This is a genomic window from Saccharopolyspora oryzae, from assembly GCF_027853915.1.
Taxonomy (GTDB): domain Bacteria; phylum Actinomycetota; class Actinomycetes; order Mycobacteriales; family Pseudonocardiaceae; genus Saccharopolyspora; species Saccharopolyspora oryzae.
On the sequence record NZ_JAQGLA010000033.1, the window covers coordinates 1 to 57,671 of the forward strand.

45 protein-coding genes and 1 pseudogene (1 of these 46 running past the window's edge) are annotated in these 57,671 nt (G+C 69.6%); 15 read left to right on the plus strand and 31 right to left on the minus strand.

From position 1 onward, the window contains the following. Window positions 1–121 precede the first annotated feature (121 nt). Window positions 122–1,312: a sensor histidine kinase gene (locus OU415_RS20105; protein WP_270950445.1), complete on the minus strand. Its 1,191-nt coding sequence runs from the start codon at window positions 1,310–1,312 to the stop codon at window positions 122–124. A gap of 145 nt (window positions 1,313–1,457) precedes the next feature. Here OU415_RS20105 and OU415_RS20110 point away from each other — a divergent pair, with 145 nt between their 5' ends. The 3 genes from OU415_RS20110 (at window position 1,458) to OU415_RS20120 (ending at window position 5,469) form a co-directional block, all read left to right on the plus strand. Continuing rightward, window positions 1,458–2,993 carry a dynamin family protein gene (locus OU415_RS20110; protein ID WP_270950446.1) on the plus strand — a complete coding sequence of 512 codons (1,536 nt, stop codon included), beginning with the start codon at window positions 1,458–1,460 and terminating at the stop codon, window positions 2,991–2,993. 113 nt (window positions 2,994–3,106) lie between these two features. After that, window positions 3,107–3,436: a nucleotide exchange factor GrpE gene (grpE, locus tag OU415_RS20115; protein ID WP_270950447.1), complete on the plus strand. Its 330-nt coding sequence runs from the start codon at window positions 3,107–3,109 to the stop codon at window positions 3,434–3,436. Between the two features lie 179 nt (window positions 3,437–3,615). Next, window positions 3,616–5,469 (plus strand): dynamin family protein, encoded by a 1,854-nt coding sequence (locus tag OU415_RS20120; RefSeq protein WP_270950448.1) that lies wholly within the window; start codon window positions 3,616–3,618, stop codon window positions 5,467–5,469. 5 nt (window positions 5,470–5,474) lie between these two features. Here the strand turns inward: OU415_RS20120 and OU415_RS20125 are convergent, their stop codons facing one another. The 3 genes from OU415_RS20125 to OU415_RS20135 form a co-directional block, all read right to left on the minus strand. Then, window positions 5,475–6,104 (minus strand): hypothetical protein, encoded by a 630-nt coding sequence (locus OU415_RS20125; RefSeq protein ID WP_270950449.1) that lies wholly within the window; start codon window positions 6,102–6,104, stop codon window positions 5,475–5,477. Window positions 6,105–6,268: 164 nt separating this feature from the next. Then, window positions 6,269–6,466, minus strand: a complete 198-nt coding sequence (locus OU415_RS20130) for a DUF397 domain-containing protein (protein WP_270950450.1) — start codon at window positions 6,464–6,466, stop codon at window positions 6,269–6,271. Next, on the minus strand, window positions 6,463–7,302 hold the full coding sequence (locus tag OU415_RS20135; RefSeq protein ID WP_270950451.1) for a helix-turn-helix domain-containing protein: 840 nt from the start codon (window positions 7,300–7,302) through the stop codon (window positions 6,463–6,465). Before OU415_RS20135 ends, OU415_RS20130 begins: the two co-directional genes overlap by 4 nt. Before the next feature lie 101 nt (window positions 7,303–7,403). Between OU415_RS20135 and OU415_RS20140 the strand changes: the two genes are divergently transcribed. The 5 genes from OU415_RS20140 (at window position 7,404) to OU415_RS20160 (ending at window position 11,600) form a co-directional block, all read left to right on the plus strand. After that, complete coding sequence (locus OU415_RS20140) at window positions 7,404–7,628, plus strand: hypothetical protein (RefSeq protein ID WP_270950452.1); 225 nt, start codon at window positions 7,404–7,406, stop codon at window positions 7,626–7,628. 90 nt (window positions 7,629–7,718) lie between these two features. Beyond that, window positions 7,719–7,937 (plus strand): hypothetical protein, encoded by a 219-nt coding sequence (locus tag OU415_RS20145; RefSeq protein WP_270950453.1) that lies wholly within the window; start codon window positions 7,719–7,721, stop codon window positions 7,935–7,937. 263 nt (window positions 7,938–8,200) lie between these two features. After that, window positions 8,201–8,929: a DUF6802 family protein gene (locus tag OU415_RS20150; protein ID WP_270950454.1), complete on the plus strand. Its 729-nt coding sequence runs from the start codon at window positions 8,201–8,203 to the stop codon at window positions 8,927–8,929. A 407-nt stretch (window positions 8,930–9,336) separates the two neighbouring features. After that, on the plus strand, window positions 9,337–11,154 hold the full coding sequence (locus OU415_RS20155) for a phosphoenolpyruvate carboxykinase (GTP) (protein WP_270950455.1): 1,818 nt from the start codon (window positions 9,337–9,339) through the stop codon (window positions 11,152–11,154). Between the two features lie 284 nt (window positions 11,155–11,438). After that, window positions 11,439–11,600, plus strand: a complete 162-nt coding sequence (locus tag OU415_RS20160) for a hypothetical protein (RefSeq protein WP_270950456.1) — start codon at window positions 11,439–11,441, stop codon at window positions 11,598–11,600. A 58-nt stretch (window positions 11,601–11,658) separates the two neighbouring features. Here OU415_RS20160 and OU415_RS20165 read toward each other — a convergent pair whose 3' ends face one another. Further along, entirely contained in the window at window positions 11,659–12,852 is a 1,194-nt protein-coding gene (locus OU415_RS20165) for an FAD-dependent monooxygenase (protein WP_270950457.1), read from the minus strand. Window positions 12,853–12,942: 90 nt separating this feature from the next. Between OU415_RS20165 and OU415_RS20170 the strand changes: the two genes are divergently transcribed. Beyond that, window positions 12,943–13,638 carry a TetR/AcrR family transcriptional regulator gene (locus OU415_RS20170; protein WP_270950458.1) on the plus strand — a complete coding sequence of 232 codons (696 nt, stop codon included), beginning with the start codon at window positions 12,943–12,945 and terminating at the stop codon, window positions 13,636–13,638. 11 nt (window positions 13,639–13,649) lie between these two features. Here OU415_RS20170 and OU415_RS20175 read toward each other — a convergent pair whose 3' ends face one another. The 3 genes from OU415_RS20175 to OU415_RS20185 are packed head-to-tail and all read right to left on the minus strand — an operon-like array spanning window position 13,650 to window position 16,707. Beyond that, window positions 13,650–14,489 (minus strand): carbohydrate ABC transporter permease, encoded by an 840-nt coding sequence (locus tag OU415_RS20175; protein ID WP_270950459.1) that lies wholly within the window; start codon window positions 14,487–14,489, stop codon window positions 13,650–13,652. Beyond that, window positions 14,489–15,427 carry a carbohydrate ABC transporter permease gene (locus tag OU415_RS20180; RefSeq protein WP_270950460.1) on the minus strand — a complete coding sequence of 313 codons (939 nt, stop codon included), beginning with the start codon at window positions 15,425–15,427 and terminating at the stop codon, window positions 14,489–14,491. Before OU415_RS20180 ends, OU415_RS20175 begins: the two co-directional genes overlap by 1 nt. Next, on the minus strand, window positions 15,373–16,707 hold the full coding sequence (locus OU415_RS20185; protein WP_270950461.1) for an extracellular solute-binding protein: 1,335 nt from the start codon (window positions 16,705–16,707) through the stop codon (window positions 15,373–15,375). Before OU415_RS20185 ends, OU415_RS20180 begins: the two co-directional genes overlap by 55 nt. 111 nt (window positions 16,708–16,818) lie before the next feature. Between OU415_RS20185 and OU415_RS20190 the strand changes: the two genes are divergently transcribed. Then, window positions 16,819–18,033, plus strand: coding sequence for an ROK family transcriptional regulator (locus OU415_RS20190; protein ID WP_270950462.1), 1,215 nt, complete (start codon window positions 16,819–16,821; stop codon window positions 18,031–18,033). A 218-nt stretch (window positions 18,034–18,251) separates the two neighbouring features. Here OU415_RS20190 and OU415_RS20195 read toward each other — a convergent pair whose 3' ends face one another. The 10 genes and pseudogenes from OU415_RS20195 to OU415_RS20245 all read right to left on the minus strand — a co-directional run bounded on the left by OU415_RS20195 (window position 18,252) and on the right by OU415_RS20245 (window position 36,648). Next, a complete protein-coding gene (locus OU415_RS20195) occupies window positions 18,252–23,009 on the minus strand; it encodes an RHS repeat-associated core domain-containing protein (protein ID WP_270950463.1) in 4,758 nt (1,585 codons plus the stop codon). 202 nt (window positions 23,010–23,211) lie between these two features. Next, on the minus strand, window positions 23,212–28,029 hold the full coding sequence (locus OU415_RS20200; protein ID WP_270950464.1) for an RHS repeat-associated core domain-containing protein: 4,818 nt from the start codon (window positions 28,027–28,029) through the stop codon (window positions 23,212–23,214). Window positions 28,030–28,197: 168 nt separating this feature from the next. Further along, window positions 28,198–28,731, minus strand: a complete 534-nt coding sequence (locus OU415_RS20205) for a type VII secretion system-associated protein (protein WP_270950465.1) — start codon at window positions 28,729–28,731, stop codon at window positions 28,198–28,200. 932 nt (window positions 28,732–29,663) lie between these two features. Continuing rightward, window positions 29,664–30,434: pseudogene (locus tag OU415_RS38450) on the minus strand (WXG100 family type VII secretion target); the annotation flags it as partial. A gap of 97 nt (window positions 30,435–30,531) precedes the next feature. After that, window positions 30,532–32,265: a WXG100-like domain-containing protein gene (locus tag OU415_RS38250; protein ID WP_333778281.1), complete on the minus strand. Its 1,734-nt coding sequence runs from the start codon at window positions 32,263–32,265 to the stop codon at window positions 30,532–30,534. Between the two features lie 45 nt (window positions 32,266–32,310). Further along, window positions 32,311–32,907, minus strand: coding sequence for a YbaB/EbfC family nucleoid-associated protein (locus OU415_RS20225; protein ID WP_270950466.1), 597 nt, complete (start codon window positions 32,905–32,907; stop codon window positions 32,311–32,313). Window positions 32,908–32,986: 79 nt separating this feature from the next. Beyond that, window positions 32,987–33,733 carry a type VII secretion target gene (locus OU415_RS20230; protein ID WP_270950467.1) on the minus strand — a complete coding sequence of 249 codons (747 nt, stop codon included), beginning with the start codon at window positions 33,731–33,733 and terminating at the stop codon, window positions 32,987–32,989. Window positions 33,734–33,753: 20 nt separating this feature from the next. After that, window positions 33,754–34,515, minus strand: coding sequence for an ESX secretion-associated protein EspG (locus OU415_RS20235; protein ID WP_270950468.1), 762 nt, complete (start codon window positions 34,513–34,515; stop codon window positions 33,754–33,756). Then, complete coding sequence (locus tag OU415_RS20240) at window positions 34,512–36,167, minus strand: PPE domain-containing protein (protein WP_270950469.1); 1,656 nt, start codon at window positions 36,165–36,167, stop codon at window positions 34,512–34,514. The genes OU415_RS20235 and OU415_RS20240 overlap by 4 nt, the downstream gene beginning before the upstream one ends. A gap of 55 nt (window positions 36,168–36,222) precedes the next feature. After that, window positions 36,223–36,648 (minus strand): hypothetical protein, encoded by a 426-nt coding sequence (locus OU415_RS20245; RefSeq protein ID WP_270950470.1) that lies wholly within the window; start codon window positions 36,646–36,648, stop codon window positions 36,223–36,225. 173 nt (window positions 36,649–36,821) lie between these two features. Here OU415_RS20245 and OU415_RS20250 point away from each other — a divergent pair, with 173 nt between their 5' ends. Continuing rightward, window positions 36,822–38,918: an AfsR/SARP family transcriptional regulator gene (locus tag OU415_RS20250; RefSeq protein WP_270950471.1), complete on the plus strand. Its 2,097-nt coding sequence runs from the start codon at window positions 36,822–36,824 to the stop codon at window positions 38,916–38,918. 45 nt (window positions 38,919–38,963) lie between these two features. Here OU415_RS20250 and OU415_RS20255 read toward each other — a convergent pair whose 3' ends face one another. From OU415_RS20255 to OU415_RS20275, 5 genes are all read right to left on the minus strand, one after another. Next, window positions 38,964–39,821 (minus strand): SGNH/GDSL hydrolase family protein, encoded by an 858-nt coding sequence (locus tag OU415_RS20255; RefSeq protein WP_270950472.1) that lies wholly within the window; start codon window positions 39,819–39,821, stop codon window positions 38,964–38,966. A gap of 162 nt (window positions 39,822–39,983) precedes the next feature. Further along, window positions 39,984–42,257, minus strand: coding sequence for an oxidoreductase (locus OU415_RS20260; protein ID WP_270950474.1), 2,274 nt, complete (start codon window positions 42,255–42,257; stop codon window positions 39,984–39,986). 302 nt (window positions 42,258–42,559) lie between these two features. Next, a complete protein-coding gene (locus OU415_RS20265; RefSeq protein WP_270950475.1) occupies window positions 42,560–43,321 on the minus strand; it encodes an amino acid ABC transporter ATP-binding protein in 762 nt (253 codons plus the stop codon). A gap of 133 nt (window positions 43,322–43,454) precedes the next feature. Further along, window positions 43,455–44,261: an amino acid ABC transporter permease gene (locus tag OU415_RS20270; protein WP_270950505.1), complete on the minus strand. Its 807-nt coding sequence runs from the start codon at window positions 44,259–44,261 to the stop codon at window positions 43,455–43,457. Window positions 44,262–44,433: 172 nt separating this feature from the next. Next, window positions 44,434–45,261: a basic amino acid ABC transporter substrate-binding protein gene (locus OU415_RS20275; RefSeq protein WP_408641876.1), complete on the minus strand. Its 828-nt coding sequence runs from the start codon at window positions 45,259–45,261 to the stop codon at window positions 44,434–44,436. Between the two features lie 457 nt (window positions 45,262–45,718). Here OU415_RS20275 and OU415_RS20280 point away from each other — a divergent pair, with 457 nt between their 5' ends. Further along, window positions 45,719–46,486 carry an endonuclease/exonuclease/phosphatase family protein gene (locus tag OU415_RS20280; protein ID WP_270950479.1) on the plus strand — a complete coding sequence of 256 codons (768 nt, stop codon included), beginning with the start codon at window positions 45,719–45,721 and terminating at the stop codon, window positions 46,484–46,486. 61 nt (window positions 46,487–46,547) lie between these two features. On the opposite strand, the gene OU415_RS20285 is transcribed toward OU415_RS20280, so the two are convergent. The 4 genes from OU415_RS20285 to OU415_RS20300 form a co-directional block, all read right to left on the minus strand. Next, window positions 46,548–48,548 (minus strand): VanW family protein, encoded by a 2,001-nt coding sequence (locus OU415_RS20285; protein WP_270950481.1) that lies wholly within the window; start codon window positions 48,546–48,548, stop codon window positions 46,548–46,550. 99 nt (window positions 48,549–48,647) lie between these two features. Then, the gene (locus OU415_RS20290) at window positions 48,648–48,968 is read right to left on the minus strand and encodes a GroES family chaperonin (protein WP_270950482.1); all 321 of its coding nucleotides are present in this window, start codon (window positions 48,966–48,968) and stop codon (window positions 48,648–48,650) included. Between the two features lie 467 nt (window positions 48,969–49,435). Further along, window positions 49,436–51,307: an NHL domain-containing thioredoxin family protein gene (locus OU415_RS20295; protein ID WP_270950507.1), complete on the minus strand. Its 1,872-nt coding sequence runs from the start codon at window positions 51,305–51,307 to the stop codon at window positions 49,436–49,438. A 39-nt stretch (window positions 51,308–51,346) separates the two neighbouring features. Then, complete coding sequence (locus tag OU415_RS20300) at window positions 51,347–51,847, minus strand: MarR family winged helix-turn-helix transcriptional regulator (protein ID WP_408641875.1); 501 nt, start codon at window positions 51,845–51,847, stop codon at window positions 51,347–51,349. Between the two features lie 56 nt (window positions 51,848–51,903). Between OU415_RS20300 and OU415_RS20305 the strand changes: the two genes are divergently transcribed. Next, window positions 51,904–52,260, plus strand: coding sequence for a DoxX family protein (locus OU415_RS20305; protein ID WP_270950483.1), 357 nt, complete (start codon window positions 51,904–51,906; stop codon window positions 52,258–52,260). 22 nt (window positions 52,261–52,282) lie between these two features. Here the strand turns inward: OU415_RS20305 and OU415_RS20310 are convergent, their stop codons facing one another. From OU415_RS20310 to OU415_RS20325, 4 genes are all read right to left on the minus strand, one after another. Next, on the minus strand, window positions 52,283–52,663 hold the full coding sequence (locus OU415_RS20310; RefSeq protein ID WP_270950484.1) for a GntR family transcriptional regulator: 381 nt from the start codon (window positions 52,661–52,663) through the stop codon (window positions 52,283–52,285). Beyond that, a complete protein-coding gene (locus OU415_RS20315; protein WP_270950485.1) occupies window positions 52,660–53,496 on the minus strand; it encodes a hypothetical protein in 837 nt (278 codons plus the stop codon). The genes OU415_RS20310 and OU415_RS20315 overlap by 4 nt, the downstream gene beginning before the upstream one ends. A 68-nt stretch (window positions 53,497–53,564) precedes the next feature. Beyond that, a complete protein-coding gene (locus OU415_RS20320) occupies window positions 53,565–53,999 on the minus strand; it encodes a YunG family protein (RefSeq protein WP_270950486.1) in 435 nt (144 codons plus the stop codon). 400 nt (window positions 54,000–54,399) lie between these two features. After that, window positions 54,400–55,590, minus strand: a complete 1,191-nt coding sequence (locus OU415_RS20325) for an ATP-binding protein (RefSeq protein ID WP_270950487.1) — start codon at window positions 55,588–55,590, stop codon at window positions 54,400–54,402. Window positions 55,591–56,016: 426 nt separating this feature from the next. On the opposite strand from OU415_RS20325, the gene OU415_RS20330 reads away from it, so the two are divergent. Next, on the plus strand, window positions 56,017–57,333 hold the full coding sequence (locus OU415_RS20330) for a CoA transferase (RefSeq protein ID WP_270950488.1): 1,317 nt from the start codon (window positions 56,017–56,019) through the stop codon (window positions 57,331–57,333). A gap of 77 nt (window positions 57,334–57,410) precedes the next feature. After that, window positions 57,411–57,671, plus strand: the beginning of a protein-coding gene (locus OU415_RS20335) for a class I SAM-dependent methyltransferase (protein ID WP_270950489.1). It continues 504 nt past the right edge of the window; the window shows 261 of its 765 coding nt (coding positions 1–261); it begins with the start codon at window positions 57,411–57,413; its stop codon lies beyond the right edge, outside the window.

The following is a 57,671-nucleotide window of genomic DNA, read 5'->3' on the forward strand; positions in this document are numbered from 1 at the left end:
TCCCGACACGCCGACACCTGTGGACAAGTCGTCCTACCTGTGGAGAACTTCCGCAAATTCAATGGAAATCGGAGGTCCGATTTCCATTGAATTTGCGGGACTCCGGAGGTGACCTGGGGGTTCAGTCGCGGTTGGGCAGTGGGAGGGGGATGGTGGCGTGGACTCGCCAGCCGCCTTCGGGGCGGGGGCCGGCTTCTAGGGTTCCGCCGTAGACGACTGCTCGTTCGCGCATGCCGATCAGGCCGTTGCCGCCCGAGGCGAGGTCGCTGGGGAGGGGCTTGCCGACGTTGATGATCTCGATGTCGACGTGCTGGCCGTCGTTGGTGGCCCGGACTTCGGCCTTCGCCCCGGTTCCGGCGTGCTTGACCACGTTGGTCAAGGATTCCTGCACGATGCGGTAGACGCTGAGGCCGATTCCCGCCGGCAACGTGGTGAAGTCGCCGGTCAGCTCCAGCGAGGTGGTGACGCCTAGACCGCGCACCCGGTCGACCAGGTCGTGCAGGTTCGCTGCGGTGGGCTGCGGGATGCGGCCCGGGTCGTGCTCGTCCGGGTTGCGCAGCACGCCGAGCAGTCCGCGCAGCTCGTTGAGCGCGTCCCGACCGGTGCTGCTGATCGTCTGCATCGCCTTCTCGGCGAGTTCCGGCTTCTTGCTCAGGGCGTAGCTGGCGCCGTCGGCTTGCGTGACCATCACGCTGACCGAGTGCGCCAGGACGTCGTGGATCTCCCGCGCGATGCGGTTGCGCTCCTCGGCGACGGCGATGCGGGACTGCTGGTCGCGCTCGAACTCCAGGTTCCGCAGCCGCCGCTCCACCTCGGCGAGGTACGCGCGGCGGGCCCCGATGAACTCGCCCAGCACCCAGCAGAAACCGCCCAGCATCACGAAGAACACGAGCTGCACGATGAGCAGCTGCACCAAGTTGTCGGTCGTCTCCAGGCCGCTGAACAGCTGGATCAGGAACAACGCGCCGACCAGCGCCGTGTACAGCGACGCGATGCGCCGGCTCGTGTAGGCGACCAGCGTGTAGATCATCATGCACGGGATCAGGGTCGCTATGAACGCGTCCTCACGCGCCAGCGCTAGGAGCGCTACCCCGAGCAGCACCGCGTAGGCCGACTGGACCGGCCAGATTCGCCGGACGGCGACCGGTGCGGTCAGCACGAGACCGATCGGGATGGCCAGCCAGAGCGCCAGGTGGTTGGTGTTCTCCACCTCGTTGCCCGACTCCCCGATGTAGAGGAGCAGCAAGAAGGCGGCGACCGCCCCGTCGCCCACCACTGGATGCGCCTGCAGCCACAGGCTCAGTTTCCGCACGCGCCCGAGCCTAGAGCGGCCCGACCTGCGGTGACGTCATGCCAGCGGCTCGAATCGCATCCACCTGTGGTCGTACGTGTGCCCCCGTCGGGCGGGGGCTGCGTGGCAGGATGTAGCAGTTGACATCCGCGTCGAAAGGTCCGCGTTGAGCACCGCACCCGAGCAGCACTGGCCAGGCCCGCTGTCCGCTGCGGTCGCCCGGTTGTGCACCGGTCTGCAGCCGCAGGTGTCCGAGCAGACCGCGGCCGGTTTCGCGGAGGTGCTGCGCCGGCTGTCCGCGCCGCTGCAGGTGGCCGTCGCCGGGCGGATCAAGTCCGGCAAGTCGACGCTGGTCAACGCGCTGATCGGACGTCGGGTGGCACCGACCGACGTGGGCGAGTGCACCCGGCTGGTGACCCGCTTCCAGTACGGCACGGTGGACCGCGTCGAAGTGATCTTCCGGGATGGCAGCAAGCAGGCGGTGCCCTTCGACGCCGACGGCGGCATCCCCGCCGACCTGGGCGTGGACATCGACGAGGTCTCGCACCTGGAGGCCTACCTGACCAACGCGGTCCTGCGCGACCTGACGGTCATCGACACCCCGGGCCTCGGTTCGCTGGACGCCGCTTCGGTGGCGCGCACCGAGGAGCTGCTGGGCGCGGGCAAGGACGGGGGCGACGACCTGGATCCGGTGTCGCGCAACGCCGTCGCCGGGGCCGAAGCCGTGCTGTACGTGGTCACGCAGGGCGTTCGCGCTGATGACGAGCACGCGCTGGCGTCGTTCACCGCTGCCACCGCCAGCCGCGAGGCCGGGCCGGTCAACGCGATCGCGGTGCTGAACAAGGCCGACACCATCGAGGCGAGCACGGTCGACGGCGCCGACGACGACGTGTGGAAGGCCGCCACGCTGCTCGCCGGCAAGCAGGCCGACCTGCTCAAACCGAAGGTCGCCGACGTGCTGCCGGTGATCGGGCTGCTCGCCGAGACCGCGGAGTCGGGCGGGTTCACCGCCAACGACGCCGAGGCGTTGCGCGAGCTGGCGAAGCTCGACGAGGCGACCCGCGAGACGCTGCTGATGTCGGCGGACCTGTTCACCAGCTGGGAGTGCGACGTCCCGGCCGGCACCCGCAGCCGACTGCTGGAGCGGATGGACCTCTACGGGATCCGCTGCGCGCTTGAGGCCATCGACGCCGAACCGGAGATCACCGCGGGCTCGTTGCGGCGGCGGCTGCTGGACTCCTCCGGGCTGGCGTCGGTGCTGAACCGGCTGGACGTGGTGTTCCGCGCGCGGGCCGACGGGATCAAGGCCGCGGCCGGGCTGGCGTCGGTGACCGCGCTGTCGCACACCTCCGGTGATCCGGGGGAGCGGCAGCGGGTGCACGACGCGATCGAGGTGCTGCTGGCCAAGCCGGAAGCCCACCAGCTGCGCGTGCTGGAGGCGTTGACGCTGGTCGCGGCGGGTGCGGTGGCGATGCCCGCGGACCTGGCCGAGGAGGTCATGCGGGTCGGCAGCAGCAACGACCCGGGTGAGCAGCTGGGGCTGGCCGGTCGTCCGCGCAACGAGCTGACCGACTACGCGCTGGAGCGGGCGAACTGGTGGCGCTCGTTCTCCTCGTTCGGCGCGACTCCGGCGCAGAGCCGCATCGCGCACGTGGTGCACCGGGCGTACTTCCTGCTGTGGCAGCAACTGCGGTCCGGGTGATCACGGTGTGGGGTCGACAGCGGCGGAAGAATTCACCGGAAAGTGGAACCGAGCAGGTGTCCGCTCCGTCCGATACCGAAGAGGGCAGTTCGGACGTGGAGTTGGGGACAGACATGATCGCTGCCGTGACCGCGGATCCGCTCGACCAGGCGATGGCCGAGCGCGCGACCCTGATCCAGCTTTGCATGTACGCCCTGGACAGAGCCCGGAGCACGGGTGTGGTGGAGCGCCTGACCGAGGGCATGAGCGCGATCGGCGTGTCCTCGCTGCGCCCCGACGGTTCCCGCTTCGACCCGGCGCTGCACGAGGCTGGCGGCACGCTGCCCACCGACGACCCGGCGCTGGACGGCGTGATCGCGGAGACCGAGGTGCTCGGCTTCGCCGACCGCGACCGCATCCTCCGCGCCCCGGTCGTCACCGTCTACCAGCTCCGCAAACCCTGACGTTTTGCCTGCTCAGGACTCGTGAGCACTTTGGGGTGCTATAACGCCCCAAAGTACTCACGATTCCTGACCAGCGGCGATGGCCGTTCAGCTGAAATGCGGAAGTGGTTTCCCGGGTCGGGTGGGTTCGGGGAGAATTCGCTGGTTCGACCGGATCGCGGGAAAGGAGCTGGGCGCGCATGACGGCACCCGGCGTTGCGGTGGCTGCGGCACTTCCGCAGCAGGTCAAGCAGACCAGGGAGAAGCTCACCACGCTGCTCCGGGAAGTCGACCCGGACGCCGCCGAGTGGGTCGAGAAGGTTCGGCGCGGCCGCCCCAAGACGCCCAGCGTGGTCGTGGTCGGCGAGACCAACCGCGGCAAGAGCTCGCTGGTCAACGCGATGCTGGCGCATCCGGGTCTGTCCCCTGTGGACGCCGAGGTGGCCACCGCGACCTACCTGCAGTTCGAGCACGGCGAGCAGTGGGCGGCGCACGCCTGCTACCCGGGCCAGCAGGACCCGGTGCCGTTCGACCTGGCCGAGCTGGCGAACTGGACCAGCGTGGGCCGCGAGCTGCCGGACGGCCAGCTCCCGCCGCGGTACGTGCGGATCACCGCGCCGGTCGACGCGCTGGCCAAGGTCACCGTGGTGGACACGCCGGGCGTCGGCGGGCTGGAAGAGGTGCACGGCGAGCTGGCGATGGAGGCCGCTGCTTCGGCGACCGCGCTGCTGTTCGTCGTCGACGCCTCCGCCCCGTTCACCCGCGGTGAGCTGGAGTTCCTGCAGAAGGCCAGCGAGCGGGTCGAGACCGTGGTGTTCGCGCTGGCCAAGACCGACCAGTACCGCGGTTGGCGGCAGGTGCTGGAGGAGAACCGGAAGCTGCTGGTCGAGCACGCGCCGCGGTTCGCCGAGGTGCCGATCTTCCCGGTGGCGGCGCGGCTGCAGGAGATGTCCGCGAAGGCGCCGAGCGAGCAGGCCGCGGCGATGCTGCGGGAGAAGTCCGGCATCGAGGAGCTGCGCAGCGAGCTGGAGCGGCTGATCGGCGGCCGGTCGGCGATGCTCGGCGAGGCCAACACGATGCGCGCGCTGTCCACTGTGCTCGGTGAGCAGGTGGTGAGGCTGGAGGGCGAGAAGCGCGCGCTGACCGTCGGCGAGGACGAGGCGGAGTCGCTGCGCGCCCGTCGCGACGAGCTGAACACCGCCCGGCGCTCGTCGACCCGCGGCTGGCAGGTCAAGCTGCGCGGCGAGATCCAGCGCACCCGCGTGGAGACCAACCACGAGGTGACGCGCCAGGTCCGCGAGGTGCAGAGCTGGTTCCGGCGCGCCATCGACGGTGCCGACCGCCAGAAGCTCCAGGAACTTCCCCGCCAGGTGGACGTGGCACTGCAGATGGCCTCGACGCGCGTCGCTGCGGCCCTTTCCGCGCGGCTGGCCGCGGTCGCCGAGCAGTCGTTGAAGGAGCTGTTCTCGGCGGAAGAGCTCGACGTGATCCGCTCGCAGTTCGCCCGCGGCGCTCAGGCGCCGATCGCGATGCGCCCGCCGGACAAGCGCCCGCCGACGGCGGAGGACAAGCTGCTGGTGTTCATGGGCGTGTCCGGCGGTCTCGGCGTGGGGCGCGCGGCGGCGATGCCGTTGGCGGGTTTGGGGGTCGCGGCGCTGAACCCGGTGGTGCTGCCGGTGACGATCGTGCTCGGCCTCGGCGCGGGCTGGTGGATGGCCCGGACCCGCAAGCACGCCGCGGACAAGCAGCACATGAAGCAGTGGCTGACCGAAGCGATCGCCGACGCCCGCTCGGCGCTCGACCAGCTCGTCGCCGAGCAGCTCATCGAGGCGGAGCAGCAGCTCTCGCTGGCCCTGGACGAGGCGCTGACCAAGCGGATCGAGGCAATCGAGTCGGAACTCCGCGAGGTCGACAAGGCCCTCAAGATGGACGCCGCCGAGCGCAGCCGCCAGCTCCAAACGGCCAACCGCCGCCTCGCGGAAGTCACGGCCGGCCGCGAACGAGCGGAAGCGCTCCTCAACAGCATCCGCAACCTCCGCGACACCGCCGTCTGAGCAGCTCAAGCGGGGTTCGGAGGGCACTCATCGCCCTGTCCCGCCGCCGGAGCGCGCGTCATCGCTTGGCGGAGTTGGGCGGCGTTGCGGTATCGGCGATCTGCCCAGGCTTGGCCTGCGGTCAGCATGAGCAGGAAGAAGAGCGCGCCGGCGCCGTAGAACACAGCTGCGCCCGCGTTGCCGTTGCGAATCTCCTGCACCACGAGGAAAGCACTCAGAACGGCGAGAACCGAGAACACGACGGTGGCCAACTTCTTCCGCCGGGCGACGGACAGCGCCTGCTCGGCGAGTTGCGCGGCGAGAGCGTTCGTCGCCGGATCGGCGCCCAGAACGCCTTTGTTCACCAGCTGTTGCGCAGCACGCATCCGCACCAGGTCGGTGTCCGGTGGCAGCGGCCCCATCCGCCGGAAGAGCTTGACCAGGAACACCGCCATGACACCGGCCCACAGACTTCCCACGATGACGACATGGAGCGCGAGGACGAACCACGGCAGCTCGACGCGACCGCCCGGTGCCAATGCCGAGATGAGCCCGACCAGCAGTCCACCGATCGAGCAGCTCAGCGCCGCATAACGCTTGGGATTGTTCAGCGCGTACAGCCGCACCCGCTGCAGGACGTACCGGTCCACGACCATGTGCCCACCTATCGCTCCACGACGCCGAATGGCAGATCCTATTGCCAAAAAGGCTTGGCGCGGAGCCATTTCTCCTGCTCAGGGCCCGTGAGTACTTTGAGTCGCTATAGCAACCCAAAGTATTCACGGGCCCCTGAGCAGGAGAAACCGAGCTTCCGCCAGGCCTACGCCCGGTCGAACCGCTCAGCACGAACGGCAGCGAGGAAAGCCCGCCACTGCTGCTGATCCACGGCTAACAGCCCGCCGTCGCGATCCTTCGTGTCCCGCACCCCGACCTCATCAGCACCGAGGCCGACCTCGACGCATTCGGTTTGGGTTCCGGAGAAGCTGGACTTCCGCCATGCCGTGAACTCGAATGTCATTGTTCCTCCAGGTCATCTACGTAAGCCGCGATCAGGTCCGCAGATCCGGAAGGGCTGAGCGCCTTCGTCCGAAGGGTATCCGTGATCTCGCAAAAGTCTTTCGTGTCCGCGACTTCGTCCAGGAACTGACTTGAGCGGCGATGCTCCAGATGAACGATCGGATCCGCTTTCTCGAACTCGTAGATGACGTGCGAGCCGTCTTGGCCGATGTGCCCGCCAAGCGCGAAGGGCAGCACCTGAACAAGGATGTTGTCCGCCTTCACCGCGGCCAAGATCTGCTTGAGCTGCTCCGCCATGGCAGGAGGACCGCCCACCGGCCTCCGAAGCACGGCTTCATCAAGGATCACCAGCAAGTCCACGGGATCTGCACGCCTGAGGATCTCCTGACGCCGCATTCGCACGTTCACCAAGGTTTCGATCTGCGCTGAAGAGACGCCGCCAGACTCGAGGACTGCCCGTGCATACGCTCTCGTCTGGAGCAGTCCCGGCACTCTGTTCAACGCGACCATGCTGATCCGAGTGGCTTCGCGTTCGAATTCGAGCAGGGCGGCGAGTTGGCGCGGGATGCCGTTGTCGCCAATTTCCGTCCAGTTAGGACGGTCTGCGTCCTTGGCCAGCTGGATAAGTTCTCGGCGGCGTTTGCCGGTCACGTTGTAGATGGCGAGCATGGCGCCGAGGTCTTCGGCGCTCGGCACCTTGTCTCCGCGTTCGATGCGGCTGATGGTCGAGCGCGAGAAGCTCAGCCGCTCTTCCAGCGCTCGGACCGTGAGTCCGGCTTCCTTCCGCAGTTCTCGGAGTTCCGCGCCAAGTCCGCGCGCCTTCGCGGTGATCGCCATGTGTTCACTCTAGATGACCAATTGATCACTCAAAGTGGGCAACTGGCTTGTCTTTGAGACAAAACCAGTCCAGCTTTGTCACAGAGACAGAGGAGGACGGGATGCTCGAAGCGGCTGGGGTGGATTGGTTTTGGCGGCCCGTGGGAGTTGGGCGGCACGCGTTCGGCGTCGCCGCGAAGCGCGCTGAGCCGCACGACTCAGTCACGTCGTTCTGCGGTGTCGAGGTCGAGGCGTGGAAGGTGCAGCGGCTTCCGCCGGAGTCGGAGTGGATCGACCAGGACACCTGCATGGACTGCTGGGTGCGGATCAGCGCCCGGTGGTCGTGAGTGCGTAACAGTGTTCGAACACTGTTACGCACCCACGACCATATCTGACCTGCGCAAACGCGCGACTGGGCGAAGGAATGGGGACGAAGGATGTTCTGGCTTCAGGTGAGCACTCTGGTGTTGGTGAACGTGCTGATCGCGAGCATGTTGTTCATTCGGCCTGCTCGGGCCCAGCACGGCGGGGCTGGGGACGGGGCATTGAGCGTGTGGCAGCTGATCGACGAGGTCGAGAGCGAGAGACAACGACAGGACGAAGGCACCGGGCGTCACCGCATATCCGCTGAAACGCTCGCTCGGCTTCAGACCTGACGTCCGCACCAGACGGGCCCGGCCGCTTCCCCTCCCCGCGCCGGGCCGCATGGTGGCCGGGCGCTCCGCGCCCCCGACCCGGCGCCCGGCCACTCATGAACTCCGCTCCAGCGCACGGCCCCGCGCCGGTCAGCTGGCCGACTGCTCCGCAATCTTCCGCACCGGTCGATCGGGTGGGGAGGGCCAGGTGCTTCTCCGGCGGAACCGGTGACCTCTACCCTGCGTCATAGGTCTTGCAGTGATCCTGGTTGAGGGGTGGCGACGTGTACATCGAGGAGCAGGGGGCGGGCGACGGTGACATCAAGGTCACCGTCGAGGGCGACGAGTACACCGCCGAGGCCAACTACGACCTCGACGGCGACGGGGTGGACGAGACCGTCGCGGTGATGACCGACGACGGCTACGTCGCCTACATCGACGAGAACCACGACGGCCAAGCCGACGTCATGCAGACGATCAACCACGACGGCACCGTCGTCGACCAGGCCCGGTACGACGCCACCACCGGCAAGTGGACCGGCGAAGCCCCGCAGCAGCACCCCGGCGGGGTGGATCCGCAGCAGGACCACGGTCCGGCCATGGTCATCGACACGCCGCAGGGCGACATGCAGGTCGGGCCCGCCACCGAGGACACCAACTCCGACGGCATCGCCGACACCGCCGTGGTTCCGAAGGACGACGGCGGCACGATGCTGGTCACCGACGTGGACGGCGACGGGTCCGCCGACCAGGTCGTGGAGATCAGCCAGAACGGCGAGGTCACCATCTCGCACCACACCGGCGACGGGCAGTGGACCGTGGTCGAGCAGGGCCAGGTCAACGGCGACGGCCAGTACGCGCCGAACCCGGCGGCCGGGGCCACCGACGACGCGACCTGGACCTTCGACCAGCCCAGCGCGGGCGGCGGCGGCCAGCACGCCGGTGGGGCGCAGGCCTCCGGCGCGGCCGGCGCGAAGGGCGCCCGGGCCGACTCCGACGACGTCTGGGGCTGACCCAGCACCCCCTCGACACCCCGCAGAACCCGCCCGGTGGATCCGTCCCCGGGCGGGTTCTGCGCTTCCGGCACGTCCTGGCAACCGCCATTCAGCCGATGCCCCCGGTTAACCCCGCGTTCGCACCCGTGTCCGGTTCGCCGGAAATTCTGGTTTTCCAGGGCGGTTCGACGACGAAACTTCCGCCGTCGCGAACCGAAAGATCCCAACTGAATCGATTCCCTTATCGTTCTTGTGAGAGAACGAACAGGGCTGATCTCCATCGTGCGGCGCTGTCCCCGCTAGCCTCGGTGCATCCCTTTTAATTTCGCCCGGCCCTCGGGCAGGCGAAGCGTTCCCACAAACGTCGGTGCACCGCCGCCGGCGACAAGTCCGGGCTGTGGCGCCCAGTCAGGAGAAACGACGCGATGACCGCATTGACCATTCCCGGTCTCGACCAGGCACCGACCAAACACGAGCGCCTGCTGTCGTGGGTGCGTGAGGTCGCTGAGCTGACCACCCCTGACCGGGTGGTGTGGTGCGACGGCTCGCAGGAGGAGTGGCAGCGCCTGACCGACCAGCTGGTCGAGGCAGGCACGTTCACCCGCCTGGAGAAGAAGCCGAACTCGTTCTACGCGGCCTCGGACCCGTCGGACGTGGCGCGCGTCGAGGAGCGGACCTACATCTGCTCCGTCGAGGAGAAGGACGCCGGGGTCACCAACAACTGGATGGACCCCAACCAGATGAAGGCCACCATGACCGAGCTCTACCGGGGCTGCATGCGTGGTCGGACCATGTACGTCATCCCGTTCTGCATGGGCCCGCTGGACGCCACCCCGCCGAAGCTGGGCGTGGAGATCACCGACTCCGAGTACGTCGTGGTGTCGATGCAGATCATGACCCGGATGGGCGCGAAGGTCCTGGAGAAGCTGGGCGAGGACGGCGACTTCGTACCCGCGCTGCACTCGGTGGGCGCGCCGCTGGAGCCCGGCCAGCAGGACGTGCCGTGGCCGTGCAACGACACCAAGTACATCACCCACTTCCCCGAGGAGCGGATGATCTGGAGCTACGGCTCCGGTTACGGCGGCAACGCGCTGCTGGGCAAGAAGTGCTACTCGCTGCGGATCGCCTCGGCGATGGCCCGCGACGAGGGCTGGCTGGCCGAGCACATGCTGATCCTCAAGCTCATCTCGCCGGAGAACAAGGTCCACTACGTCGCGGCCGCTTTCCCCTCCTCGTGCGGCAAGACCAACCTGGCGATGCTGCAGCCGACCATCCCGGGCTGGAAGGTCGAGACCCTCGGCGACGACATCGCGTGGATGCGCTTCGGCGAGGACGGCCGCCTGTACGCGGTGAACCCGGAGGCCGGCTTCTTCGGCGTCGCGCCGGGCACCGACGAGCACACCAACCCGAACGCGATGCGCACCATCGAGCAGGGCAACTCGCTGTTCACCAACGTCGCGCTGACCGACGACGGTGACGTCTGGTGGGAGGGCATGGGCGGCGAGACGCCCGCGCACCTGACCGACTGGAAGGGCAACGACTGGACGCCGGACAGCGACGTCAAGGCGGCGCACCCGAACTCCCGCTACTGCACGCCGATGTCGCAGTGCCCGATCCTGGCGCCGGAGTGGGACGACCCGAAGGGCGTGCCGATCTCGGCGATCCTGTTCGGCGGTCGCCGCAAGACCACGGTTCCGCTGGTCAACGAGTCGTTCAACTGGCAGCACGGCGTGTTCATGGGCTCCACCATGTCGTCGGAGACCACCGCCGCCGCCGCTGGTCAGGTGGGCGTGGTTCGCCGCGACCCGATGGCGATGCTGCCGTTCCTCGGCTACAACGTCGGCGACTACCTGGCGCACTGGGCGAACCTCGGCAAGGACGCCGACGCCACCAAGCTGCCGAAGATCTTCTACGTGAACTGGTTCCGCCGGGGCGAGGACGGCCGCTTCCTGTGGCCGGGCTTCGGGGAGAACTCCCGCGTGCTCAAGTGGATCGTGGACCGGCTCGAGGGCAGCGCCGCCGCTCGGGACACCGCGATCGGCCGGGTGCCGACCGCCGCCGAGCTGGACCTCGACGGGCTGGACACCCCGGCTTCCGACGTCGACGAGGCCCTCAAGGTCGACGTCGAGGAGTGGAAGGCGGAGCTGCCGCTGATCGACGAGTGGTTCGCCACCATCGGTGACGCGCTGCCGAGCTCGATGCGCGACGAGCTGGAAGCGCTCAAACAGCGTCTCGGTAACTGACCGAGCGACCCCCGGACGGGTGGTTTTGGCGGGGCGACGTGGGAAGCCCCGCCGCCACCCGTCCGGAGCGGACGGCTAGATGAAACGTGCGCAATCGTGCGGCGTTTCCCCAAGGAACGTGAGGTTCTTTCGGGGAAACGCCGTTTTTTCGTTCCGGCCAGGTGGATCTACGCAGCCAAGTGGAGTAAATCCGGGAATCCCAAACGATCAGCAACCCGACGGACACTTGGTGCGTCCCAGTGTTAACCGCCGAGAAAAAGGGCGCCGAACCGAGGGGGTGTGTCATGGTCAACCTGGCCATGCTGGCGTTGTCCCTGATCGCGGTCGCTGCGGTGTTCCTCGCGCTGCGAACCGAGGACGACGAGCCCGGCGAGTCCGAAGCCGGCGAGATCGACCCAACCAGCCGGGACCGGGTCCGATTGGCAAGCCGTGCACAACTGCCATGACCCGAGAGCAAGTCTCCTGCGGGCGGTGAGCTGACCGGGCTCACCGCCCGCAGGCTTTTCACGCACCACGTCGCGTGGCGAAATTCAGTTCGTAGTCCGGGAGTTCGAGGTCGCCGGTGACGTCCTTGCCCAGCTGGAGCATCCGGTTCAGCAGGAATTCGTTGCCCATCATCAGGTTCCGCATCCAACCGCCGAACCGCCCCGGCGCCAGGAACTTCCCGGCCCGGTCGCCGCCGACCTGGCAGCCCTGCGCGTAGCCGCGGAACCTCGACTCGTAGCGCGCGAAAGCGGCCCGGTGGTCGCCGTCCGCGGCGACCAGTTCGCCGGCGAGCACGTAGGAAGCGACGATCGCGCTCCCGGTGCCCATCCCGCCGAGCGTCGCGCCGCAGGCCGCATCGCCGACCAGCGCGACTCGCCCGCGCGACCAGCTCTCGACGTCCACCCGGTTGATCGAGTCGAAGAAGAGGTCGTCGGCGGACTCCAGCGCCGCCAGCAGGCGCGGCGCCTCCCAGCCCACTCCTGCGAAGGCCTTCGCGATCAGCCTGCGCTGCTGGTCGACGTCGTGGCGGTCGTAGTCGAGCCGCGGCGACTTGAAGACCGCGAACGCACCCGCCCGCGCGGGGTCCCGGCGGTCGACGCCGACGGAGATCAAGCGGTCCGGCCGGTTGTGGCCCAGCGAGCCCGGCGGCAGGGCGCGGTAGTTGGGCAGTCCCCAGGTCGCGACGTAGTAGCCGAGGTGGCTGACGAACCGCTCCTCGGGGCCGAAGACGAGGCGCCGGACTCCGGAGTGCACGCCGTCCGCACCGATCACCAGGTCGAACGAGCGCTGAGCGCCGGAGGCGAAGGTGACGTCGACGCCGTCAGGCCCGTCGACCAGGTCCACGACGCGGTCGCCGAAGACGTACTCGGCGACGTCCGCGCTGTGCGCGTGCAGCACTCGCGAGAGGTCTTCCCGGAGCACTTCGAGGTCGCCGCCGGCGAATTCCGCGGGCAGTTCGAGCAGGGTGCGCTCGCGGTCGTCGACGAAGGTCATCGGGCTGCCCCCGGTCTGGACCTCCCGCAGATCGGCCAGGACCCCCATCCGCTCCAGCACGCTCAGGTGCAGGTCGCCGCGGAAGTCCACGGCCGCGCCGCCGGTGCGCAGCGCCGGAGCGATCTCCACGACGGTGACCTCGAAGCCGCGGCGACCGAGCCAGCAGGCCAGCGCCGGGCCCGCGACGCTCGCTCCCGAGATGAGAACTCTTCCTCGCATGTCCGCTCTCCCCATATCTGTATCCGACGGAAACAGTTAATTTCTGTGTACCATAGACACAGTTCTGCGGTCCGGGCAAGGAGGATTCCGGTGGAAGGCGATCGAGCAGGCGGTTTCGGAGTCCTGTGGGGCGCCCGGCGAGCGCCGCGGCGCGGCCCCAAACCTGCGCTCAGCCTCGAACGCATCGCCGGCACTGGCATCGAGCTGGCCGACGCCGAAGGACTGGCCGCGGTCTCGATGCAGCGCGTCGCCGCCGAGCTCGGCTTCACGAAGATGTCCCTCTACCGCTACCTGCCGGGCAAGGCCGAACTCGTCGCGCTGATGGCGGACCTCGCCATGGGGCGACCGCCGGAGCTCGGCGGCGGCTGGCGCGAACGGCTCGACGCGTGGGCCCGCGCGCTGCTGCCGCGGTTCGTGCAGCACCCCTGGACCCTCGAAGCGACCACCGGCCAGCGCATCCCCGGCCCCAACGAGCTCGCGTGGATGGAAGCGGCCGTCGCCGCGCTCGACGGCACCGGCCTGCGCGGCAGCGAGCGGATCGACACCGTGGTCGTGCTGGTCGGGCACGTCCGCGGCATCGCCCAGCAGGCCGCGGCAGCATCCGACGGACGCCCCGAGCAGCAGCTCAGCTCGAGCATGGCCGAGCTGCTGCGCGAGCACGGCGCCCACTACCCGGCGGTCACCGAGGCGATGGCCGACACCGACGGCCACGACCAGGCCCTGGACTTCGGCCTCGCCCGCATCCTCGACGGCCTGGCCGCCCTCATCGCGACCCGCTCGGTCTGACGAGGGGTGGGTCAGCGCTTGATGGCGCCGGCGAGGTTGAAGGCGCCGCCGAGGGATCGGGAGACGACCAGGTAGAGGACGATCACCGGGGCCGTGTAGAGGATCGAGTAGGCCGCCAGCTGGCCGTAGGCGATCAGGCCGCCCTGGCCGAAGAAGGTGAACACGCCCACCGACGCCGGTTGCTTCGCCGGGTCCAGCAGGAGGACGAACGGGACGAAGAAGTTCCCCCACGCCGTGATGAAGGTGAAGATCGCGACCACGCCCATGCCCGGCACGATCAGCGGCAGCACGATGGTGCGCAGCGCCTGCATCGCCGACGCGCCGTCCACCCACGCCGCTTCCTCCAGGCTGATCGGCACGCCGTCCATGAAGTTCTTCGTCATCCAGATCGCGATCGGCAGCGAAGTGGCGGCCAGGAACAGCGTGCTGCCGAACATCGAGTCGATCAGCTCCAGCTGCACGAACATGCTGTACACCGGCACCATCACCGCGGTGATCGGCAGTCCGGAGGCGAACAGCACGACGTACAGGAACGGCCGCCGGAACCGCAGCTGGTAGCGCGACAGCGGGTACGCGCACAGCACTGCGGCCACCACCGAGATCAGCGCGGCGCCGCTGCACATCAGCAAGCCGTTCCACAGTGGACGGCCGCTCTGGTCCCAGCTGAGCACCTGCGCGAAGTTGTCCAGCGTGAACGACTCGGGCACCTTCGCGGTCAGCGCGGCATCGGCGTCGAAAGCCGCTGTGAGCAGCCACAGAAGCGGCGCGAGGAACGCCAGCGCGACGACCGCGAGGACCAGGTGCACGACCACCGCCACCGAACGCCGCCGAGCGACCGTCACCGCGACCATCAGACTCCATCCCCCCGGGAGTCCGGGTCTCCTAGGCTCTTGGCGTACACCGCGGCGAACAGGCCGCCGATCAGCAGCAGCACCAGCGAAATCGTCGCGCCGTAGCCGATCTCGTGGAACTCGAACGCCGAGTCGTACATCAGCAGCGGCAGGGTCTGCGTCGCCGCGTTCGGTCCGCCCGCGGTCACCACGTAGATCAGCGTGAACAACCCGATGGTCTGCAGGGTGATCAGCATCAGGTTGGTCAGCACCGACCGGCGGATGATCGGCAGCGTGACGTGCCAGAACCGGCGGAACGGCCCGGCGCCGTCCACCTCGGCGGCCTCCGCCAGATCGCTCGGCACCTCGGACAGCGACGCCTGGTAGACCAGCATCGAGAACGCGGTGCCGCGCCAGACGTTGCCGAGGACGACTGCGAGCATCGGCAGGCCGTAGAGCCAGTCCCGCGGTTCGAGACCGACACCCACCAGCAGGTTGTTCAGCGTGCCCTCGGAGTTGAGGAACGCGTAGATCGCGAACGCGGCGACCAGTTCCGGCAGCACCCACGCCGAGACCACCACCGTGCCGACGATGGTGCGCAGCCAGCGGTTCCGGTGCTGGGTGAGCACCGCGATCAGCATGCCCAGGCAGTTCTGCCCGATCACCGCCGAACCGACGGTGAACACCACGGTCAGCCAGGCCGACCGCCACAGCGCCGGATCGCTGAACAGGCGCCGGAAGTTCTCCAGCCCGACGAACTCCGGCTCGGTGGCCGCGGCACCGGTCAACGCCGCGTTGGTGAACGAGACGTAGACGCTCCACAGGATCGGTCCGGCCACGAACAGGCCGAGCAGCAGCACGGCCGGCGCCATCGGCACCAGCCACCGCCGCACCCGCACCGCCATCAGCCCGCCCTGGTACTGGCCGGCCCGACGATCCGCGAAACCTGCTGCGCCCACTGGTCGGCGACCTCGTCCGGCGGTTTGCCGGCCACCACGTCGAGCACCGACTGCTGGATCTGCTGGGAGACCTTCGGGTACTCCGGCAGCGCGGGCCGGTAGTGCGTGTTGTCCAGCAGGCCGATCCAGAACTCGTTGAGCGGGTTGGCCCCGAGCACCCGCGGATCGGCCGCGGCGTCCTCGCGGGCCGGGAGGTTGCCGCTGGCAGTGGCGTACTCGACGACGTTGTCCTTGCTCATCGCCTGCGCGATGAACTCGAACGCGTCGTCCTTCTTCGCGCTGGACGAGCTGATCGCCAGCGTCCAGCCGCCGGAGAGCGTCACGGTGCCCGGAGCCTGGCCGTGCTGGGTGGGCATCGGCGTGGCCGACATGACCTTCGCCCAGTCCTGCCAGCCGGAGTCCCGCCAGTTGCCGGAGGCGAAGCTGCCGTCCAGCCGGATGGCGACCTCGCCGTCCCGGACCAGCTCGTCGCGCTGCACCTTGTCGTACTGCGCGTCGGCTATCTGCGCCTTGCTCTGGGTGAGCCCCTCGGCCAGCGCGGTGGACAGGAAGCCCATCGCGTCGGCGAAGCCCTTGCTCGGCGCGATCCACTTCTGGCCGTCGTGCAGGGTGCCGGTTTCGGTGCCGTACAACAGCATCTCCACCGTCTGCATGCTCACCGACTCGCCCTCCGCCTTGCCCAGCGCGAGGTCCAGCGCGATCGCGCCCGGGCGCTGCTTCTTGACCTGCCGGGCAGCGGCGAGCACGTCGTCCCAGGTGCGCGGGCGCCAGTCGGCGGGCAGCCGGACCTGGGCGAACAGCTCGCGGTTGTACCAGAGCCCGCGGGTGTCGGTGTCCAGCGGAACGCCGTAGGTCTTGCCGTCCTGCGCCTTGCCCGCCTGCTTGGTGGTGTCGATGTAGTGCTCCCAGTCCGGCCATTTCGCCAGCCGGTCGTCGAGCGGCTCGAGGTAACCGGCCGCGACGTCGGAGTTGACGTTGAAGCTGTCCTCGTAGAGCACGTCGGGCGCGGTGGACGGCGACCGCATCCGCAGCTGGAGCTTGGACAGGTACTCGCCTTCCGGGGCGACCACCGGGTCCAGCTTCACCGTCTTGCCCGGGTGTGCCTGCTCGTACTGCTGCTTGACCCGCTGCATCCACTGGTCGACCTGCAGCGTGTTGCCGTAGCGGTGGTAGGCGACGCTGATCGTGTTCGGGTCGTCGGCGGCGCCGCCCCCGCAGGCGGCCAGCGACAGACCCAGCGTCGCGGTGATGAGCACGGACATCGCTCTGCGCCGTTGCATCGCGGCCCTCCTGCCAGCAGTGGTTGCGCACGGCTTGAGATCCGGATCACACTTCGGGTAGTTAATTCCATTCGTTGGAACAAGTCAACGCCACCCCGACGAGGAGCGTTCATGGCCAAAGCGTCCTGGCAGGGCACGAACCTCCCCCGGGTGGGTGGCTTCAACCGGGCCGTCGTGCTCGACGCGATCCGCCGCCGCGGCGAGATCAGCCGCGTGGAGCTGGCCCAGCGCACCGGGCTGACCGCGCAGACGATGTCCAACATCGTGCGGGCGCTGATCGAGGACGGGCTGGTCACCGAGAACGGCCACGCGCCGTCGACCGGCGGGAAGCGCCGGGTGCTGCTGAAGATCGCGCCGGACGCCTACTCGTCGGTGGGCCTGCACCTCGATCCGGAGCGGATCACCGGAGTACTGCTGGACATGGCCGGCGGCGTGCGGCTGCGCAGCACGCGTCGGCTGCCCGACGACGCTTCACCGTCCGCCGTCGCCTCGGCGCTGACGCGGACGCTGCAGCAGCTCGTGCGTCGTTCCGGGGTCGACGAGGACCGGGTGCTCGGCGTCGGGCTCGCGGTGCCGGGACCGCTGGACGCGGCGCACCGGCAGGTGCTCTCGCCGCCGAACCTGACCGGGTGGGGAACGGTGCCGCTGGCCGACATCGTCGCGGAGCGGGCCGGACTCCCGGTGGTGATGGACAACGACGCGACGGCCGCCGCGATCGGCGAGCGCTGGGCCGGCGGTGAGCACCGCGAGGGCTCGTTCGTCTACGTCCACTGGGGAACCGGGGTGGGCATCGGCGTGGTCCTCGACGACCAGGTGCACCGCGGTGTCAGCAACAACGCGGGCGAGATCGGCCACCTGAGCAGCGGCGGCGGACGCGGATGCCATTGCGGCAGAAGGGGATGCCTCGAAGCGCACTGCTCGATCCGCGCGATCGTCGCGGACTGGCGATCAGCCGGCGGCGGTGATGGCGAAGCACCGATCGCGCAGTCCTACGAACAGCTCTGCCGCCTGGCCGCGGGCGGAGATGCCTTGGCGGGCAAGGTCTTGCGCGCGGCGGCGACGAAGCTGGGCCAGGCGCTGGCGTCAGTGGTCAGCGTCCTCGACGTCGACAGCGTGGTGCTGGGCGGACCGGCGCTGCGCCACGCCTCCGACCTGGTGCGCACCCAGGTGTCGAAGGTCCTGACCAAGCACGTGTGGGCCCACGAAGTCCGCCCGGTCCAGGTCGCGCCCGCTCTGATCGGCGAAGACGCCGGAGCGGTAGGAGCGGCGTCGCTCGTGCTCGACCGCGCCTACTCACCCCACCTGGCCACGCTCCTGGGGCCCTGAAAGCAGGAACTACCGCTTCCCCTCGCACGCAGATCGACGTCCTGAGCCGCGCGTCACCGGCGGCGGCCCTTGCCCTTGCCCTTGCCGCCCGAGTCCCCGGCGTCGTCTGCCATCTTCGGGTAGTAGGTGCCTTCGTTCGCCTTGCCCGCGCCGGGACGGGCGATGTCGAGGTGTTCCTTCAGCCCTGCGTCGTTGTAGATGGCCTTCTTGACGCGGACCTAACGTCCGCCCCTCCGCACCGGGAACCCGGTGGCGTTCACCCCTTCTCCCAAGGTCGACATGCCGAACTTCTGGCCGCCGCTGTTCCTGCTCAGGAAGTCGGCCTGTGAGATCTTGCCGCTGCCTGCGGGGCCGAACTTGTCTGCCACCCCGAACTTCTCCGGGTTCGACGCGGCGACGTGGGCCAGCGCCTGATCCGCGCTCCAGTTCTTCGGGAACATGGTGCTCCACTTGGGCGGGTTGGTCTGCCCTGGCCTGTCGTGCCAGATCTCGTGGGCCTTGTTCTCGTTCCCCTTGCGCATGAGGCCGGTTTCGGGGTCGGGCTTCATGTTGACGCCGGGTGGGAGGTTCCCGTTCTTGTCGTAGGTGTGCATTCCGCCCACCGCACCCTTGCCCTTGGGATCCGTGATCACATTGCCCTTGGCGTCCTTCTTGTCGCCGTTGAGGATGTGGTTGGTGACCTGCTTGTGGTTTTCGCGCATGTGTTTGGCGAGTTCGTCCCGGGTATTCCGGAAGACCTTCTTGTCGCCGCCCGCCTTCTGCCAAGCCGGACCGGTCTTGTTCTCGTTGTCGTTCAGCTTGGGCTTCGTCTTGCACCCGGCCAGCCCCAGCGGGTCGCACCAGGAGTTCGGGTTGCCGACGTAGACGTGGTTGTTGGGTCCCGCGTCGAGGCCGATCGGGTCCGGGCTGAGGTAGCGGGCGAGCACCGGGTCGTAGTACCGGAAGAAGTTGTAGTGCAGGCCGGTTTCCTCGTCGAAGTACTGGCCGGGGAAGCGCAGCGGCGTGGGTCCGCTCGTCGCGGAACTTCCCCACAGGGGCGTCCGGTTCACCGGGAGGACACCGCCCCGGTCGTCGACGAGCTCCGTCGGGGTGCCGAGCAGGTCGGTCACGATGGCGTGGAAGCGGTTCTCGACCCACCCCTGCGGTCCGCCCGGCACCCGCTCGCTCTGCGTCAGCGGGTGGAGCGAGCCGGGGGCGTGCTCCCAGACCGTGGCCCGGCCGCGCGGCGCGGACCCGTCGAACGCGACCTGCTCGACCAGGTTGATCCCGTCCCAGGCGAAGTCGATCCGTTCGACGGCCGTCCGGCCGTCGGGCCCGAGCTTCTCCTTGGCGATCCGCCGCCCCATCGCGTCGTAGCGGTAGCGCCAGCGAGCCCCGCCGGGCGTCAGCACCTCGGTCAGGCGATCGTCGGCGTCCCAGGAGAACTGGAAGCTCTCGGCCGTCGGCATGAACTGCCGCCGGACCAGGCGCCCCCGCGCGTCGTGCGCGTAACCGATGTTCCCGGCGCTGCGGACCAGCATGCCCTGGTAGTCCCGTCGGCCGAGCTGCTGCTCGCCGGTCGGCCAAGAGGCGTTGACCAGGTTGCCCGCCGCGTCGTAGTCATAGCGCTCCGACCAGCCGGAGCCCTGGACCGCGGTGACCCGGTCGCCTGCACCCAGGGCGAATTCGCGCGGCCCGGTCAGCTGGTCGCGCACCCCGACGAGCTCGCCATCGGCGCGGTAGGCGTAGGACCGGTGCTGCACGCGCTCCCCGCCGGCCCTGGTGATCAGCTGCGAGTCGATCTGGCCCGTCGGCGTCCACGTCTGGTCGACGGCCGCGCCCGAACCGAGCACGCGCCGGACCTCGCGGCCCATCCGGTCGTATTCGAAGCGGATCGTCCGGCCGGTGGTGTGCAGCGCGACCGGGTTCCCGTCCGCGCCGTACTCCCACACGCTCTCGGCCCCGGACGGGGTGCGCCGCCGGATCCGCCGCCCCAGCAGGTCGTACTCGGAGGTGACGGTGCGGCCGTTGACCGTTTCCGCGGTGATCCGGCCCAGCGCGTCGCGCTGGAACGACACCCGGCTGTCGGCGTTCACGGCCTCCACCAGGAGCCCGGACGGGCTGTAGCTGAACGTCGTGGTGGTGCGGCCGTCGGTCTGCTCGACCACGTTGCCCAGCAGGTCGTAGCGGAACCGCAGGACCTCACCCGCGCTGGTGGAACGCTCGACGAGCTGCCCGGCCGCGTCCCGCCGGTAGTGGGTGGTGACGCCGCTGAAGTCGGTCTCCTGCACCAGGTTCCCGGCCGCGTCGTAGGTGTAGCGCCACACCATCCCGAGCTCGTTGGTCACGCTCGTCAGCCGCGTCTCGGTGTCGTAGCCGAACTCCAGGCGGGAGCCGTCCGGACGGGTCACCGCCGCCACCAGGTCGAAGTGCGTGAACTCCGTGCTGGTGGTGCGGCCGAGCGCGTCGGTCTGGGAGCGCTCGTTGCCCTCGCCGTCGTAGGAGCTCCGCTGCACGGCACCGGTGGCGTCCTGCTGCCAGGCGATCTGGCCACCGACGGTCCAGCCGAAGCGCTGCACGCCGCCCATCTCGTCGGTGATCGCGATGACGCGGCCGAACTGGTCCCGGTCGGAGCTGCTGGTGGCGCCCGTCTCATCGGTGAGCGCCACGGGCAGCCCGGCGATGTCGACGGAGATCCGCTGCGTGTTGCCGAGGGCATCGGTGACGCTCACGACGTTGCCGAGGTCGTCGAAGGCGTAGCTCGTGACCGCCCCCACCGCATCGGTGATCCGCACGAGGTTCCCGCGTTCGTCGTACTCGTAGCGGGTGACCGAGCTGTCGGGGTCGATGAACGCCACCGGACGGCCGGATTCGTCGTACTCGCGGCGGGTCTGGGTCCCGTCCGGCCTGGTGACCGAGATCAGGTTCCCGTACTCGCCGTACTCGTACGCGGTGGTGCGGCCCAGCGGGTCGGTGTGCTTCAGCAGGCGATCGGCGGAGTCCCACTCGGACGTCGTTTCGCCGCCGAGCGGGTCGATCTCCCTGATCACCTGCCCGGCCTCGTTCAGGTGGAACGCGGTGCAGTGGCCCAGCGAATCGGTGGAGTACGTGACCCGGTTCTCGGTGTCGTACTCCAGCGTTCCGGTGAGGAACCCGCCCGAGCCCTCGGTCCGCACGCAACGGCCCTGGTGGTCGTAGATGTAGCGGAACCACTCGCCGTTGCGGTCCGTCCAGCCGGTGATCCGGCCCGCCTGGTCGTACTCGAACCGCATCGGCTCGCCCGAAGCGTTGACGACCTCGGTGAGCCGGGAGTCGCGGTAGCCGTAGCGCATCAGCTCGACCTCGGTGCCGTCGCCTGCGACCGAGTGCAGCGCGACGACGAGTCCGCCCGCCACCTCGATCCGGACCACGTAGCCACCGCTGTGCAGGATCCCGACGGGGACCCCGGAATCGTCGTGCACGAAGGCGATCGAGTTGCCGCTGTCGTCGGTGATCGAGGTCAGCGGCAGCACCGAGTCCTCGGGGGCGAAGCGCAGCAGCTGATTGCGCTCCTTGTCCACCAGGACGTACCCGCCGTCCTCGGTGCGACCGAGCTGCCGCGACGGCCCCTGGTCGCTGGCCGACCATCCGCCGACGGCGAGGTGCGGGAAGTGCTGGAGCGTCCCGTCCGCCGAGGCGAAGCTGACCCCGTCGGCGTCGACCTCCAAGCGCTGGTCCAACGTGGACATCCAGCTGTCGCCGAACCACCGGCCCGTCCGGTACGAGGAGAAGTGGGTCCGCTCGAAGACCAGCGGCAGCGCACCGAGGAACTCCGCGTCGACCTGGCTCATCAGCATCTGACCGGTGGAGACCTCGATCGGGTCGCCGACCGTGGTGCACTTGTCCACCGAGCGCGGGTTGGAGTTCTGGTCTCGCAGGGAACGAGAACCGTTCGAGGAGGACCTGCCCCCTCGGGACCCGCCGCCGCCCAGGCCCCGGCTCCCCGTCGGACCGGTGGTCACCGATCCACCGTTCGAACCGCCGCTGCCCTGCGAACCGCTGTTGCCCTGCGAACCGCTGCTTCCCCCGGACCGGTCGGATGAACCACCCGTGCTCTGCGAATGAGTCGACGCCGGATCGTTGTTGCCGTTCGAGCGGTTCGGGGTGGAGTTGTCGCCGGAACCGCCCCTGGAGCCATTCCCGTCGTTGCCCGTCGAGCGGGTCGGGGCCGGGCTGTCGGGCTTGGTGTTGGAGCCGCCCTTGCCACCTTTGATCTTGTTCAGGGCCTTGCCCGCTTCGCCGAAGCCGTCCTTGAGCTTCTTGATCAACGGCGTCAGCGCCTTCATCGCCTTGACCAGCTTCGTGGTCACATCAGCGATCTTCGCGACCGTCTTCGTCACCGCCGCGACGACCTGCGGCACGACCCAAGCCATCGCGATGCCCAACGTGGCGAGGACCTGCAGCGCCCAGGAGATCAGGCGGCCGACGAGCTCGGCGATGATGTCGCGCACCAGGCTGCGCACCGCCCCGACGACCTCACCCGCCGTGCCGATCCCATCGGACGCACCCTCAGCTGCGTTCTTCGCTGCCTCGAGGAGCTTTCCGGTGTCCTCACTGCGCTTCCGGTAGGAGTCCGCGGCTTCCCCGGTCCAGTTGGCCAGATCGTTCTTGACGATGTTGGCCATCTCCGTGTTGATCTCACCCAGCTCGGTGGCGACGTTCTTCCACGTCTCCGAGTGCGCCTTGATCTGATCGGCGTCACCGGCGAGAGCATCCAGCGCATCCGACAGCGGGCCCACGTGCTCCATCAGCCAGCCCACACCGGCGGCGAGGATCGAGCCGAACGGATCCATCGCCATCGTCAACGCATCCAGGCCGGTACCCACCGCACCCATGACCCCGGACGCCCAGTCACCGGACTCGATCGCCTTCTTCGTGTCGTTGACCGACTCGAGGATCGGCACCCCGCTGAACGACTCCGTCGAATCCTTGGTCTCGGCCACCAACGGGTTCGTCACCGCGTCACTCCAAAGTCAGCGTTCGGAAAGGGCGAAGCTCGGGTCGTGCACTCCACGGATCCGGGCACTCCCGCGGTTCAAAGATCCGCAGTCGGTCCGATCACCTCGATCGTGCACCACAACCCGTTGCCGGTGTGGCGAAACGGGGGACTTCGCCACCCCGGCATCCGGACGACCTCCGCCTCGATGCTCCGTTCGCGGACTACCGGCGAGACCGGTTCGAGGCCCCGGGGTCTCCGAGGTCCACATCGGAGGGCCGGAGGTTGAGATCGGTGTTCGGGGTGAAACCGCTGTTCGGATCGGCGTGCGGGTTGTAGCCGGGGTGGTTCGGGACGAAGTTGGGGTTGACGTGCTCGGTCGTCGTCAAGGAGCCGGGCAGGGCGAATCGCTGGTCGTTGCTCTGCCGGAAGTAGCCGTGAACGGACACCGAGCTGTGGATGTTCTCCGGAGCGACGTGGTGCACCGCGTCCCACTCGCTCTGCTTCGACATCCGCTGCGCCAGGTCCGGCGGGAGGTTCTGCGAACCCGTGTGGATCAAGTTGTCCGTGGACTGCACCTTCAGGACCTGCCCGGACATCGAGATGTAGTGGTTGCCGTCCTTGCTGATGACGGGGCCGCCGTCGGGGGAGAACGCGAACTGGTGCGCCACGTTGGGATCGGAGGTCAGCGAGACGTAGCCGGAATCGTTGGCCCCGCGACCGCCGTGCACGTGGTGCGGCATGTCGTAGTTCTTGCCCCACGACGTCATCCCGTTCTGGAAGAGCCCGTCAGGCCCGTTCACCGGACGCGTGTCACCCCGGTACATCCACTGCGGCCGCTGCGGATTCGGCCGCAACTGCGGGTTGTTCAGCCCCCTGTCACCACCAGCGTTGGAACCGCCAGCGCTGCAGTTCATGAGGCCGAGCGGGTCGATCCAGCCGGTGGGGTTCGGGGCGTAGGCGTGCGGGTTCGGCGAGGGGGCCAGACCGAGCGGGTCGCCGGAGGTGTACCGACCGGTGGTGGGGTCGTAGTAGCGGTTGAGGTTGTAGTGCAGACCGGTCTCGTGGTCGTGGTACTGCCCGGGGAACCGCAGCGGCGTGCAGGCGTGACCGGCCGGTGCCTTCAGGGTTCCCCAGAGCGTGGTGTCCACGTGCCAGGCGAGGTTGCCGTCCGGGTCGACCAGTTCCGCCGGGGTGCCGACGAGGTCCGTGACGATGGCGTAGAAGCGCTGGTCGACCCATCGTTGCGGCGCGTTCGGCGTCGTCCGGCGTTCGGTCTGCGCGAGCACGCGGTAGCTGTCGGGTGCCCACTCCCAGACGGTGGCGTCCGTGCCGTTGTGGACCTGCTCGACGAGCAGGCTGTCGTCCCAGGTGAAGTCGACGTGCTCGGCGATGCTGCCGTCCGGGTGGAGGCGTTGTTTGGCGACGCGGCGGCCGAGCGGGTCGTAGACGTAGCGCCAGCGCTGCCCGTCCGGGGTCACCACGCCGATGAGCTGGTTCTCGGCGTTCCAGGTGTAGTTCCAGGCCGCCTGCTGGAGGCTCCGGGAGGTGGTGCGACCTTCGGCGTCGTGGGTGTACCGGGTGGTTCCAGCTCGGGTGATCAGGGTTCCCGCGTAGGCCCGATCGCCCACCGCCGCGTCGTCCGGAGAGCCCGACACCGGCCATTCCGCGTGCGCGAGGTTGCCCGCCGGGTCGTAGGCGTAGCGCTCGGTCCACTGTGGCCGGTTGACGGCGGTGACCCGCCCTGCGAGATCGAGGTCGAACGTGCGGTCTCCGCTGAGCTGATCGCGGACGCCCACCAGCGCTCCGTCCGGCCGGTAGGCGTAGGACCGCTGCTGGATCATGCGGTCGCCGCCGATCAGGGTCTGCGAGGACAGCTTGTGGTCGGCGTTCCAGTTCTGCGCCAGCAGCACGCGAGTTCCCAGCGTGCGCTGCACTTCGCGGCCCGCGACGTCGTAGTCGAACCCCAGCGTGCGCCCGGCGGTGTGCAGCGCGACCGGCCGATCCGCGGCGTCGTACTCCCAGACGCTCTCCGCGCCCGACGGCGTCCGCCGCCGCACTCGCCGCCCCAGCGGGTCGTAGGCGGACGCGACGGTGCGACCGTTGACCGTCTCGGTCAGCACGCGACCGAGCTGATCGCGCTCGAACGACACCCGGGTGGCGTCGTTGCCGGCAGCGATCAGGCGCCCCATCGGGTCGTAGGCGAAGGTCGACGTCGTGGTCGCGGTGCGGCGTTCCACGAGGTTGCCGAGCAGGTCGTAGGTGAACCGGACGGTCTCGCCCGCGCCGTTGGTGCGCTCCACCAGCTGCCCGGCCGCGTCGTACCGGTACGACACCGCTCGACCGCCGAAGTCGGTCTCCCGCACCAGGTTTCCGGCGGCGTCGTACTCGTACCGCCAGACCTGGCCCTGCTCGTTGGTGACGGAGACCAGCCGGGTTTCGGTGTCGTAGCGGAACTCCCGCCGGGAGCCGTCCGGACCGATCTCCACCGACGGCAGGTCGAAAGCGGTCGTCTCGGTCGTCGTGGTCTGCCCGAGCTGGTCGACCCGGGTGCGGACGTTGCCCTCCCCGTCGCGGATCCAGCGCTCGGTGCTGCCGTCCGGCCGGGTCTGCCAGGCCGTCCGACCGTCGACGGTCCAGCCGAACTTGGTGGTGCCGCCGATCGGATCGGTCACCTCGGTCACCCGGCCGAAGCCGTCCCGGCGGTAAGTCGTGGTGGCGCCGAGCGGATTGGTGACCGAAACCAGGAGGCCGGCGGCGTCGGTACCGATCCGGCGCACGTTGCCCAGCGCGTCGGTGATGCTGGCCAGCAAACCCCGCTCGTCGTAGGCGTAGGTCGTCACGGCGCCGGCGGGGTCGGTCACCTTGATCAGGTTGCCGTTCTCGTCGTACTCGCGGCGGCTGATCGCACCGTCCGGGTCGACGAACGTCACCGGCATCCGCCGGTCGTCGTACTCGATCAGCTGCCGGCTGCCATCGGGCCTGGTGATGGCCGTGATGTTGCCCGCGTCGTCGTAGTCGTACTCGACGGTGCGGCCCAGGGCGTCGGTCCGGGCGAGCAGGCGGTCGTGGTCGTCCCACGCGAAGACCGTCTCGTTGCCCAGCGCATCGACCTCGCGGACCGTCTGCTTCGCGTCGTTGAGGTGGAAGGCCTTGGTGTGACCGAGCGAATCGGTGTAGCGCGTGACGTCGTCGGCGTATTCGAACGTGCCGTTGAGGAAACCGCCGGCACCCTCGGTGCGCACGCAACGTCCTGCCTGGTCGTAGGTGTAGCGGTACCAGATGCCGTTCCGGTCGGTCCAGCCCGCGATCCGGCCCTCGGCGTCGTAGTCGAACTCCAGCGCCTGGCCGGAAGCGTTGATCACCGAGGTGAGCCGCCGGTCGGTGTAGGCGTACCGCATCAGCTGCAGGTCGTCGCCGTTGGCCGCGCCGCGGAGGTGCAGCGCCGTGACCAGGCCGTCTTCGGTCTCCACCCGGATGCGGAAGCCCGCGCTGTGCCGGACCTCGACCGGAGTGCCCGCCTCGTCGTGCTCGAAGTGGACGAGGTTGTGGTTGCGATCGGTGATGCCGGTCAGCCGCAGGACCTCGTCGCCCGGAGCGAAGTGCAGCGCCTGTTGCTCGCCGACCAGCACGACCGTGTAACCGCCGTGGTCGTGCCTGGTGAGCGTGTTGGGCGAGCCAGCGAACGGCACCGTCGCGCCCAGCTCCGGCGTCGGGGCGAACAGCAGTTTCCCGTCGTCGGCGGCGAAGGAGACACCTGCGCTCCCGACCTCCAGCCGCTGGTCCAATGTGGATGCCCAAGAACTGCCGAAGGCCTGGCCGACCCGGTACGAGGACAGGTGCGTGCGCCGCAGGACGAGCGGTAGCGCGGCGGCGATCTCCACATCGACCTGCGCCAGCACCATCTCGCCGGTGGCGATGTCGACCGGGTCGGTCTCGCACCGGCGGTTGCCGACGTTCCGGCTCGGTGTCTGCGCATCGCTGGACGCCTTCCGCAGATCACCGCCGATGCCGCGGGACTTGCTCGTGCCACCGGACGGGGCGGGCGACTCATTCGAGATCGACTTGGGCGTCGGACCACCGTCGAACGAGTTGGGCGCCGGACCGGTGCCCGGGGAGTTCGGGTTCGGTCCGTTGTGCGACATCGACGACGTGGACGCCGGGCCGTCGTTGGACATCGACCTGGTCGGCGCCGGGAAGTCCGGGCTGCTGTTCGGGGTCGGGCCGTCGTTGCCCATCGACCGGGTCGGGGCGGGCGAGCTCTTCGGCTTCGGGGCTGCGCCGCTGCCACCCTTGATCTTGTTCAGAGCCTTTCCCGCGTCGCCGAAGCCCTTTTCGAGGTTCTTCACCAGCGGCGCCAAGGCCTTCATCGCCTTGACCAGCTTCGTCGTGACGTCAGCGATCTTCGCGACCGTCTTCGCCACCGCAGCGACTACCTGCGGAACCACCCAAGCCATCGCGATCCCCAGCGTGGCCAGGACCTGCAACGCCCAAGAGATCAGGCGACCGACCAGCTCAGCGATGATGTCGCGCACCAGGCTCCGCACCGCCGCCACGACCTCGCCCGCCGTGCCGATCCCGCTCGACGCGCCCTCAGCGGCCTTCTGCGCCGCCTCGATGAGCTTGGCGGTGTCCTCGCTGCGCTGCCGGTAGGAATCCGCGGCTTCCCCGGTCCAACCGTCGACATCGCTGCTGACCAGGTTCGCCATCTCGGTGTTGATCTCGCCCAGCTCGGAGGCGACGTTCTTCCACGTCTCCGAATGCGCCTTGATCTGATCGGCATCACCGGTCAACGCATCCAACGCATCCGACAGCGGGCCCACGTGCTCCATCAGCCAGCCCACACCAGCAGCGAGGATCGACCCGAACGGATCCATCGCCATGGTCAACGCATCCAGGCCGGTACCCACCGCACCCATCACGCCGGACGCCCAGTCGCCAGATTCGATCGCCTGCTTGGTGTCGTTCACCGACTCCAAGATCGGCACACCGCTGAACGACTGCGTCGAATCCTTCCGCTCGGCGACCAACGGATTCGTCACAGCAGCACTCCAAAATCAACGTTCAAAGAGGACAGACACCAGGTCGTGGACTACACGCACCCAGGCGCTGTTGCGGTTCATCGATTCGCGCATGCCGACTCGGCAGCCGTCGCGAACAGCGCTGTTGCGCTCGGCCGCACCGAACCGGCGAACTCCGCGAAAGAGCGGTCAGGCGAAGCTGTCGCGGAGCGCGCTGGCAGCCAGGCGCACCGGGGCCGGGCCTTCCGGGTTGAGCAGGATGTCCGTGTCGGGCGGCAGCAGCTCGAGCAGGCCCTCGGCCGTGAGGGATCCCCAGAGCTCCACCGAATCCATGTCCTTGCGGTGCAGCGGCGCGGTCACCACGGCGACGCAGGGCACGTCGTCGGGAGCGGGGCCGACGAGCGGATATCCGTCCGCGGACAGGGCGATCTCCAGCACCGCGTCGCGCACCGCCGGGATCAGCTCGTCGACCTTCGTGCGTCCTTCGGCGATCAACCGGAGCACCGCGTCCACCGGGTCCGTCGGATTGGCCGGATCGGCCGGCGCGAAATCGGGGTTCGGCTCGAAGCGGCCGCGACTCCCATCGGTCGCCAACGGCCAGCCCCCGGCGATCGCGTGCGGCGGCGGCTGGTCGCCGTCGAACCGAGGCTGCCACGCCGGGTCGAGCAACACCGCCCAGTCGTCCCGATCGCTGCCCGGGCTCGGGCGGGCTGAGTCATCCATGGCCGTTGTTCCTCTTCACCTGCTCGTCCCGCTGAACAATGCTAGAACTTCTTGAACTCGCCAGCGACGGGGTTGCCGCTGCTGTCCACACCGGGGCCCACCCCGTAGATGCTCTCGTTCCCGTCGGGCTTCCGGAATCCCTTCCCGGTGGGTGCGTACACGTCGCCGGAATGGCCCGCGTTGCGGATGGCGTCCGCTGACGTCTGCGCCGCGTTTCCGGCTGGACTTCCCGCTTGGCAGGACATCTGCACGATCGGCCGGTTCGGGTCCGCTTTCGACGCCGCCTGGAAATGGGAGTTGCTCGACACCAGCTGCCCGTACTGATCACCGGTGAGCCCCATCTTCTCCCACTTGGCAGGCTGTCCGGGCTGAGCGGTGTTCACGTTGACGATGTAGCCCTTGGGCTGGGCGTGAGCGTGGACGTAGAACGGCTGCTTCCCCTTCCACGGCGCGTCCGCCTTCGTCTCGGGGAAATTGGAGTCCTTGCTGTTGCGGTTCTTGTTGTACCAGTTGTCGCTGTTCCGGATGGGTTTGCCCGCCCAGCTGCCGACCTTCTTCGGGTCCTCCGCCTTGCTCGGGAACGAGATCCCGACCGTGTTCCCCTTGTCGTCCTTCAGCGGGATCGACTGCACCTTGTCCGGGGTGACGCTGTGCGGCTTCTTCCCGCCCTTGCCGTCGGAGATGTTCCCGGTCAGCACCGTGGGCTGCGGGGTGTTCCCCGTCGGCTGGGTGGGGGCGGAGCTGGCCGGCGGTGCGGAGGTGTTCCCGCCGGTGGAGGCCGAAGTCGTCGGACTCGGCTGCGGCGCGGAATTCGTCTGCGGGATCGTGCTGCCGGGCGAGGAGTCGGAATCCTCACGCATGCCCCGGCTGCTTTCCTGGCCGCCACGCGGGCCGTTGCCACCCCTGCTGGGCGGTGGGGTCGGGTTCGGCTTGGGGGCGGTGCCGTTGTCGTTCTTGATCTTCTTCAGGGCCTTGCCCGCATCGCCGAAGCCGTCCTTGAGCTTCTTGATCAGCGGCGAGAGGGCCTTCATCGCCTTGACCAGCTTCGTGGTGACGTCAGCGATCTTGGCCACGGTCTTGGCCACGGCCGCCACGACCTGGGGGACCACCCAGGCCATCGCGATGCCCAGCGTGGCCAGGACTTGCAAGGCCCAGGAGATCAGGCGACCGACGAGTTCGGCGATGATGTCGCGCACCAGGGTGCGCACCGCCGCGACGACCTCACCTGCGGTGCCGATGCCGTCCGAGGCGCCTTCGGCGGCCTTCTTGGCCGCTTCGATGAGCTTCCCGGTGTCCTCGCTGCGCTGCCGGTAGGAATCCGCCGCGGCCCCGGACCAGTCGGCGACATCGCTGTTGACCATGTTGGCCATCTCGGTGTTGATCTCACCGAGTTCGGTGGCGACGTTCTTCCACGTCTCCGAGTGCGCCTTGATCTGATCGGCGTCGCCGGTCAACGCGTCCAACGCATCCGACAGCGGCCCGACGTGCTCCATGAGCCAGCCGACTCCGGCGGCGAGGATCGACCCGAAGGGATCCAGCGCCATCGTGAGCGCATCCAGGCCCGTGCCCACCGCACCCATCACGCCGGACGCCCAGTCGCCGGACTCGATCGCCTTCTTCGTCTCGTCGACGGATTCCAGGATCGGCACACCGCTGAACGACTGCGTCGAATCCTTCCGCTCAGCGATCAACGGGTTCGTCACTGCGGAACTCCCAGGTCAACGTCCGAAAAGGACGGTTGTCATGTCATGCACGAAATGGCCCGCGATCGTCTGCTCACCCCGCGGTTCCAACTCTCCTTCAGATCTTCCCGTGAAGCCCGTTGTCGCTGCTCGGTTTCGGCTTCAAGTCGCCCATCAGGTTCGGGTAACCGGCAACCGAGTACTTCCCACCGGCGGCATTTTCCCAGGGGACGATGAACTCCGACGGGTTGTCCGGACCGTCCGAGGTCTTGATGACGCCGTTGTTCTGCGCCAACCCGTCCATGAGGGGCTGGTCGCCGATCCCGAAGTGCTGCTTCATCGCCGCCATGTGCGCGGGATCGGTGATGCCGCCCGGCCCGTTGTTGTCGACCAGCGCGGGCGGAACGTCGTGCACCGTCACCGGGCCCGGGGTCTCGTACTTGATCACAGCGCCGGGCGCGGTGGAGTTGTAGGAGTAGTCAGCCGCACTGGTCTGGTCGTCCGTGAGGTACCAGGCCTTCCAATCGTCCGCGCTGTTTCCCGCCCGACCGTCAGGCCGCTGCACGCCGTTGTCCATGACCGACTGATAACCCTCCGGCTTGACCCCGTGATAGCCCTCGAGCTTGGTCATCGGCGTGCTCACGATCTTGTGATCGACACCGTTCACCGTGATCGTGCTTTCGTAGCTGGAGTGGGAGGGATCGATGTTGCCGTTGTTCATCCCCAGATCGGGGTGGTCGACCGGCGACGCGTTCGGCGGAATCCCCGCTGGACGATTCGCACCACTGCTCGGCCCGTCGTGGGAACCGCCGAGCGATCGGGAGTTCATGCTGCGGGACGTGGCCCCGGAGCCGCCGCCGGACCGTTTGCGGGACGGCGAGCCGAAGAGGTCGCCGCCCCAACCGCCGCCGTGCGACCCGCCGGTCGACGACACCCCGCGCGGCGAAGCGAAATCCGCGCCGTTCGCCGGTGGTGTCGGGACCGTGCTCATGGACGTGGTCGACGCCGGCGTCGAGGCCGACCCCATCGGCTTGACCGGCTCGGACGTGGGCCTCGGCGCCGGCGAAACACCCTTGGGCTTGGGGGCTCCTCCGCCGCCGGCGTTCAACTTGCTCAGCGCCTTCTTGACGTCGCCGAAGCCGTCTCCGAGCTTCTTGAGCATCGGGGCGAGCTTGCCGATCGCCCGCACCAACTTCGTGGTGATATCAGCGATCTTGGTGACCGTCTTCGCCACCGCCGCCACGACCTGCGGCACCACCCACGCCATCGCGATCCCGAGCGTGGCGAGCACCTGCAACGCCCAGGACACCAGGCGTCCGACCAGCTCGGCGATGATGTCGCGAACCAGCGTGCGCACCATCGCCACGACCTCACCGGCCGTGCTGATCCCGTTCGACGCACCATCAGCCGCAGCCTGGGCAGCCGAGATCAGAGCGGTCGTGTCTTCGCTGCGGGCGCGGTAGGAATCGCCGGCTTCGCCGAGCCAGCCCTGGGTGTCGCTGTTGACCAGGTTGGTCATGTCGGTGCAGATCTCGCCGAGTTCCGCCGCGACGTTCGACCAGGTCTCCGCGTGCGCTTGGATCTCGTCCGGATCGCCCGTGAGCGCGTCCAGGGCGTCGGAGACCGGACCGACGTGTTCCATCAGCCAGCCGACGCCCGCGGCGAGGATCGTCCCGAAGGGGTCCATCACCGCACCGAGTGCCTCGAGGCCGGTGCCCGCCGCACCCATGATTCCCGCGGCCCAGTCGCCGGATTCGATCGCTTGCTTGGTGTCGTTCACCGACTCCAGCAAGGGGACTCCGCTGAAATCCTGCGTCGAATCCTTCCGCTCAGCGATCAGCGGATTGGTCACTGCACACTCCGGGGCCGGGTAACTGGTGGTCAGGTCGGGCGGGGATCAGTCCCGCAGCGGGTCGAAGTCGGGGCCGAACTCGTCGTCGTCCTCGTCCTCGAAGGCGGGCTTCTTCTTCGGTGCCGCAGGGGGATTCGGCGCGGCGGCCGGAGGTGCGGGCGGCGGAGGCGTGTGGTCCTCTTCCTCGGCCGGGCCGTCCCACTTCGAGGAGGTCTCCAGCTCCGGCGCCTCGTCCTCGGGCTGCTCCGGGAAGCGTTCGCGCAGGTTGTCCAGCATCATCGCGCGGGTTTCCCGGTCCTCGTCGCCGAGGTGGGCCGTCATGGTCTCGCCGACCTTGCCGGCGATGTCGGACTGCGCCTTGTGCATCGTGGACAGGATCTGGGACGCCAGCTCGGACGGCGGCATCGAGCGGACCTTGTCGGTGAGCTCCAGGTCTGTGATGCTGCCGTCGGCGCGCACCGTCACCTTGACGCGACCGTCCGAGCTGGCCGCGGTGAGGCGCAGCTGCTCGGTCTCGGCCTGGATGGCCTGGTAGCGCTGGGCCTTCTCCTCGAAGCCCTTCGCCCACTCCTGGATCCGCCGCTCCGCCTCGTCGGGGTCCGCCCCGATCGAAGCGAACCCGCCCTGGCTCTGGCCCGGCATTGCACTACCTCCAAAGGACTTCTAAATCTGCGATCCGCTTGCTGCCCCCGACCCGGGGTAGCAGTGCGACGTCGGCGGCTCAGCTCGAGTAGAGGTCGCCCTGGTACGTCGCGGTGGGGCGCTGCGCCGGCTCCACGGGCGTCGCCTGGACCACGTCCCGCTCCATCGGCTCAGCCTGCTCAAAGGGCTCGACCCGCTGCCTGCCCTCGGGCGCGTTCATCGGTGTGAACTGCTTCGGCTCCATCGGCGCGTGCTGCGGCTCAACCTGCTGCCTGCCCTCCGGTGCATTCATCGGCGTGAACTGCTTCGGCTCCATCGGCGCGTGCTGCGGCTCAGCCAGCTGCCTGCCCTCCGGCGCGTTCATCGCGGTGAACTGCCGCGGCTCCGAGTCCATCACCGGACCGGACGCCGGACGTCCCTGCATCGCGGGCTCGTAGGAGGCCGAGGTCGATCCGCTCGGCGAGGAGCTGGACCCCGTGCTCTCGACCCCGCGCAGCGCGACGGCCGAATCGTTCACCCGCACGGCGTCGTCGAACTGGGAGAAGTTGTCCGCGCCCGCCTCGTCGGTCTCCTGGTACTCCTTGGCCGTCTGGCGGACGTTGTCCGCCGTGGTGGTGATGCCTTCCTTGGCGGCCTTGAGCGCGTTGAGGCCTTCCTCCTCCATCGGGTTGATGATGGGCGGCAGGAACGAGCACAGGAGGCCGTAGGCCTCGTCGTCCATGCTGACCTGCTCGGCGGCGGAGATCGCGGTGTCCACCCGGTCGGTCAGCGCCTCCAGGTGGCTGGCGTGCGCGGTCAGGTCCTCTGCTTCGACCTGGAAAGTCATGGTGGGTCCTCTTCAGCTCGTCAGTCGAGCTTCGCCAGGACTTCGCCCAGGCGGTGCTCGATGCGGCGGTTGTCGGCCGGGGCGATGCTGATGTGGGAGCGCTCGCTGACCATCAGGTACCGGCCCTCGTTGGTGTCGAACCAGGTGACCAGCGTCGACGACCGCTGCCCCCGGTGCGTGACGCCGAACTGCCCGCCACCGACGCGGGTTTCGACCAGCTCGGCCAGCACCGCGGCGTCCTGGCCGGACATGCCCGCCCGCACCAGCGCGGTCTCGTCGTCGTAGTCGCCGCCGAACGGGTCGTCCTCGTCCTCGTCCAGCGCGCGGTTCAGCTGCTCCTTGGGCACCGACAGCGCAGGCTTCATGCCGGGCTGGCCGGGCGGCAGCACGCCGACCGCCGCCATCGCCAGCGCGGTCGGGCGGATCTCGGTCAGCCACAGCTCGCCGGCCACCAGCTGCGCCAGCACCCCGGCGCGGCGGGTGACCGCGGCCAGGGCCTGGACCGGCTCGCCGACGTAGCCGACCACGTCCACCGAGGTGTCGTTGTCGACGATCAGCTGCAGCAGAACCGCCAGCCGGTCGTCGAGCTGGTCGCCGGAGGCCATGCCCCGGTCGGCCAGCGAGCGGAACGCGTCGGCGGCGAGGCCGGCGCGTTCCTCCATCGTCCGGCCCACGCTGGGCACCTGGAGCGGGAACTGCGGGCGACCGTGGCCCAGAGCTCCGGTGACGAGGTCGTACTCCGCGGCGGTCAGCGCGAAGTCCGGCGCCGTTGTCGTCATCATCCCTGGTCCCGCTTCTTCTTCTTGCCCTCACCGATCACCGGCGGCGGCAGGTCGGCGCCCGGCACCTCCACGATCTGGCCGCCCTGGACGTACTTGGCGCTGCGTTCCTTGTCGTCTTCGCCGCGGCCACCGCGGTTGCCCATCGCACCGGCGCCCATGCCCGGCGCTCCGGCCATGCCGGGCTGCCCGGCGCCACCGCCCATGCCGCGGGGGCCGGCGCCGGGTCCACCAGAACCCGTGCTGCCGGTACCCGAGGAACCGCCGGGCGCCAGGTTGGACGAGCCACCGGCACCGCCTCCGGCTCCACCGCCGCCACCGGCACCCAGGCCGGGGACCGCACCCGGGCCGCCGCGGAATCCGCCGGGGCCGCCACCGCCAGGACCAGCGCCGCCGGGGCCGGTTCCGCCAGGCCCCGTGCCGCCGGGACCACCCGGGATCGGCGGGATCTGGCCCTGCCAGCCGCCACCACCGCGGCTGTTCGGGTCGCCGGGCCGACGCGCACCGGGGCCGGTGGGGGGCACGCCGTCCGGAATGCCGTACGGCCGCGGTTGGTACGTGTGATCGCCGCCGGGGCCGCCCATCTGCGGCAGGGGCGGCATCTTGGGGTTCGCACCCTGCGGCGTCGTGCTCTGCGGGCTCGTGCTCTGCGGAGATGTGCTGCTGGGGCCGTCGCCCAGCGGAGGCAGCTTCGGCATCGCCTTCGTCGGACCGTCGAACCCACCGCCGGGGCCGTCGCCCAGCTTCGGCATCGGCATCGCCTTGGTCGGACCGTCGACTCCGCCACCAGGCCCGCCGCCGATCCCGCCAGGCCCGCCGCCGATCCCGCCGGGACCGCCACCGATCCCACCGGGGCCACCAGGGCCACCAGGGGTGTCGCCCAGCTTCGGCATCATCTTCGTCGGACCGTCGATCCCACCGGGCCCGTTCGCCGCCGCCGGCGACACGCCCTCCGGGGTCGTGGCGGCCGGTGCTTGGCCCTGCTGCTTCGGTTCGAGCGGCTGTCCCCCGCCACCTGCGGCCATGGGGGCCATCTGGGCCATCCGGGCCTGCATCCGCTCTTGGGTCACCGGGTTCGGCGGAGGCGTGAAGCGCGGGGTCTCGCTGTCGATGGTGCGGGACTGGGCTTCCATGTTGGTCATGACCTGGACCGCGCGTTCGTGCGCGTTGGTGGCCTTGGCCTGGTGGGCCTGCAGGTCGGTGGTGGCCTTGGTGAAGCTCTCGAGGTCGTTGGTGGCGTAAGCACCGATGACCGCCGCCTGCAGCCCTTCCACGCCCTTGACCGGCTCCGGCATCTCGGTCTTGGCGACCTCCATGACCCGGCCCTGCGTGGAGATCCGCGCCGCCAGCGAACCCGCCGTGTCACCGGCCTTGATGTTCCAGTCGGTCAGCTCCTGGATCGCGGCGCGCGCCGCGTCGGCGGCCTGCCCCTGCCAGCCGGCCTCGGTGCCCCGCACCTTCTCCGACATGCGCTGAGCGGCTTCGGCGATGTCCCGGCTCAGCGCGTTCCAGTCGTCGGACAGCTGGCCCACCCGGCCCGGATCGTTGTCGGTGTGCACCGCCGCGTAGAGCTCTTCGTGGCTGCGCGAGGCCCAGTTCTGCGTCTCGGTCAGAACGATGTCCGGCTTGTCCGGACTGGCGTTCGGCTGGGTCATCTGCGGCTTTCATCCCCTCGACTGCGGCGGGCGCACCCCAGCGTCGCCCGACCCATCACGTGCGGTTCTGGAACGCGGCGTCCGCGATCTTGCGGAAGTCGTCCGCGGCGTGCTCGTCGGCGTCCCGGTAGGTGCGCATCGCTTCGACGATCGCGTCGCGCGCCTCTTCGACGACCGCGCGGTACTGCGTCAGCACGTCGGTGAAGGAGTTCTCGCCGCCCTGCGCGCGAGTGGCGAACTTCACCGCCATCGCCTGGCCGACCGGGTTCTGCCCGAGCGGCGCGTTCCCGGTGAGGCCGGCGGCGCGCTTCAACCATTCATCCACTGTGGACATCTGGTCTTCGAGCGCTTCGCGGAGCTGCTTGCCCGCTTCGGGTTCGAGGCGCAAGTTCTGCGATTCCACCGCCTGGCGCAACTGCTTGATGCCTGCGGCGGAACGGGCCAGCGTGCGAGACGCCTGAACTTCCTCGGCTTCGCTCATGAGTCCCCCAGACACAACAACACCGCACTATGATCACAGGCGTCGCCAACGTCGGCCCAACGTCCCGCCAACACATCGGGGAGGGTGGCGGGTACGTCCGGCGGAGCACTCGAAATGAGCGGATGTCTTCTCGAAGGAAACCACCACAGCTGCGGATTCGCCTGCTGGGACCCGTGGAACTGCTGCGAGCGGACGGCCACGCGACCGCGATCGGCGCCGCCAAGCGGCGCAGCATCCTGGCCGCGCTGGCCATCGAGCTGAACCGCGTGGTGTCCGCGGACCGGTTGATGGACATCGCGTGGGAGGGCGAGCCGCCACCCACCGCCAAAGCCGCGCTGCAGGGCCACATCGCCAAGCTGCGCCGGGAGCTCGGCGACGGCGTCGAGGTCGTCACGCGCGCACCCGGCTACCAGCTGCTCGCGCCGCGAGCCGCGGTCGACATGACGCAGTTCGAGGACCTGGTCGCCGCGGCCCGCAACGCACCCGACGCCGAGGCCGTCGAACTGCTGGACACCGCGCTGGCCCTGCACCGCGGACCGCCGCTGGCCGACGTCGCCGCCGAGCAGCTGCGCCGCGAGGTCGTGGACCGGCTGGACGAGTCGATGATCAACGCGGTGCACGAGCTGGCCTGGCGGCTGCACCGGATCGGCCGCGCGGACGAGGGGATCGACCCGCTGCGCGAGGCCGTCGCGATGCGCCCGCTGCGCGAACCCCTGGTGGAACTGCTGGTGCTGAGCCTGCACCAGGCCGGACGGCAGGCCGAAGCGCTCGACGTCTACCACGAGACGCGGTCCCGGCTCAGCGAAGAGCTCGGCGTCACCCCGGGTCCGGGCCTGCAAGCGGCGTTCCAGACGGTGCTCAGCTCGGAGGAGCCGGAACCGACCGCGGTGCCGTGGCAGCTGCCCAGGGAGAACAGCGGGTTCGTCGGCCGGGAGGCCGAGCTCGCGGAGCTGGACCGCCGCCGCGGCGACGGCGACGTCCGGGTCATCACCGGCCCGGCGGGGGTCGGCAAGACCGCGCTCGCGCTGCGCTGGGCGCACCGGTCGGCCGAGCGCTTCCCCGACGGCTGCCTGTTCGCCGACCTCCGCGGGTTCAGCGAGACCGAACCGGTGGAGCCGGGCCAGGTGCTGAGCGCTTTCCTCCGCGCGCTCGGCGTCCCCGACGTGCGCATCCCTTCCGATCTCGACGAACGCGCGGCGCTGTACCGGTCGACGCTGGCGGGTCGGCGGGTGCTGGTGGTGCTGGACAACGCGAGTTCGGCCGCGCAGGTCAAGCCGCTGCTGCCCGGGGCAGGCTGCGCGGTGCTGGTGACCAGCCGGAGCAGGATGGACGGCCTCGCCGTGATGGCCGGAGCGGTGCGGGTCGCGGTGCCGCCGCTGAGCCGCGAGGCGTCGGTCGACGTGCTCCGGTTCGTGCTCGGTCCCGAGCGGATCGACGCCGAGTCCGAGGCCGCCGTGGAGCTGGCCGAGCTGTGCGACCGGCTTCCGCTGGCGCTGCGGATCGCCGCGGCCCGCGCGGCCGGGCCGCCGCAGCGCACGATCCGCTCGCTGCTCGACACCTCCGCCGACCCCCGCCACCGGCTGGCCAAGCTCTCGCTGCCGGACTCCGGCGAAGGCGTCCACACCGCGCTGACCGGCAGCTTCCAGCGGCTCGACGGCGGCGCGGCCCGGCTGTTCCGGCTGCTGGCCGAGCACCCCGGCGGCACCGTCGACTGCTTCACCGCCGCCGCGCTCGCAGGCACCACGATCCACGAGAGCTTCGTCCAGCTGGAGCGGATGGCGGCGTTCCACCTGCTGCACGAGACCGACGACGGCCGCTACCTGTGGCCCGGGCTGGTCCGGCTGTACTCCACCGCGATCGCGGCGGAGGAGGCGGACGGGGAGCGCAACGCCGCGTTCAACCGGCTGCTGGACTTCTACCTGCACGCGGCGGATCGGGGGCTGCGGTTCATCTCGGACTCGCCGTGGCGCCGCTGGACCGGTCCGCCGCCGGTGGACCTCCCCGAGATCACGAACGCGCAGGCGGCGATCCGCTGGTTCCGGACCGAGGAGGCCAACCTCCACAAGATGCTCGGGCTGGCCATCCTGCGCGACGAGCACGCGCGGGCTTGCCACCTGGCGCTGTCCTTGGAGCGCTTCCACCACCGGCTCGGCGACCGCGCGGCTCAGCTCGAGGTGCTGTACTGCGGCCTGAACATCGCGGGCGAGCTGGGCGACGTGCGGGCGCAAGCGGCCTTCTCCGTCCAGCTCTGCGGAGATCTGGCCTCATGAGAAACGCCCCCGCGCTCCGGCACGGGGGCGTTTCCGTTCGTGCGGTCAGGAATCCGCGTGCTGGATCCCCTTCGCGACGGCTTCGCCGAAGGCCTGCATCCCCTTGGCGTTCGGGTGCAGCGGGGCCGCCACCGACGTCGGGATGACGCCTTCGTAGTACTTGTCCTGCGGCGCGGCGCAGGTGTCGTGCCCGCGGCTCACCTCCGCCAGGTCGACGAACTCGGCGCCGTGCGCTGAAGCACGCTCGTGCAGCATCGCGCTCAGCTTGTCCACACTGGACTGGATGTAGTCGGCGTCCCTCGCCCACACCGGCTGGATCGGGTAGCAGCCGCCGGGCCGCAGGTAGGTGCCGTAGCCGACGACCACGATCTCGGCGTGCGGGGCCCGCGCCTCGATCTGCTCCAGCATCCCGTCGACCTCCGGGGCCAGCGCGTCGATCCGCTCCGCCAGCTCGTCGCGCCCGCCCGCGGTGAAGCGGTCCTTGCAGGACCTGCCCGCGGGTTCCGGCAGCAGGTTCAGGCAGGACACGGCGGCCTGCACCAGCTCCACGTCGTTGCCGCCGATGGTGACGGTGACCAGGTCGGTGCTGCGCTTGAGCGCGTCGTACTGCGGCGGCACCACGCCGTACTGCTTGGTGGAGAAGTCGCTGATCTTCGCGGCGGAGCAGGTCACGTCGGTCAGCTTCGCGCCGATCAGCTCTGCGGCGACCCGCGGGTAGTTCTTCTCGGAGCGGAAGCAGTTGAGGTCGGGATCCTGGTCGGGGATGAGCGGACCGGCCGCGGCGGAATCGCCCATCGCGACGTACTCGACGTCGTCGGTGACCGCGTGCGCTGTCGGGGCGAGGACGACTGCGGCGGCGGCCATGGCGACGCCGAGCTGGGTGAGACGAGGGAACCGGACCACGCGAACCTCCGTGCCGTGGCGAGGACTGGGCAGACCTGATCTAGCACGGAAGATCCACGATGGCCCGATACTTCACCCGATCATCGAGTGGCACCCTCGAACAGCCGTATCCCACCTGCGTCCGAATGGCAGCGGCGCGTAGCGCCACCCCCGGGATGACGGCTACTGGTCGCGGCGGAGGGCTCTGGTGATACCGGCGGCGACCGTGGTGGCGAGGATCCAGCCCGCCGCGATCAGCACGACCGTGATCCACTCCGAGTTGCCCTCGGCCCGCCACATCACGTCGTGGCCGAGGTTGATGATCGGCACCAGCTGGTCCACTGTGTACAGGAACGGGTTCCAGACCGGGTGGTCCTCCTCGTTGATCGGGTGCAGCTGGTGGAAGCTGAACCAGCTGGTGCCCGCCGCGGTCAGCAGCACCAACCAGATCAGCGCGCGCAGCGGCCGGAAGCCGTAGCTCACCGTGATCAGCTGCAACGTGCTCCACAACCGCACCGGCAGGCGGAACACCGGCCGCGTCGCCGCCGCGATCGCCTGGTAGCGGCGCTTCTGCTTCTCGATCAGGACCGTGACCGCGTGCTCCTCGTTGCCGTTGCCGCGGAACACCTTCGCCAGCTGGTCGTAGGGCCCCGGCTGGTACCGGCCGCCGGAGTTGGCGCGCAGCCAGCCGAGCCGCTCGACCACGGTCGCGCGGTCGGTCGGCTCGATGGTCTCGGTGAAGTTGTCGTAGGTGAAGTCCTCGACGTCCACGCCACCGGACGCCGCCCACAGCGCCGCGTTGTCCGCCAGCAGCTCGCACTGCGCCTGCCGCAGCATGATCCGGCCCTGCGGCGCGGTTTCCGGCAGCAGCGTGAACTCCTGCACGACCAGGCCGAAGGCGTTGATCGCGTTGCGGCTGGAACCGTCGCCGAGCCGGCAGCCGTAGAAGTTCGCCTGCCGCCCGATCTGCGCGCGCCGCAGCTGCACCTCGCCCTCGGCCAGGAACGGCCGACCGCCCGACGCGCACACCAGGTCGCGCGCGATCTGCGCGGCGCGCAGGTCCACCGACGGCTTGTAGGCCAGCTTGTGCCGGTGCCAGGCGGGTTTGGTCAGCTGCGCCGAACGCAGGTCGACGTTGGCGCCGATCCGGGCGCCCTGCAGCTGGAGGGAACCCGCGATCTCGGTGTCCCGGCAGTCCAGGTTGCTGCCCACCTTGATCCGGCTGGCCTGCACCACGTCGGTGCGCGGCCCGCGCAGCCGCGCCCGGTTCAGCTGGAAGCTGCCGTAGACCTGCACGTCGACCATCCGCACCTGGCCGTGCAGGTCGGCGCGCGAGGCGTCCACGTTGCCGAGGATCTCGGTGCCGTCGATGTGCAGCGCGCGCAGCGGCTGCTCCACCGCAGCCTTCGCCGACCGCGACCAGCCGAGGTCGATGCTCGCCCCGGCCATCCGCAGGTCGCCGCCGATCCGCGCGCTGACCATCCGGATCGTCCCGCCGCTGCGGAAGTTCTGGTCTATCTGCACGTCACCGCGGATGTCGCCGCGGTCGAAGATCAGCGTGCTGGTCGGGTCGTCGTGCTTGGACTCGCCGCGGCGCGGCGGCATCATGCCGGGCTCCAGCACCGCGTCGCGCAGCCGGACGTCGCCCGCGATGTGCGCGCTGGGCATGAACATCACCCCGGCCACGCTCAGCGGCCGCCCGCTCGTCGGGTCGACGTCGCAGCGCAGGCTGCCACCGATCTGGATCCCGTTGGCGTTCAACGCGGTTCGCCCGCGGTTGCGCAGCGTGCCGCCGGACAGGGTGAGGTTGCCGCCGACCTTCGCGCCGGGGATGCGGATCTCGCCGCGCACCTGCACCCGCAGCCCGATCAGCGCGCCGGACACCGACAGCCGGTCGCCGTAGATGGCGCGGCCGCCGGGGTTGCGCAGCTCGCTGTCGTTGAACAGCAGGGAACCGCCCAGCTGCGCGTCGGCGAGGTCGATGCCACCGGTGCTGGTGCAGTTGCGCAGCACCGTGTCGTTGCTGGTGCTGAGGTTCCGGGCGTTGAGGCCGGGCAGGCTGCAGTGCCACAGGACGAGCCCGGCGATCTTGGCCTGCCGCAGGTCGGGGACGAGCTCGAACCGGCAGCGGACGAACTCCAGCAGGTAGGGCAGGTCGGTGGCGCGCAGGTCGAGGCGGCCGGTGATCACCGCGTTCTCGATGGCGATGACCGGCTGCTGACCGGTGCGCCGGGAGAACGGCCGCCAGCCGGGCTCGTCCAGCGACTCCACCAGGCGGCGGCTGAGGTACTCGCCGCGGATGACCTGCTCCGGGTCGTGGTTGACGGCGTGCACGTCCAGCGGCGCGCCGGTGTCGGGGGCCCCGCGGTCGCTCCTGCTCTGCCGCAGGAGTTCCTCGAACCGCTGCTCGGCAGCGGTCAACGGACCGTTGCTCTCCCACGGCTTGACGACCGCCACCAGTTCCCCCGAACGTGTCCAATTCCGTCGTTCCACACGAAAGGTAGTCGATCAACGACCCCACCAACTCCGACGTGTGATCTCGCCAGAAGGTTGCGAACGGACCAGCGGTGCAACCGAACGGCCCAACGCGAAGTTCCACGTGAAACCCCCGCGACGCCCCGCGTTCCCCCGAAAGCACCAACCCCCGGCGCGTCGGACACCGACGCACCGGGGGCTGTGGACAACTACCCGCTCCTGTGGACAACTTCCGCAATTTCAATGGAAATCAGACGTCCGATTTCCATTGAAATTGCGCACGGTCACTCGACCGGGGCCTCGGGATGGGTGTGGGTGGGGTCGAGGACGCGGGCCAGGAAGGTGCGGGTCCGCTCTTCCTTCGGGTTGCCGATGACGTCGGCCGGGTCGCCCTGCTCGACGATGCCGCCGCCGTCCATGAACAGGACGCGGTCGGCGACCTCGCGGGCGAACTGCATCTCGTGGGTCACCACGAGCATCGTCATGCCCTCGTCGGCGAGCTGGCGCATCACGCCGAGCACGTCGCCGACCAGCTCCGGGTCCAGCGCCGAGGTCGGCTCGTCGAACAGCATCACCTTCGGGTTCATCGACAGCGCCCGCGCGATGGCGACCCGCTGCTGCTGACCACCGGAGAGCTGCGCCGGCATCGAGTCGGCCTTCTCCGCCAGCCCGACCCGGTCCAGGTTGTCCCGAGCGGTCTTCTCCGCGGTCTTCTTGTCCCGGCCCAGCACCTTGCGCTGCGCCACGGTCAGGTTCTCCAGCACCGACAGGTGCGCGAACAGGTTGAACTGCTGGAACACCATGCCGATGTGCCGCCGCGCGCCGTCCAGATCGGTGTCCGGATCGGTGAGCTCGGTGCCCTGCACCACGACCTTGCCCGCGCTCGGCTCCTCGAGCAGGTTCACGCAGCGCAGCAGGGTGGACTTGCCGGACCCGGACGGCCCGATCACGCACACCACCTCGCCGCGCTCGACCTGCAGGTCGATGCCGCGCAGCACCTCAAGCGAACCGAAGGACTTGCCCAACCCGGAGATCTCGATGATCACAGTTCCGCCTCTCCGCGATTCACAGTGGTGGTTGCGTTCGGCATGGATCTCACGTTTCGCAGTTTCTTGTGGCTGGTTTGCGTCACGTTCCCCTGGGGCGCGGTTGAGCAGGGCTGGGGTTGGCAAAGACTGCTCATGCTCCCGCGCCTCCGCTCTTGGTCCGCGCACCGCTGCCGTACTTGCGCTCCAGCAGGTTCGAAACCCGGGACAGCGGGATGGTGATGATCAGGTAGCACAGTCCGGCGATCAGGATCGGCGTCAGCGACTGGTACTGGTTCAGCGCACCGCGACCGAACTTCGCGAGCTCGTACTGGTCGGCGGACAGGCCCAGCAGGTAGATCAGCGAGGAGTCCTTGGTCAGCAGGATCAGCTCGTTGGTCAGCGGCGGCAGGATGATCCGGAACGCCTGCGGCATCACCACGGTGATCATGGTGCGCGCCGGGGACATGCCCAGCGAACGCGCGGCTTCCACCTGGCCGCGCGGCACGGCCTGGATGCCGGCGCGGATCGTCTCGGCCATGTAGGCCGCGCCGACCAGACCGAGGCTGAGCATCACCGTGGAGTAGATGTCGAATCGCAGCTGGAAGGCGATCGGCACGCCGAAGCCCAGCGCGATGAACACCAGGAGCGCAGGCAGACCGCGGAAGAGTTCGATGTAGCCGGTGGCGATCCACCGGTACGGCCCCACCGACGACATCTTCATCAGCGCCAGCACGATGCCCAGCGCCAAGCCGAAGGCGAAGCCCAGGGCGGTGTAGATGATGGTGTTCACCAGCGCCGTGGTGATCACGTCGGGGAACTGCGCCTTGGCGACCTCGACGTTGAAGAACGCCCGGCCGATCTGCCCCCAGTCGGCGACCACTGCCAGCACCGCGAGCGCGGCGACCAGCACGCCGTACTGGATCCCGCGGCTCAGCCTCGCTCGCTGTCGTCGGCCCATCCTGCTCGTGGGCCGCTCGGTCTCGGTTGTCATCGAATGCTCCTGTGTCTCACCGGGATCCAGCCTCGACGAGCGGCTGTTCCAGGGGGAGGGTGACCAATCGCAGCCCGGCGGAGGCCATGTGCGCGTCAGCCGCCGCGGGACCGGCCCGGTCCCGCGGCGGCTGGTGGCGTCACTCCGGCTTCTTGCCGAACCACTTCTGGTAGATGGCGTCGTACTCGCCGGATTCCTTGGCCTTCTTCAGGGATTCGTTGACCTTCTGGAGCAGCGCGGTGTTGCCCTTGCGGACCCCGATGCCGTACTTGTCGCCGGTGGCGAACTCCGTGGTCACCTGAGTGTCCGGGTTGTTCTTGGAGAAGTTCAGCAGCACGCCGTTGTCGTTGATCGCGGCGTTGACCTGGCCGGTCTGCACCGCGGTCTCCTGCAGCGCGAGGTCGTCGAAGACCACGACCTCGTAGCCGAACTGGTCCTTGTTCTTCTCGGCGTACTCCTGGCCGGTGGTGCCGACCTGGACGCCGAGCTTCTTGCCGCGCATCTGGGCGAGGTCGGTGATGCCGGAGTCCTTCTTGACCAGCAGCGCCTGCTCGGCGTCGAAGTACGGGTCGGAGAAGTCGAGGTTCTGCTTGCGGACGTCGGTGATCGTCATGGCCGCGGCCGCGACGTCGCACTGGTTGCTGTTCAGCGACTCACCGGACTGGATGCCCTCGTCGAACGGGGCGTCGACGATGTTCTGCTGCACGCCGAGGTCGCGGGCGACCAGGTCGACGAGGTCGACGTCGAAACCGACGATCTTGCCGTCCTTGGGGAACTGGAACGGCTCGTAGGGCAGGTGCGTGCAGGTGGTGAGCTTGCCCGGCGCGATCAGTTCCACCGGACCGCCCGCGGCGTCGCCGCCGCCACCACCTCCGGTCGGCTGCGCGCACCCCGCGGCCGCCACGGCCAAGGCCAGGGCGGGCAGCAGAGCGGCTGCTCGAAGTGCTCCTCGACGACGCGCCACGATGTCACTCCTAGTAGGTGAGGACCTGAGTCGTTGAATGGTGCCACCCGATCGGGCGTAATCCCAACGCTGAATGTTGCGAAGCCATCAAATTTTTCCGCCGCCGCAGCCGCCACCGCCCGCCGAGTTCGGCAAACCTGGCGGTCGAGCACCGAAGCGACGAAAGGAATTCCGACGAACCTCCCACATCCCCGTGGGTCGTTTGCCCACACCGTCCGAGTGCGACTCAGTCTCATGTGGCGCGCACCACTGGTCAACCGGTACGGCGAACCGGTTTGGAAGCCACGAAACGCCGACCAGATGATCACTGTCCGTGATCAAATCGTCGTCCCAGGCGACCGCCCAACGCGCAGGTGACGAGAAGTCGCCACTAGCCCATCCAGCGGTCGAGCGGAATTGCGCCGGTGCGCAGACTTCAACGTGCCCTTCGGCGAAGGCCGAAACCCCGAAGGAGGTCACGATGCCCCGTCGTTCGACCGTGCTCTGGCTGGTGGCCGCGCTCGCCGCCGCCTTCACCGCCGTGCTCCCCGTCGCGCACGCGCAGGCCCCGGCCGCCCGATCCTTCGACGTGCTCCAGCTCAACCTCTGCAACAGCGGCGACGAGGCCTGCAGCGCCCCCGGCCAGGCCGTCGACGCCGCGATCGACACCATCCACCAGCGGCAGCCGGCCGTGGTGACGCTCAACGAGGTCTGCGCCTCGGACATCACCCGCATGACCGCGGAAACCGGCTACGGCTGGGAGTTCACCCCGGTCGGCGACGCGAACACCGGCGACCCGGCCAAGTGCCACGACGGCCGCGGCGACGCCGGCGTGGCGATCCTGACCCACCCCGACCTCGGCGCCCCCGGCGAACCGGTCGAGCGGCAGTTCGCCGCGCAGGACGGCAGCGGCGTGCAGCGCGTCCTGCTGTGCGTGCCGTACTCGCAGGTCTCCGCGTGCACCTCGCACCTGTCCCAGGAGGACGGCCAAGTGGCGGCCGAGCAGTGCCGCGAGCTGACCTCGATCGCCACCGCGCTGGGCACCCAGGCGGTGCTGGGCGGGGACCTGAACCTCGTCGTCGGCGGCACCCCCGACGTCCAGTCGTGCGTGCCGGACGGCTGGTACCGCAAGGACGACGGCAGCGTGCAGCACGTCTTCGCGATGGACGCGTTCCGCTTCGAACGAGCCGAAACGCTCCCGATCGGCGGCACCGAACACCCCGGCCTGCTCGTCCAAACCACCCGCTGAGCCGGGGCGGAACGACGAAGGCCCCCGCCGGAGGTCCGGTGGGGGCCAGGGGAGTCGTCGGTCACTGCGGCGGTGGCGGTGGTGGGCCGCAGTGGATGATCGGCTGCGGCTCGTAGCGCGTGCGCTGCGTTTCGGTCTTCGTCTGACCGCTGCTCAGGTCCCGGATGGTGCGGGTGTCGGTCACCGTGAAACCGGGCGTGCCCTTGCTCGGGCTGCACGGCTCGCCCGGCGGCACGACCTTCTCGTGCGGGTCCGTGGGGTTGGTCCGCTCGCCGGTCTGCGAGGACACGTCGAACTGCTTGGTGCCCCACAGCTTCACCGTGATCGACGACGGCGTCCACTCCGTGGTGATCAGGATGCCGCTCTTGGCGACGTTCTTGAACTTGACGTCGATGACGCTCGCGCCGCTCGGGCTCTGGAACACCGTCGCTTCGCGGCCCGCCGGGTAGCGGCTGATGTAGTAGCTGTGCGCCTTGTGCTCGACGTCCTGCATGCCCGCGAAGTACGAGGCGTTGTACAGGGTCGTGGCGAACTGCGAGATGCCGCCGCCGACCGCGCGCCCGGGCCGGCCGTCCTGGATGATCCCGGACTCCACGTAGCCCTGCGCCACTCCGCGCGGACCGGTGTGGCCGTTGAGGCTCCAGGTCTCGCCGGGCTTGATGATCGCGCCGTTGACCTGCTCGGCGGTGCGGCGGATGTTCACGCCCGACGCGGGCTCGAAGCCGCCGGTGCTGAACTCGCCGACGACTTCCTTGATGCCGAGCTGGTCGGCCTGCTCGGTGGTGAACTTCGCCGGCTGGTGCTCGTAAACCGCCTGCACCGAACGCTTTTCCGGGGCGCGCAGCACGTCGAGGAGCTTCTCGAAGCTCTTGTCCCAGTTCACCCCGATGCCGTCGACGGACGGCCGGACCACGGGGCGCCCGCCCTCGACGACGATCTCGGCGTCCTTGCCGGGCTTGATGGTGTCGGCCAGCTGCGGCTCGACGGCGCCGACCGCGGTCGGCAGGTCGACGCTGGCCTTCAGCCCGCCCTGGCCGTCCGGCTCGAACCGCAGCGCGCTGGCGATCGCCTCGGGTGCGAGGGTCGCGTCCTTGCCCTCGCCGCGCACCGTCACCGGCGACTTCACGGCGGGCTCGGCGACCTCGCGCAACGCCCGCTGCACGCCGTCCTTGGTCGTGCTGACCGGCTGCTCGGTGAAGGGGATGCTCACCGGGCCCTTCTCGGCCCAGTGCGTCAGCACCTCGTCGGTGGCCTTCTCCACGTCGATGGACTGGCCGGTCACCGGGTCGACCGCGACGGCCTTGGCGCCCTCGAAGCGGATGGTGCCCTCGGCCGGTTGCCGGTCCAGCTGCGGCCGGACCTGCTCCAGCGCCTGCACCAGCTGCTCCCGGTCGCCGTGGCTGACCGGGGTGACCTCGCGGGTGGTGAACAGCGAGGAGATCCGGGTGAACGGGTTGAGCGGCTGCTCACCGGCCTCCTGCACGGTCGCCGCCCAGTCCATCTCCAGCCCGGCGTCGCCCGGGTTGATGGTCACCGAGCGGTCCGCGACCTTCAGCTCCACCGGCTCGTCGAGGCCCGGGCCGAGGTCGTTGCGCAGCTGCGTCTCGGCCGCCGCGGGCTCCAGGCCGCCGATGTCGACGCCTGCCACGACGGTGCCGCGCGGCACGGTTCCGCTGGTGAAGGCCAGGTCGCCGATGTAGAGCAGGGCCAGGGCGCCGACGGCCGCACCAGCGGCGATGCCGGCCCGGATCAGGCCGCGCTTCTTGCGCTCGTCCGCCGACTGCGGCGGCACGACCGCGCTCCAGCCGGTGGGTTCGGCGTTGACCTGCGGGATCGACTGGGTCTCACCGAGCGGGTAGCTGCTGAAGTCGGCGGGCACCGCGGCGATCTGCACGGTGCGCTCGGCGTCCGACTCGGGTTCGGGGGTCACCGGGGGGATCCGGGTGGTCTGCTCGACTTCGGTCTCCGGGTGGGCACCACCGGTCGAGCTCTGGTCCGAATCGGTGCGGAGCCGTTCGGTGGACGGGTCCGCACCGCTGTGCTGGTCGTGGTTTTCCGGCACCGCTTCCCCTTCTCCTGTCGGTCTTGCGGTGGGGGGAGCCTGGAGTCGTCGGCTCCTGCGCTTCGCCGGCCGTCGCGCCGACCGGACCGGGGTTGCCGACTACAGGTACAGCCCGGTGCCCTGCTCGGTCTGCTCGGTGGCCACCGCGTGCAGGTCGCGCTCGCGCATCACCAGGTACGGCTGGCCCTGGACTTCGACCTCGAACTGCTCGTCGGGGTTGAACAGCACCTGGTCGCCGACCTTGACGGTGCGCACGTGGCTGCCCACGCCGAAGACCTCGCCCCAGACGAGCCGCTTGGCGACCTGGGCGGTCGCCGGGATCACGATGCCGCCGGTGCTGCGGCGCTCACCGGACTCCGGCGAGATGCGCACCATGACCCGGTCGTGCAGCATCTGGATTTCGAGCTTGGCATCGGTCACCCGAAAAGTTTACTTCTCCCCACCCCGCGGTCGGCCGCCCAGGGCGGGTGTAACGCACCCCTTCCGGCAGCAGCGCCCGAAACCTCCCGTCCGGCTCACCGTTTGCGCAGCTCACAAGCTCGATCCGACGGTCCCCGAACGGCCGTGTCATATCTCTCGCGCGGCTCGCCGACGTCCGCGACGACCCCGCTCAACCGCGCACGCGCGGTACCCGCAGAACCCCCACACCACCCGATCCAGCGATCGAAACCAGCGCCCGTCCGAGCAAACCGAACACCCCGCACACCACCAGGAAAGGAACAATTCCCCCATTCCTGATCGCAGTTCACCCCGGAAGAACGAAATGCCGGTTTTACCCGGAACGCTCACCTCGCCGGAGACCGGCGCGCGACATGGCCCGGTGTGCCGGGTGGTGCGAACGGACCGTTCGCCCCGTTCTGGTGGGGCGAACGGTCCGTTCGCCCCGGTCAGCTCTCGGTGTCGAGCCCGCCCATCACGAGGGGGAGGCGGTTCGGACCGGTCGCGGCGATCTTGATCGGAACGCCCCAGTCCTGCCTGGTCAGGCGGCAGGCGGGGTGCTCGATGCCCGGGTCGTCGTCGCAGCTCGCGGCCTGCGCGACCACGTGCAGCACGCCCTGCTCGATGCCGTCGGCCAGCACCAGGCGGCGGGTCAGGTCGGTGCCCACGCCCGCGCCCTCGACCAGCAGCTCGGCCGGTGACGAAGTGATCTCCAGCCGGGTCGACGGCCCGTAGCGCTCGTCGAGCTTGGTGCCGGGCGGCGGGGTGAACACCACCGCGAGCTCCACCTCGCCGGGGGCGATCTCCGTCGCAGGCCGCTTGACCTGCTGCGACGCCCCTTCGATCAGCCGCGCGGCGACGCCCGGCGGGACGGGCCGCTCGAGCCGGTGCGCGGCCGAAGCGACCACCACGAGCTCGCCGTCGACCACCGCCGCACCGGACGGCTCGGCGACGTCGGTCGCGAGCGTGGAGACCTCGCCGGTCGCCGGCTCGTAGCGCCGGACCGCGCCGTTGTAGGTGTCGCAGACCGCGACCGAACCGTCCGGCAGCACCGCAACGCCCAGCGGGTGCTGGAGGAGCGCCTGGTCAGCGGGTCCGTCGGCGTGCCCGAAGTCGAACAGCCCGGTGCCGACGGCGGTCCGCACCTCGAACCCGTCGCCGGCCGCCTCGACCCAGCGCAGCGCCGAGGTCTCCGAGTCCGCCATCCACAACCGGTCGCCGCCGTCGGCCAGTCCGGAGGTCTGGGCGAAGAACGCCTCCTCGGCCGCGCCGACGCGCAGCCCCTCCACGGTGGTCCCGGCGAACCGCCGGACCTCGCCGGAGACCGGGTCGAACAGGCCGAGCGTGTGGTTGCCGGCCATCGCGATGACCACGCCACCGGCCGGTTCCCACCAGGCGACGTCCCACGGGCTGGTCAGCGGGGTCTCCAGGCCGGGCCCGGAGTCGCTGCCGTCGCGCCACTGCTCGCCGGTCCCGGCCAAGGTCGTGACGTGCCCGTCGGCGAGCCGCACACCGCGCAGCAGGTGGTTGACGGTGTCGGCGACGACCACGTCGTAACCGACATGCTCGGCGATCTGCTCGGGCAGCAGCGCGAGCCCGCCCGGCTCGGAGAACGTGGGCTCGACACCGTCGGCACGACCTCGCCGACCAGTGCCGATGCGGCGCACGACGGTCTCGCCGTCGCCGGCGAACTCGACCAGCGAGTGGTTCGCCGAGTCCGAGACCAGCAGGTTCCCGCTGTTGAGCGCGATGACCTTGCCGGGGAACCGCAGCGTCGTCTCGGGCGTTTCCGGCGGCACGTACGGACCGTCGCCGCGGTGCAGCGTGCCCTTCGCCTCGTGCTCGGCGATCACCTCGGTGATGACGCTGCGCAGCGCCTCGACGTGCCCCTCACCAGCGGCGACGTGCACGACGTAGCCCTCGGGGTCCACCACGACGAGCGTCGGCCAGGCCTTGACGGCGTAGTTCTGCCAGGTCGCGAGCTCCGGGTCGTCGAGCACCGGGTGGTGCACGGCGTAGCGCTCGACGGCCGCGACCAGCGCCGCGGGATCGGCCTCGTGCTCGAACTTCGGCGAGTGCACCCCGACCGTGACGACCTCGGCGGCGAACTCCTCCTCCAACGGCCGCAGCTCGTCGAGCACGTGCAGGCAGTTGATGCAGCAGAACGTCCAGAAGTCCAGGACGAGGACCTTGCCGCGGAAGTCGGCGAGCCGGAGCTCCTCGCCACCGGTGTTCAACCACTGGCGGCCGGTCAACTCCGGAGCTCGGACACGGGCACGGCGCGGGGACAGCTCGGTACTCACACCCGAAGTCAACCGCATTCGCACGAAGCGATGTTCCCCCAGGTCGCGTGCTGATCCTCACTCACCGGTGAGGTCCGCAGTCGCGTCCGCGCCCGCATCGGTGACGCGGCGCAGGAAGTCGGCGATCAGCCGCAGTTCGCGTTCGTCGTACTCGGCGCAGATCTCGTCCATCGACGCGTTCATGCCGGAGTAGAGGCGGAACAGCTCCGAGTTGCGCGCGGGCAACGCACGCACCGCGATCGCGCGGCGGTCGGACGCCTCCGGGTCGCGCTCGCGGATGATCCAGCCGGCGCGTTGGAGCCGGTCGAGGATGCCGGTCAGCGTGGCCGGGTGCAGCCCCGCCCGCCTGGCGAGCGCGCTCGGGCTGAGCGGACCGTGCTTCCCGATCAGATCGAGGCAGTCCAGGTCGACGTCCTTCAGCCCGATCTGGCTGCTGACCTGGTGGTTCAGCAACGCCATCTGGGTGCGCAGCTCGCGCAGCTCCTGTTTCACGGACACGGCCAGCCGACGTCGTCGGCGGGCCGAGCCGACGCCTTCATCAGAAGATATGAAACTCATATGATATGTTTCTCGTTCTAAAAGCGCGCCCGGAGGGGCTCGCGGGGAGGTCCAGCATGCACAGCGCGTACATCGTCGTCACCTTGCTCGCGATAACCATGAACGCCGGCTCGGCCATCGCGGGCACCATCCGCCGGAAGAAGCTGGCCCCCGCCATGCGACGGGCGGGTGTGCCCGAATCCTGGATCGTCTTCCCGATCAACACCCTCAAGCTCGCCGGCGCGCTGGGGCTCCTGCTCGGACTCGTCGGTGTCCCCCTGATCGGACTCGCCGCCGCGATCGGCCTCGTCCTGTTCTACGTCTGCGCCGTGCACACCCACCTCCTCTCGCGCGACTACTCACCACAACTCGGCCTGGCCAGCGGATTCCTCGCAGTGGCGGCGAGCGCCCTGGCCCTGGCACTAGCCGCGTGAGACACGCGCCGCCCCTTCGGGATCACGGACCTTCTCGGAAGGCGTTCTGCACTGCTGCCAGGGCAGTGCCGACGTCGGCGTTCAGCTCACGGGCCGTGCGGACGAACTCCTGCGCCGCGGCGGCGAGGGGATCAGCCGGGCCTGGTGGTTCCGGGGCCGCGGCGACTCGGGTTCCGCGGCGGCGGCCGGTCTCCAGGATCCCGGCGGTCTCCAGTTCCCGGTAGGCGCGGGCGACGGTGCCCGCGGCCAGGCCGAGGTCGCGGGCGAGCTGCCGGATCGGCGGCAGCGCGCTGCCGATCGGCAGCGCGCCGGTCACCACGAACTGCAGGATCTGGTCGTGCACCTGCCGCCACGGGGCGACCTCGCCGTCCGCGTCGACGACCAGCCGGGGCGTCTCGCTCATGCGACCGCGACAGCCGTTCGCTGCGCACGACGGGGCGGCCGGGCGAGCACGAGCCAGACCACGATCGACAGGACCGAAACCGCGAGGCCGAGCGGCCGGGTTAGGTCAGCCGTGCCGACCACCCAGCCCGGCGCCTGCGCAGGCAGGGCTGCGCCTTCCAGCGACTGGCAGGCCGCGCTCAGGAGAGCCGCTTGCAGCACCGTGCCCAGGGCCAACGCGATCCGTCCACTTCGGACTCGGAGCACCCTGTCGAGCTCGACGTCGCCGTCCGCGGGCCGCGCCACCGCAGCCCACAGGACGATCGCGACGAGCGCCGCGCACAGGGGAACGCCCACGAACGCGGTCACGCTTCCCTCCACAATGGACCCACGTCCGGCGGCGTCGGCGGAGGCGACGGCGAGCGCCAGCACGGCCACGCCCGCGTGCACCACCAGACCCCACTGCGGCACGACGTCCAACACCCCGCGCCGCACCAGCACCGCCTCGCGCACCCGGTGCTCGTTCGGCCGCAGCGCCAGCAGTTCGGCCAGCAACCCGCCGCCGAACAGGATCATCACGAAGACCGGGAACCCGGTGGTCGAGCCCTCGAACAGCAGTCCCGCGACCAACGGGATCAGCACGAACAGCACCGGGTACCAAAACCTGCGCCGACGCAGGTAGGTCACGGCGTGCGCGATCTGCTCGTCCGCCGGCTCCGCGATCTGCCAACGCCGGAGCAGCGCGCGGCCTCCTTGCTTGGTCGGCCACAGCGGGATCAGGACCAGCAGCCCGACGAGCCCCGCGACCAGCGCCATCACCAGGAAGCTGCGAAAACCGTGTTCGAACAAGAACATGGCAGCGATTGTATCGACCCCGTCGACACAAAAGGGCCGGAGTCGCGAAATCCCAGCTCAGAGCAGCTTCAGCGGCCAACCGGCGCGGACTCGGCGGCCTCCAGCGCGGCGAGGACTCGGGTGCGGAGGAGTTCGTACTCCTCGCGGAGGCGGACGATCTCGGGCGGGCGCTTGATCGGGGTGCCGCCGACGACCAGTTCTTCCGGGGCGAACTGCTCGCGGGTCAGGTCGAGTTCGAGACCTCCGGCCAGGCGGTTCCACCAGTGGCAGTCGACCTGCCTGCCGTCGACGTGCACCTCGCCGCAGACGAGGTCGCCGCCGAGCAGGTCGTTGACCACCAGCGCGGTGGTCCCGCACTGGCCGCGCGCGGGATTTCCCGCGTGCCACTTGGGAATGTCCTCCGGGGCGCAGGTGTCCACGCCCCAGGACGACCGGATCGCGCGCTCGACTTCGACCAGCGTCTGGCTCAGCATGCCGGAGATCTTGCCCGGCACCACCGACATCAGCGCCGGTTCCGGTCCCGCACGTAGTACGGGGCGGCCGCCAGCGCCGGGACGAGGGCGCCGAGGAGGAGGATCACGAGTTCCATTTTTCGACTCCCTTCGGGCAGGGCTCACCGAGGGCACGACGAGGTGCGGTGAACTTGGACTGAGCGGCGGCAGAAGTGCCGGAATTGGAAAGCCCCGCGATGCTGCCAGGTCGGGGGTCCGACAGCACCGCGGGGTCATCCTGCATATCGGCGCCCAAGGGCGTCTCGTTACACACTTACCGATATGTGTTCCACGTCACGTCAAAACGCCCGTCCGGGCGAGCGGATCGATCTCTATCCAGCTCTCTAGGGCGAGCACTAGATTCGCCTATAAAGCCCGATCCGCGTGCGGAGAACTCACCTGACCAGCGCGTTCAGTCCTGGGTGAGCAGGTAGCGGCCGAAGTGGGGGACGGTGAAGGCGATCTGGCCGCGCTCGCCGGAGTAGACCAGGCCCTTCTTGATCAGGCTGTCGCGCGCCGGGGACAGCGACGAAGGGCGGCGCTCCAGGTACTGGGCGATGGACGCGGTCGGGGTCGGCTCGTCGCGGCCCTCAACCAGCTCCGCCATCGCGCGCAGGTACTCGCGCTCGGCCGGGGTCGCGCGCTCGTAGCGGGAGCCGAAGAACCCGACGGCCAGCTCCGACTCCGCCTCCGGCGCGGCCAGCCGCACGTCCTCGGCGCCGATCTCGCTGCGCACCGCCGCGTCCCAGGTCGCCTTGCCGTAGGACTGCACGAAGTACGGGTAGCCGCCGGAGATCGAGAACAGCGCGTCCAGGGCGTCCGAGGTGATCCCGGCTTCCTCCCGCTCGATCGGCGCGATCACCGCGCGGTCGGCGTCGGAGCGGTCCAGCCGGTCGATCCGCATGTACCGGAACAGCCGCTCGGAGTAGGACTTGCTCGCCGACAGCACCGCGGGCAGGTGCGGCAGACCAGCGCCGACGACCACCAGCGGCGCCCCTGACTGGGACAGCTCGTGGCAGGCCGCGCACAGCGCGGAGACGTCCTCGGTGGGCACGTCCTGCAGCTCGTCGATCAGCAGCGAGATCCCGGCGCCGACGTCGGCCGCCAGCTCCGCGACCTCGGTGAACAGCTCGACCAGGTCGATCTCGATGTCCCCGGAATCGGCCCGGCCCTGCGCGGCGGGCACGTCGATGCCCGGCTGCCACCGGTCGCGGAGCTTGGCGCCGTCGGGATTCGACTTGAGCGCGAAGGCCTTGAGCACGGCGAGGACCTGCTCGACGCGGTCCGGCGCGCGGTGGCGGACCGCCAGGTCGCGGATCGCGCGGTGCAGCGCAGCGGACAGCGGCCGCCGCAGGCCGGCCTCCGGACGGGCCTCGACCTTGCCCGCACCCCAACCGCGCCGCAGCGCCATCGACCGCAACTCGCCGAGCAACACGGTCTTGCCGACGCCGCGCAGTCCGGTGAGCACCAGGCTCCGCTCGGGACGCCCCCGGGCGACGCGCTCGAGGACGACGTCGAAGGCGTCGAGCTCCCGGTCGCGTCCGGCCAGCTCAGGCGGCCGCTGCCCGGCGCCGGGGGCGAAGGGATTGCGAACCGGGTCCATGCCATCGGACTGTATCCAGCCGTCTAGCGCTGCTCCGATATTCGGCGAGAAATCCCCATCGGCGTGTTGTCGGCGACCTTGACCGGACCCTCTGCATGACCGCGAGCGAGCTCGCCGCGATCACCGGCGCGACCACCGGAGTCGTCGCCCGGCTGGAGCGGGCCGAGTTGCTGTGCCGAGAACCCCACCCGCACGAACGTCCGGCGGAGCTGACCTTCCCGGGGTGGCGATCCGTCGACCAGCCGATTTGCCGAGAAGTCGACAAATCGATCGCGGAAGCTCGCCGAATATCCGGCTGTCTAGCTCAGGGGCTAGAGAGCGCGAGACAAGCCGATGCGGTCGTGAGCGGCGATGGTCGCTCTTACCACCGTTGCCGCTCACGCCGAGTTGCTGCGATCCGGCGGTCGATCGCAGAGGATCTCGGGCATGACAGCTGAATGGCGGCGCCCGCTGGCCGAAGCGCTCGACGCGCTGGGGATCGATCGCAGCCCGGACGAGTTGGCGGTGACGGGCGAGCTCGGCCACCTGCCCTCCCGACTCGCGGTCGAGGAGATCGCGATCGCCAGCATCGGGGCCGCGCTGCTGGCCGCGGGCCCGGCCGAGCTGGCCACCGAGCACGCCGCCGCCGCAGTGCGCAGCGAAGCCCACCTCCGCCTCGACGGTCGTCCGCCGCTGGACGGCTTCGCCCCGCTGTCCCGGTTCTGGCGGACCTCCGACGGCTGGGTCCGGACCCACGGCAACTACCCGTGGCACCGGGAAGCCCTGCTTCGCGCACTCGGCGCCACCGACGACGTCGAGGTGGAACCGGCGATCGCGGAACTGCCCGCACTGGAAGCGGAATCGCGCGTGGTGGCGGCAGGCGGGATCGCTGCGGCGGTGCGGAGCCCGGCGCAGTGGCGGGCTGAAGCACCTGGTCGCGCCGTGGATGCTCAGCCGCTCGTCGGAACCCGCCACGTCGACGGTGCGGCGCCCCGGCGCGGCAGGCTCCGGGTGCTCGACCTGACCAGGGTGATCGCCGGCCCGGTGTGCACGCGGTTCCTCGCCGCGCTCGGCGCGGACGTCCTGCGCATCGATCCACCGCACCGCCCGGAACGCCCGGGGAGCTACGACACGCTGCTCGGCAAGCGCAGCGCCGTGCTCGACGCTCGAACGCCGGAAGGCCTTGCGCGGCTGCACGATCTGCTCGACGGCGCGGACGTCCTGGTGCACGGATATCGGCCGGGTGCGCTCGAGCGGTTCGGGTTGGGCTTCGACGCGTTGGCCGAGCAGCATCCCGGACTGGTGGTGGTTTCCCTTTCCGCCTGGGGAAACTCCGGGCCGTGGGGCGAACGGCGCGGATTCGACAGCATCGCCCAGGCGGCCACCGGCATCGCCACCATCGAGTCCACTTCGGACGGTCCTGGCGCGCTGCCCTGCCAACTCCTCGACCACGCCACCGGATACCTCTGCGCAGCAGCGGCCCTGGACGGCCTCCGCCGCCAGTCCGAACGAGGCGGAACCTGGCTGCGCGAACTCTCCCTGGCCCGCACCGCGCACTGGCTGCTCGACCGACCCCGCACCGAACACCCACCGCTCGCCGCGGCCGTCGACCCCTGGCTGACCTCGCTCAACACCCCGGACGGCCGGATCACCACCGTGACCCCACCCGGCCGCCCGAACGAACAGGCGCTGTCCTGGCCGTTCCTCCACCCCTACGGCTCCGCCGCCCCCGCCTGGTCCCGTGAGCACTTTGGGCTGTTATAGCGACCCGAAGTGCTCACGGGTCCTGACCAGCCGAAACCTCGCGGAAAATCAGTGGCGCTGGTTGGGACCATGGACGCATGACGCGTTCGTTCGAGGAGTTGGTGGCCGAGGGTGCGGCTGCGTCGGTCGACGGCTGGGACTTCTCCTGGCTGGACGGTCGAGCCACCGAGCAGCGGCCCTCGTGGGGCTACCAGCGGCTGCTCGGCCAGCGGTTGGCGCAGGCGTCCGCGGCGCTGGACATCCAGACCGGGGGCGGCGAAGTGCTGGCCGGAGCCGGCGCTCTCCCGCCGGTGATGGTGGCGACGGAGTCCTGGCCGCCGAACGTCGCGGTGGCGACG

Coding starts and splice junctions, on each gene's coding strand:
- OU415_RS20300 (WP_408641875.1), bottom strand. CDS start 51,847: ATGAGTTTCATATCTTCTGATGAAGGCGTCGGCTCGGCCCGCCGACGA.
- OU415_RS20135 (WP_270950451.1), bottom strand. CDS start 7,302: ATGGCGATCACCGCGAAGGCGCGCGGACTTGGCGCGGAACTCCGAGAA.
- OU415_RS20140 (WP_270950452.1), top strand. CDS start 7,404: ATGCTCGAAGCGGCTGGGGTGGATTGGTTTTGGCGGCCCGTGGGAGTT.
- OU415_RS20330 (WP_270950488.1), top strand. CDS start 56,017: ATGACAGCTGAATGGCGGCGCCCGCTGGCCGAAGCGCTCGACGCGCTG.
- OU415_RS20160 (WP_270950456.1), top strand. CDS start 11,439: ATGGTCAACCTGGCCATGCTGGCGTTGTCCCTGATCGCGGTCGCTGCG.
- OU415_RS20235 (WP_270950468.1), bottom strand. CDS start 34,515: ATGATGACGACAACGGCGCCGGACTTCGCGCTGACCGCCGCGGAGTAC.
- OU415_RS20185 (WP_270950461.1), bottom strand. CDS start 16,707: ATGCAACGGCGCAGAGCGATGTCCGTGCTCATCACCGCGACGCTGGGT.
- grpE (WP_270950447.1), top strand. CDS start 3,107: ATGATCGCTGCCGTGACCGCGGATCCGCTCGACCAGGCGATGGCCGAG.
- OU415_RS20325 (WP_270950487.1), bottom strand. CDS start 55,590: ATGGACCCGGTTCGCAATCCCTTCGCCCCCGGCGCCGGGCAGCGGCCG.
- OU415_RS20240 (WP_270950469.1), bottom strand. CDS start 36,167: ATGACCCAGCCGAACGCCAGTCCGGACAAGCCGGACATCGTTCTGACC.
- OU415_RS20230 (WP_270950467.1), bottom strand. CDS start 33,733: ATGACTTTCCAGGTCGAAGCAGAGGACCTGACCGCGCACGCCAGCCAC.
- OU415_RS20245 (WP_270950470.1), bottom strand. CDS start 36,648: ATGAGCGAAGCCGAGGAAGTTCAGGCGTCTCGCACGCTGGCCCGTTCC.
- OU415_RS20175 (WP_270950459.1), bottom strand. CDS start 14,489: ATGGTCGCGGTGACGGTCGCTCGGCGGCGTTCGGTGGCGGTGGTCGTG.
- OU415_RS20280 (WP_270950479.1), top strand. CDS start 45,719: ATGCCCCGTCGTTCGACCGTGCTCTGGCTGGTGGCCGCGCTCGCCGCC.
- OU415_RS20310 (WP_270950484.1), bottom strand. CDS start 52,663: ATGAGCGAGACGCCCCGGCTGGTCGTCGACGCGGACGGCGAGGTCGCC.
- OU415_RS20130 (WP_270950450.1), bottom strand. CDS start 6,466: ATGACATTCGAGTTCACGGCATGGCGGAAGTCCAGCTTCTCCGGAACC.
- OU415_RS20320 (WP_270950486.1), bottom strand. CDS start 53,999: ATGTCGGTGGTGCCGGGCAAGATCTCCGGCATGCTGAGCCAGACGCTG.
- OU415_RS20305 (WP_270950483.1), top strand. CDS start 51,904: ATGCACAGCGCGTACATCGTCGTCACCTTGCTCGCGATAACCATGAAC.
- OU415_RS20125 (WP_270950449.1), bottom strand. CDS start 6,104: ATGGTCGTGGACCGGTACGTCCTGCAGCGGGTGCGGCTGTACGCGCTG.
- OU415_RS20165 (WP_270950457.1), bottom strand. CDS start 12,852: ATGCGAGGAAGAGTTCTCATCTCGGGAGCGAGCGTCGCGGGCCCGGCG.
- OU415_RS20295 (WP_270950507.1), bottom strand. CDS start 51,307: ATGCGGTTGACTTCGGGTGTGAGTACCGAGCTGTCCCCGCGCCGTGCC.
- OU415_RS20120 (WP_270950448.1), top strand. CDS start 3,616: ATGACGGCACCCGGCGTTGCGGTGGCTGCGGCACTTCCGCAGCAGGTC.
- OU415_RS20205 (WP_270950465.1), bottom strand. CDS start 28,731: ATGGATGACTCAGCCCGCCCGAGCCCGGGCAGCGATCGGGACGACTGG.
- OU415_RS20155 (WP_270950455.1), top strand. CDS start 9,337: ATGACCGCATTGACCATTCCCGGTCTCGACCAGGCACCGACCAAACAC.
- OU415_RS20145 (WP_270950453.1), top strand. CDS start 7,719: ATGTTCTGGCTTCAGGTGAGCACTCTGGTGTTGGTGAACGTGCTGATC.
- OU415_RS20270 (WP_270950505.1), bottom strand. CDS start 44,261: ATGGGCCGACGACAGCGAGCGAGGCTGAGCCGCGGGATCCAGTACGGC.
- OU415_RS20190 (WP_270950462.1), top strand. CDS start 16,819: ATGGCCAAAGCGTCCTGGCAGGGCACGAACCTCCCCCGGGTGGGTGGC.
- OU415_RS20315 (WP_270950485.1), bottom strand. CDS start 53,496: ATGTTCTTGTTCGAACACGGTTTTCGCAGCTTCCTGGTGATGGCGCTG.
- OU415_RS20225 (WP_270950466.1), bottom strand. CDS start 32,907: ATGCCGGGCCAGAGCCAGGGCGGGTTCGCTTCGATCGGGGCGGACCCC.